The sequence below is a fragment of the Maribacter sp. HS genome, from assembly GCF_048059195.1.
GTDB classification, from domain to species: domain Bacteria; phylum Bacteroidota; class Bacteroidia; order Flavobacteriales; family Flavobacteriaceae; genus Maribacter; species Maribacter dokdonensis.
Genome location: NZ_JAYLVV010000002.1, coordinates 519,043 through 576,713, shown reverse-complemented (window position 1 = coordinate 576,713; position 57,671 = coordinate 519,043). Strand labels below are relative to the sequence as shown.

Sequence of the window (57,671 nt, the reverse complement as noted above, 5' to 3'; positions counted from 1 at the left end):
CCAATTGCCATTTCTTTTTGATGGTCTCGGACACCTTAGGCAGTACAACGGTAATGGCACCTTTATTGGTCCAGGCGTTAATTCCTATTTTTTGTAATTCTTCCTTGCAATATTCGGCGGTCTCTAAACTATGTCGGTACCGTGCTTCTAACCCTTTTACGCCCATTTTTTTAATGGCATACCATAAGAATAATGGACTATGGCCATTTCTAGAACCGGTTATGGTAGTGTCTAAAGAGCCAATGTATGAAATGCCCCTTGCAATACGATCTCTTAATGAACGCTTTGCAATGATTACTCCAGAAGGAAACGGGGAACCAATAAACTTGTGACCACTAATTGAAATGCTATCAGCACCGTCTTGAAAATCGAACGGAATGCGGGGTTCAATAAATGGACCGTAAGAACCGGCCAAGGCAGCATCGCAATGTATATAATGATTTTGAATAGCCAATTTCTTCAGTATTCTCTTTACTTCAGATACATCATCTTTGGCTTCTGTCATTGTGGTGCCAAAGGTGGTAAGGATAATGGCAGGTTTATCTCTGTTCAGCTGTAACGTATTCTCAAGATCTTCATAATCTAGTTCTCCATTTTCTTGAGCTCTAATGGTAATACTTGGTAAGTTAAGCAAGTGTATGTTTTTCTTTACGCTATAGTGGGTAGATTCTGAAAAATAAACCATGGCTTTTGGGTGAGATTCTCTAGCTAGGTACAGACCATATAAATTACTCTCGGATCCTCCATTGGTAACATACCCCCAGAAATCGGTTGGGTCTGCCCTAAAAAGTTGGGCAAAAAAGTCTACTACTTCTCGTTCCATTTCATGGGTTTGTACTTTGTATGTATTGTCCTCATAGGGGTCGCCAACATTGTTTATGGGGTGTTTTAAAAATTCATATAGCCTAGAATAATCAAAGTCCTTTGCAACCGGGTAACCAATAACTCTATCTTTTTCTTGAATTAACTTGGTCAACAGCTCATCTATCTTTTGTTCGTTATTCATTTATTTTTATTTTTTAAATATGGATTTTTATCATTGTAAAATTACAATTAATGGTATTGTGATTCTTTATATTATCAAATATTAGTATATATATCTTTTTATTTGATATTTTTAGATTTTTAATACTGTTTAAACTTGGATTATCTTGTTAGATAGAATAATAAACTACTATGGATGTTACAGATAGAAAAATTTTAATGCAACTGCAGCAAAATGCTAAGCAAAACACCAAAGAAATAGCCTCTAAAATAGGTTTAAGTGTTACGCCAACTTATGAAAGAATCAAAAAGCTGGAACAGCAAGAGATTATAAAATCATATGTAGCCTTAGTAGATAGAAACAAAATAGGAAAAGAACTTATAGCCTATTGCCAAGTAACCCTTTCCAAGCAGCAAAAGAAACTTGCAGATAACTTTAAAAAGGAAATATTGTTGCTGCCAGATATTATGGAGTGCCACCAAGTATCTGGTAATTTTGATTACTTATTAAAGATAGCGGTAAATGATATTTCTTCATTTCATAGCTTTATAAATGAAAAGCTCTCTATTATAGATGGTATTTCTACCATACATAGTTCTTTTGTTCTTGATTCTGTTAAAGATACTTCTACCTTTAATCTGTAAGAATGATATAAGACTATCATAACATACAGGCGTAGCAGATTTTTAAAGTCATTTAAAAGATGTTTTGGGTTAGCATGATATCAGTCAATATCTAACTTTGAATTCTGGTAAACTAAATCAAAAATTCTACAGTTTAGATGGTATTCGATGGTATTTCAAATCATCTTTTCCTTTTTTTTTGGATATTTTCTATTTGGTCTGAGATGAACATCATCAAAACCGAAACTTTGTAGAATGCTAACAAACCTTGGTATACATGCGTTCACTATTATTATTTTACTCCATTATATGTTGCTTTTCCTATTCGTTCTCGCAATGGACAGAACCTGAGAATTCTAATTCAAAAAAAGAGGTTTCGCATTCTTTTTATATCACCTCGAATGTTGGGAATGTACCTTTTAACGAAACTCAAAAAATTCTGGAACAAATCAATAACGCCTCGGTAAATGATAACGAAGCTACCTTGTTGTTAATTGGTAATGTATTGGATAAGGAAGGGTTTTCTTCTCATGATGATGAACAAAATGAAGTTAAAAATAATCTGAAACCATTGATGAGCTTATGGGATAATTTTAATGGAAACGTCATCCTGACCCCTGGAGAAAATGAATGGTTGAAAGATGCGCCGCAGAGTATAGATGACCTAGAATCTTTTTTACAAGATAATAGTAAGGCTAAATTTTGGCCCAATGATGGTTGCCCATTGGAAAAGGAAACAATAAATAATGATGTGGTGCTAGAAATGGTAGATTCTCAATGGTTTTTAGAAGATTGGGACGATCACCCATATATTAATGAAAAATGTGAGCATAAGACAAGAGATCAATTTTTGGCAGAATTTAAAGATGATTTAAAAGATAGTCAGGGTAAAACCGTAATTGTAGCGGTCTACCAACCGGTGATGAGCAATACCAAGGTTTCAGTTGTTGATAAAATGGGTGGTTTTACACCACAGTCATATCAAAATAGTCAAAACAGACAACTGCGTGGTAGAATGGAAACTATTGCTAGTCAGTTTGAAGATGTTATTTTCGTTTCCGGTAAAGACCGTAATCTACAGTACCTGGAAGATGATGGTATTCCACAGATCATCAGCGGTGCAATAGGTGAAATAGATAAGGCTAGAGCCCCAAAAGAAGAGCATTTTGAGAGTGAAAAGCAAGGATATGCAAAATTGACGGTCTTTAAAGATGGTAGTTCTCAAGTAGAGTTTTTTAAAGTAACGGACAATACTTCTCAATCAATCTTTACAAAAACCATTAAAAGGGAGCGACTTTCCGCAGATGAGATATCCTATCCGAAGAATGCATATGGTGCAACTACAAAAGCATCGATTTATACAAAAGAGGAAACCGATAAAACAGGGTTCTATAAATTTCTGTGGGGAGATCATTTTAGAAATCTTTACAGCAAAGAAATTTCAGCTCCGGTATTGGATATTGAAGAACTACCAGGTAATGTAAAACCTATTTCAGAGGGAGGCGGTACACAATCTAGATCATTACGATTGATCGATGATAATAAACATGAGTACACGCTAAGGGCTTTACGTAAAAGTGCTGTTCGTTTTCTGCAGACAACCGCCATAAATAATCATTATGTTGAAGACTACCTTAAAAACACTATTGCTGAGCGTTATTTACTAGATTTTTATACCACTGCCCACCCTTATGCGCAGTTTTCCATGAATGAACTTTCTGAGTCTTTGGGCGTGCTGCATGCAAATCCAAAAATCTATTATGTACCCAAACAAAAGGGTTTGGGTATTTATAATGAAGATTATGGCGATGCACTATTTATGTTAGAGGAGCATGTAGGTGATGAGAATAAAACCTTTGAAACCTTTGGGAAGCCCAATGATATTTTAAGTACTACGGATTTACGTATGGAACTAAGGGAGTCAAAAAACGCTTTTGTTGATGAGCCTAGTTTTATACGTGCGCGATTATTTGACATGCTGGTGGGTAACTGGGATCGCCATCAAGATCAATGGCGCTGGGCAGAATTTAAAACGGCCGATGGCAAAAAAAGATATGAGGCAATACCTCGCGATTGGGATCAAGCTTTTCCAAAGTATGACGGACCAATAATTTCTTTGTTAAAGTTTAGTTTTCCACTACTGCGAAAAATGGAAAGCTACGATGCTGATATCAAAAATGTGAAGTGGTTCAATTTTTCAGGATATCCCTTGGATAAAACTTTTATAAAAAAAGCAAATTGGGAAGATTGGAAATCCCAGGTAGATTTTATTCAGGAGAACCTGTCTGATGCGGACATAGAATCGGCATTTGAAACTTTGCCCGCAGAAGCTCAAGATGAAAGTATAGAAACGATTAAAAAGAATTTAAGGTTACGCCGAGACGGACTAGAATCTATTGCCAAATCATATTACGATTATTTAAGCAATTTTGAGGTAGTTCTTGGTACCGAAGATGATGATGAGTTCTTGATTACCCGTAAGCCAGGTGGCATTACCGAAATAGTTATAGCAAAAGATTCGGTGGTTTTTCAAAATTCATATAACAATACCCAAACGAATGAGATTTGGGTCTATGGTCTTGATGGTAATGATACGTTTACTGTAGAAGGTAATGGTAAAAAGCCTATAGATATTAAGATAATGGGAGGGAAGAAAAATGATACCTATAATTTTAAAAATACCAAAAAGGTAAAACTCTATGATTATAAAAGTAAGAACAACACTATAGTAAATTCAAAATCTAGAAAATGGCTTACAGATTCTTATGGCGTTAATAATTATGATTACCAAAAGAGAAAGTATCATGAAAATATTGTGTTTCCAAGTATAGGTTATGATGCCGATACCGGATTCAGATTCGGATTAAAAAATCGTTTTACAACATATGGGTTGGTCAATAATCCTTTTGAGGCGCAACATACCATAGGTGCCGAGTATTTTTTTGCTACAGATGGTTTTGCGATCGATTATAATGTTGAATTTGGTCATGTATTTTACAATTGGAATTTAGGTTTCGATCTTCGCTATGCCAGTCCCAATTTTACAATGAACTATTTTGGAGAAGGAAATAATTCTGCATTTGATGGTGACCTTGATAGAGATTTCAATAGGGTGCGCATGCGCCAGTGGAAGTTCTCTCCTTATTTAGTGCATAAACATAGGGGTAACAGTTTTTATGTGAGGACCGCATTAGAATCTTTTGATGTGTCAAATGATGATGATCGTTTTGTAGGGCAGGCTTTTACATCTGATAATGATGTATATGAAGATCAATTATATGTCACCGCTGAGTTAGGTTATAATTATAAAAACCAAAACGATCCGGCGTTTCCAAATAGGGCTATGGAGGCAGATGTTATTACTGGTTACAGATCTAGTATTAATGGTTTTGATAATCGTTTTGGTTATATAAAACCTACATTGAAATTAACATATCCGCTACATCCCAGTGGTATTGCTGTAATAGCAACTAAAATTGCGGGCGAAACGGTAATAGGTGAGAATTATGAATTTTATCACGGTGCTATTTTAGGAGGCAACCAGAGTTTAAGGGCTTATAGAAATGAGCGGTTTAATGGTAAAACGGCTTTTTATCAAAGTACGGATGTAAGGGTGGGTTTAACTAGATTTAAGACCAATTTTATTCCGCTTCAATTAGGTGTAAGTGCAGGCTTTGATTATGGACGAGTGTGGACGGAGAACGATACTTCTTCAAAATGGCATAATGACTACGGTGGCTCTGTGTGGGTTTCGGGCTTTAGTGCACTAACCGGTAACTTAGGTTTTTATCATGGGGAAGATGGTAACCGTGTCATATTCAGTGTAGGCTTTAATTTTTAATTATCGTTCTTAATGTGAATTTTACAAAGTAGAATTGCTTGTTTACAAGAACTTAATGCGTTCATAATAATTATTTCCGCCACAGTTAACCCCAACTTTACATTGATCTTTTTGTTTTGATACTTAAAACCAAACTGTATTAAAATGAAAAATGTATTACGACCTTTTTGTGTAGCAATTCTTGGAATTTCTATTTTATTTACCTCTTGTGCCGATGATGGTATGGATGGTGTTGACGGAGTAGATGGTGCTGATGGTGCCGACGGGGAAGATGGAGCTGACGGAATGGATGCCGAATTTCCAATCACGATCGATCAACTGAGCTTTTCTAAAATAGGAACTTTCACCAATGGAAATGATGAAGCTTTTGCAGAAATCTCCGCTTTTGATGCCGCTACAAATAAATTGTTCATTGTTAACCCTGAAGAAAATGAGGTTTCGGTGTTAGATTTGACAGATGCTTCAAATCCGGTTAAAGGGACTTCAATTGCATTGGCTGGAAATCCAAATTCAGTGGCGGTTCATAATGGAGTGTTAGCTGTTGCCGTTGAGAATATGGATAAGCAAGCCGATGGAACTATTGAAACCTACGCTACAGATACGCAATCTTTACTGGTATCTTACCCGGCGGGTGCATTGCCAGATATGGTTGCTTTTTCTCCTGATGGTGAATATATTGTTTCTGCTAATGAGGGCGAACCAAATGATGATTATACGGTAGATCCAGAAGGCTCGATCACAATTGTTGAGGTAGCTACCGAAACGGTAACTCAAGTTTATTTTACCGGGCAAACAGATCCCGGAAACGGATTCAGAGTTTTTGGAAATAACGGTATGTCAACATTTGTACAAGATATAGAGCCGGAGTATGTTGCCATTTCAGATGATTCTGCCACAGCTTACATTAGTTTGCAAGAAAACAATGGTATGGCCATTGTAGATTTAGCTTCAAAGACCATTACCGGTCTTGTAGGTTTAGGTACAAAAAATCACAATGTTTCAGGGAATGAAATAGATGCCTCTAATGATGATGGTATTCCTGGGAATTTAAAGAACTGGAATGTTCTAGGTTTTTATATGCCAGATGCTATAGATTATTTCAGGGCAAATGGAAATGGTTATGTGGTTTCTGCGAATGAAGGAGATGCAAGGGATTATGATGGATACTCTGAAGAGGTGCGTGTAAAGGACCTAGATTTAGACCCTGCTTTTTATCCAGATTTTGATATGTTGCAAGAAGATGAAAATTTGGGTCGTCTAAAAACTACTACTGCAAACGGAGATGAAGATAATGATGGGTTGTACGAGCAAATTTATGCCTATGGTGCCCGTTCCTTCTCCATTTGGGATGCAAATGGTCAGTTAGTGTATGACTCTGGTTCTGAAATTGCCAGAAGAACATTGGCATTGGCGCCTTCAATATTCAATCAAGATGAGGGCGAGGTAGATGAGCGATCAGATGATAAAGGGGCGGAGCCCGAAGCGGTAGTAACCTTAAAAGTAGGTGATGAAACTTTGTTGTTCGTAGGATTGGAAAGAACAAGCGGAATTTTGGCTTACAACATTACAAATCCATTCAATCCTGTTTTTGTTACTTGGATTTATGATGGTACTGATATTTCGCCAGAAGGTATAATCGTAGTTGATAAAGATGATAGCCCTACAGGTAACTATTTAATGATAGCAACTCATGAGGTATCTAGCACTATAGCTATTTATGAATTAAAATAACGTTTTTAAATTTGCTCCTTGAGCAATACTCTAAAATTAAAACGCCAAATAGAAATGTTTGGCGTTTTTTTTATGATTTAATATGGATGTTAAGAGGTTAATATTCTTTTTAGCTCAGCAATTGTATGTTCTTTTTCCAATTGAAAACCAATATGGGGCAATGCCGTAAATATGACTAAAATAGCCATTGGAATCAAAGCAATATATGGAGCACTACCTAGGGTGGTTACCATATAAAGTGTAACAAGAAACACACAGAAAATTACTGTAATGAACAAGTAAAGAAATATAGTTATAAATGAATCTACCTTTAGATTGATTTTTACGTTCGTCCCTTGGGGTGTTTCTTTAAATGTACCGGTTACTTGGGGTAGAAATGAATTTCGTTGGTACGTAAATTTTTTACAGCTAAATCCATTAGGGTAAACGTGACCAATAAAATAACCGCCCTTAGTATCTTCTTTATTAAAGCTGACTTTATAGCTTTTATGCTCTCTAATGTTTTCCAAAAGAAGTTTCTCTATTTCAGCTGAGGTAAATGCTGTAGTTAGCTCAATTTTTTCTGATGGAATAAGTTTCATGACCTTCGTTTTTAAACGATAGTAAGTTCTACACCTAATTTAATGAGTCTTGCTTTTGTCTTTTCGTCAATACCGGCATCCGTAATAATATGGTCAACTTCATCTATTCCACAAATTCTACCAAATCCTTTTTTATTGAATTTAGATGAATCTGCCAGTACAATAATTTTTTGTGCAGCTTTTATCATTTGTTTGTTCAAAGACGCTTCCATAGAGCTTGTAGTGGTAAGCCCAAATTCCAGGTCAATACCATCAACTCCCAAAAATAATTTGGTAAAGGTGAACTCTGTAAGCATTTTCTCTGCTATTGGCCCCACTACCGAAGATGAACTGGACCTTATGTTACCACCAAGTTGCATAACATCTATTTCATTGTGTTCCCCCAATATTAATGCCGTGTTTAAAGATGCGGTTAAAACGGTAAGGCCTTCAATTGGTTTTATATGCCTGGCAAATTCTATTACTGATGTACCTGAGGCTATTATAATACAATCATTAGGTTCAAGGTTAGAAGCTGCGGCGATCGCAATTTTATTTTTTTCCTCCTGATGAAATTTCTCTTTAATATTAACCGAATTTTCAACAATATATGGGTTGGCAGGTATGGCTTTACCGTGAGATCTAAAAAGTAATTTTCGATCTTCTAATAATTTAAGATCTTTTCTAATGGTCACTAGAGATACGTTGAATTCCTTGCTAAGGTCATTCACCTTTACAAAACCTTGCTCTTCTAGTTTGCTTAAAATTAATTTATGGCGGTCTACAATATTCAACGTAAGTGGGTTTCGGTTTATACAAATATATAAGCTTTTATGTAAAAGGATGGCTATGAACAAGATTCATAATGGTAACAAAACGAAACTTTATTTCAAAATTAGCGTAGAGGATTAAGAGTCTATACTTGTATTGTCTGAATCAAGAAATAATTGAATAGTTCGTAATTTTTATACTTCATAATTGTTTAAATGAATTGTTTTATGCTGTTTCTAGTAACATTTAAATAATATTTTATTTTGAATTGTTTCTATTTATTGTATTTTTAACGTCAATTTTGATATAAAACATAACAAAAGGAAATTTTGTGAAAAGAAAAGAAATGATTAGTAAGTTGAAGGTTACGCCTAATACTTATGATTTTATTATAATTGGTGGCGGTGCTACGGGAATTGGAATAGCATTAGAGGCATCGGCTAGAGGGTACTCGGTCGCTTTGTTGGAGAAATCGGATTTTACTAAATCAACATCCAGTAAAGCAACAAAATTGGTGCATGGCGGAGTGAGATATTTGGCTCAAGGAAACATAGGCTTGGTGCGGGAGGCGGTTGTAGAAAGAGGTCTTTTGTTAAAAAATGCCCCTCACATAACCAAAACCCAATCTTTTGTGATACCAACACATGGCCTATATGATGAAATTCTATATACTATTGGCTTAACATTCTATGATTTGTTAGCGGGTAGATTAAGTCTTGGCAGGTCTAAACGTTTATCCAAAACAAAGACCTTAGAGCGAATCTCTTTAATAAATCCTGATAAAATATCGGCAGGTGTGCTATATTATGATGGTCAGTTTGACGACTCTCGTTTGGCGGTCAATACCTTGCAAAGTGCTGTGGAATTGGGCGCTGTTGTGGCTAATTATTGTGCTGTTGAAGGTTTGTTGAAAGATGCCAACGGTAAAGTTACCGGAGTTAAGGTCTTTGATGAGGAAGGCAAAGAATCTTTTGAAATCAAGGGAAAACAGGTGGTGAACGCTACTGGGGTATTTGCTGATGATGTGTTGCAAATGGATGCTCCCGAGTCTAAAAAAACAATAGCTCCAAGCCAGGGTGTTCATCTCATGTTGGATAAGTCTTTTTTACCAGGTGACGATGCCATTACTATTCCTAAAACAGATGATGGTAGGGTGTTGTTCTTAGTGCCTTGGCATAATAAGGTCATTGTTGGTACTACCGATACTCCCGTGAAAAAAGAATCTTTGGAACCTATAGCTTTAGAAGATGAAATAGGATTTATTTTAAACACTGCAACTAGGTATTTAACAAAAGCCCCAAAACGAAGCGATGTTTTAAGTGTTTTTGCGGGGTTAAGACCATTAGCGGCTCCAAGTGAGGACGGAAATAAAACAAAAGAGATTTCGCGCAGCCATAAAATCTTTTCATCAGATTCCGGTCTGTTGACCATTGTTGGCGGAAAATGGACCACATTTAGAAAAATGGGCGAAGATTTGGTTGATAAAGCGGAAAGGAACCAGCAATGGAAACATATTGCTACTAAAACCAAAAACCTTAAAATTCATGGTTATAAAAAAGATGTAGACTTAAATAACCCCCTATACTTTTATGGTAGTGATGAAGAACCTTTGTTAAAACTTTCCAAGGAAAAGGGATGGAACGCTACTCTTAGCAATTCATTAGGTGTAATAGAAGGACAGGTTGTGTGGGCCGTTCAAAATGAAATGGCTCTTAATGTAGAAGATTTTCTTGCCCGTAGAACCCGTTGCCAGTTATTGGATGCCAAGGAAAGTGTTAGGATGGCCCCAAGAGTGGCAGAAATTATGGCGAGCGAACTAGGTAAAGACTCCGAATGGCAAACCAAGCAAGTAGAAGATTACAAGAAGGTAACCTCCAATTATATTATTTAAAATAACTATTCAATTGATGTCAACTTACAATTGAATTAACTTAAAATCAACAACTCAATGAATACCAAATTAATTTTAGCATTAGATCAGGGTACAACTTCTTCACGTGCCATTTTGTTTAATCATGCCGGTGAAATTGTAAAGGTTTCTCAAAAACCATTTGAGCAGATCTTTCCAAAACCAGGATGGGTTGAACATGATCCTAATGAAATTTGGTCCTCACAAATATCTGTAGCGGCGGAGGTAATTGCAAAACAAGGTATCACCGGTGATAACATAGCAGCAATAGGAATTACCAATCAACGAGAAACAGTTGTAGTTTGGGATCGTGAAACCAGTGAACCAATTTATAATGCCATTGTTTGGCAAGATAGAAGAACTGCCAAGTATTGCGATGAACTTAAGGATAATGGTCATGTAGATTTAATTAAAAAGAAAACAGGTCTGGTCATTGATGCTTATTTTTCGGCAACAAAAATTAAATGGATTCTTGACAATGTAGAGGGTGCTAGGGAAAAAGCTGAAGCAGGAAAACTCTGTTTTGGTACTGTAGATACTTGGTTGATTTGGAAGTTGACCAGAGGTAAAATGTTCATTACAGATGTCTCTAACGCAAGTAGAACCATGTTGTTCAATATTCATACGTTAGAGTGGGATCAAGAACTTCTTACCCTTTTGAACATTCCCAAATCAGTACTGCCCGAAGTGAAACAAAGTAGTGAGGTTTATGGAACAACGGCTACAACATTGTTCTCAACTAAAATTCCTATAGCAGGTATTGCGGGCGATCAGCAGGCAGCTTTGTTCGGTCAAATGTGTACTAAACCGGGTATGGTCAAAAATACCTATGGTACAGGCTGCTTTTTGTTGATGAATACTGGTGATAAAGCGGTGTACTCTAAAAATAATTTACTTACTACCATAGGTTGGAAGATTAACGGAGAAATCACATATGCCCTAGAAGGGAGTGTTTTTGTTGGTGGGGCTGCAATACAATGGTTAAGAGACGGTGCTAAAATGGTTAAAACTGCACCTGGAATCAATCATTTGGCAGAAACGGTTGAAGACAACGGTGGAGTGTATTTTGTGCCGGCCTTAACTGGATTGGGCGCTCCGCACTGGGACCAATATGCCAGAGGAGCCATGATGGGAATTACAAGGGGTACAACAGACGCACATATTGCACGTGCAACCATTGAAGGTATTGCATTTCAAGTTTATGATATCGTAAAGGCCATGGAGGCAGATTCAGGTGAGGAAAGTGTTGAACTTCGTGTAGATGGTGGGGCAAGTGCCAGTAACCTACTAATGCAGATACAATCAGATTTGTTCGGGTTTAAAATTATTAGACCAAAAACTTTAGAGACAACGGCAATGGGTGCAGCGTACCTTGCAGGTTTGGCCGTTGGGTATTGGGAAAGTATAGACGATATACAATCGCAATGGAGCATTGATAAAGAGTTTTTTCCAGAAGCTCCAAAAGAAAAAATAGAGAATATGCTCTATTACTGGAACAAAGCTGTAAAATGCGCACAACATTGGATTGAAGAATAAAAACTGACCATTAACCAACTTTTTAGATATGTCAATTTTAATAGCGGAAATTATAGGCACTATGTTACTTATTCTTTTAGGTAACGGTGTGGTAGCGAATGTGGTTTTGAACGGTACTAAAGGCAATGGCTCTGGTTGGATAGTTATTACCACGGGTTGGGCACTGGCCGTGTTTGTTGGTGTTGTAGTTGCAGGTCCATACAGTGGGGCGCACTTAAACCCCGCGGTAACCATTGCTTTGGCCGTAGCCGGCAAAGTATCATGGGGCCTTGTTTCTGAATATTTAGCAGGAGAACTGATCGGCGCCATGTTGGGGGCGTTTTTGGTTTGGGTGTTTTATAAAGATCATTTTAAAATTACAGATGATGAAGGTGGTAAGTTGGCTTGTTTTAGTACGGGACCAGCTATTAAAAATACTTTTTCCAATTTAATAAGTGAGGCGATCGGAACTTTTGTTCTGGTATTTGTAATATTCTATTTTGCGGGTCCTGAATTAGATATTATTGGTGATGTAGACTCACGGGCAATTATCGGATTGGGCTCTATAGGAGCGCTGCCCGTTGCTTTTTTGGTTTGGGTTATAGGTTTGTCCCTAGGTGGTACTACAGGTTATGCCATAAACCCTGCTAGAGATCTTGGACCACGTATTGTTCATTCGTTGTTACCCATTAAGGGTAGTAGTGATTGGGGCTATGCTTGGGTGCCAATAGTAGGTCCGTTAATTGGCTGTTTGCTTGCTGCTTTCCTGTATTTGATCCTTCTGTAACTAATTCACGGTTTATTTTGATTTACGCTTTTATACTGTTCAAGTACTTTTCTTAATTGTACCCCAAATTCTTTGTTTAAAGATTTCCCATGGTACGTTAGATTATGCTGTTGGCAATAAGCTATGAATTCTTGGTATTTGACAGCGTTAAATTTTATGATACTTTGATGCCCGCTTAAAGTATCAATACTTTGATTCTTTATTTTACCATTTAAAAAGCAATAGGTAATTTTGAATTTTCTAGGTTTTCTCTGTAGTGCCACGTCAAGAAAATTGGTGTTCTCTTCAATGGTGATAATTGTGTCCTTGTTAACGCTAATGTCCAATAATGATATATACGAATCAAGTTCTTTGCCCCATAAAATTCTGTCCATCAATTGTTCCTTACTTTCTATTTCTTTACTTCCATCCATAAAAAGTTCATAATAATGATCATGGATCAAAGTGTTTACCTTTTCAACATCATAATTATTTCTAGCCTCAATGAACGATGTTACTAGGTCTTTGTTCTTTGAAGTTTGATTACCAAATGTGCTCATAAAGATCATGATGAATAGGGAAAGAATAGGGTGGAGGTATAAATTGTGCATATTCATTTAGCTTCTTTGAAATGTTGGTTGAAATAAAATGGTCATTCTAAATTAGTAAATATGTTACAGCTTTCGCTATCGTTGATTTTGTTTATGGTATTTGAAGTTTTATAAAAGGGATTTTAGCTAGAACTACATTAATACAACACCATTATTTAAAATCTAATTGTACTAAAGTATGTCCAAGAAATAAACAGAATTTGTAGCGGAATTCTAAACCATAAATATGAAAGACCGTGACCATCAAAAGTTCCATTTTGATAGTTAATATTGTGCATAGCTGCATAAATATTGGCAGGTAATAATACAATGAAAAATATAATCAATACCCACGCACCTAGTGAAGAATACTTGGGTATTAATATTCCTATGGCAAGTGAAATCTCAACAAAACCCGTGGCATACACGATCAATTCTTTGTAGGGGATAATTTCCGGTATCATCATGGTCATCCCTCTTGTAAAGACAAAATGACCAATTGCCGTAAAAAGGAGCATTAAGCTCATAGCAATTCTAGCTGCTAGTTTATAGTCATAAGTTTTTGTAATGATTTTAATCGCAACTAATGAAATGGCAAAACCTATTAGAAGGACAAGTAGTGGTTTCATGATTCTTTATATTTATTAAAACACAAAGGTCATGAAAGCGTATTTGGAATTAATGAACCTAGGTTAAGTAATACGTTTTCTTATTCTGCTCAGTGCTTGCGGAGTAACACCAATATAGGAAGCTATATATTTTAAAGGTATGTGTTGCAGCAGATTTGGTCTTTCATTAAATAAATCCAAATAACGCTCTTCTGCTGTTTTGCTTAAAAGGGAAAGTTCTCTTTTAGACTTTATCAAATACATGTTTTCAGCCATTTTTCTACCTATAATATTGCCAACAGATGTATACGCATAGACTTCCTGTAAATCCATGTTATTAATTTGCCACATTTCCGTTTCCGTCAAAGTTTCTATTTCATATGCTGATGGCGTTTCTGTTAAAAGTGAATCATAACCTGTAACGAACTCATTTTTAAACAAAAAACCAAAGGTGATATCAGCCTCTTCTTTAGGTATATAGAGGCGAATAATTCCTTTGGTAATAAAATTTAAATGCCTTTCTATTTTTCCCAATTCTAAAATCTTTGTGTTTTTGCTGTACTTGACTTTTTTTAGTTTAGAAGAAAAAAAAGCCCAGTCAGTATTGTTCATTTTAGAAATCTTATCAATAAAATCTCTGATTTCATTCATATAATAGGTTTAATAGCATAGCCTATTTTAAAAGTAGTGAATTTTAGATGGGAATTTAAGCAGTTCTTTTTAATGATGAAATGAAAATATACCACAAGGATAATACAGGTTATTATCTAAAAGTAATAACCTGTATTTTGTAGTTCTTTATAATAGCACTATGACCATTCATTTAAATCTGCTTCTATGATTGAAACAAATATGGTACATGTATTTATTTTGACAGTATGGGAGCTTTTTTACTTCTGCCCCAAGTTATGAATAAGGCAATGCCCATGATTAAGATGTTTGTGATTATAGCAAAATATTCACCTTTAGATGCGTGAAATATAGCAGCTAAAACCATAATTATAGCCAAACCTAAAGCTGCCCAAATAGTTAGAAATGGTTTGAAACGAAAAATACCGGGAATCAATAACCCTAATCCACCTAGGAGTTCACTTATACCAATAAAACGAATTAGACTTACGGGTGATGAGGCAACCCATGGTAGTGATACAGCTAATTCTTCTATGGGCTGGGTGGCTTTCATTACACCTGCCATTATAAACATAACAGCTAATAATCCTTGGGCAATCCATAATCCTATATTCAATGCCTTGTTGTTCTTTTGTTGGGTCATTTTAATTTCTGTATTGGTTTATAGCAAATGTCATAGCTTTTAATAGCCTATGCATTGATGTACATCAAGAAATTATATTAGCCGTTTTTTTGGGAAAGTTGATGCCTAACACGACTTAAAGCTTCAGGTGTAATACTTAAGTATGAGGCGATCATTTTTAAAGGAACTCTTTGTGTAACATTTGGATAGGTTGTAATAAAATGCTCATATCTTTCTTTTGCATTGGAACTCATTAACATGATAATTCTATTTTGCATTACCCTTAATCGTTTAGCCAAAGCTTTTAAATCAGGACTTGATTTTAGTAACTCTTCTTTGGTGGTTATGTTGATTATTGAGTTTTCAATGGCATCTATAAATAGTTGGCAAGGTTCATTTAGTTGACAATTGTCCGCTACTATCCAATTCTCTGGTCCAAACATGTAAATATGCTCTTTTCCTTTAGCATCAATAGTGTAGCTGCGTAGTAAACCGCTCTCAACTAGGTATACTTTGGAGCTTAAATCTCCTTTATGCTGTAGAACCGTTCCTTTTTTTACGTGTACTTTCTTCAATTCTTAAAGTTTATTCAAAGAGGATATGTAAAACCATGATAACTGAAGTAATTAGATTTCTTTGCGCTAAAAATTAAATGCTACAACTGAAATCTAATCCAAACTATTATTCTTTTATTTCTGTATATCCTGGTAATCCGTGTAGGCATTTTATAATTTGATTTCCACCTGGTTCACCTGCATGATAATGATATCCTCTAATATCATCAAAATGTCCGCCGCATTCATCCAAATCGCTAGGCTTATTTCCGTTTTTATCCAATAACGTATAAATACCGAAACCGTCTATGGCATAACCAATAATTGCAGCGTGGGTATCATTTTGTACAATTTCTTTTGTTGAGCCGGTTACCGCGTGATAATGATAGCCGCCATGCGGATTTACATGCCCGCCATGATCATCTAGAGGTGCAATGGTATGTGCTGCCAATATAGCGTGAGTAGGTGCAGGCGGATCATAGTTTACGCCGTTAAAAGCTATTCCTATTCCTCCTCGACCAAAATTTTGAACCGATTTTAAGTAAGTTGGTGTTGCAGGTATAACAAAAGTTGTTACTTGGTCTTTAAAGTACTCCGGTAAGCACTCCACACAATAGTTGTGGTAATCTTTATCTACTTCTGGTTTGGCGGCGGCTAAGCAAGCTTCTTCAGTTTCAGTAACTTTTATAGTGCCGTCTTCTCTGTAAAGCAACCATTTGTCATCACTATAAAATTCGTCGAGATTGGCAATAAAGTGTCCTGATACATCGTAAACTTTATCATCTTTGAACCAAATTCCAGCTTTCTCCATTCCATCGCTTATATGCCTTGGGCACCAAGGACCCATTTGATGCTCCGTTGCCTGAGAGTGGGTTTTAATGATATAGCATAAGGTTTCAATACCATTAAGTTATACTGTTTTCTCTTGAATTTCGCCAATAATATTTTCGGTTATAAAATAATCTGTGTTAACAGGTACTACCTTTGCGGAAGTTTCAATTTCATTTGATAAATCAGCAATGCTTTCTTCTTGCCTAGGAGGTCTGTTCTCTCGGGTTTTTTCTGCTTTGTCAAGTTCTTCAAGCGAGATGAAATTATCGTTATCACTGTCTATGTTTTCAAAGTCATTGGCAATTGGTCCTTTAACTTCATCCATAGATAATTTTCCATCTTTATCGGCATCCATTTCTGAAATTAACTGAGAAGAAGTTGGTCTTTCGCCATCCGGTTGCTGTCGTTCTTTATTTTCTTGATTTGTTTTGCAAGAAAATATGAGAGTAAGGGCGAACATTGTAAGTACTATTTTCTTCATCTATTTGCTTAATTTAATGTATGTATTTAGAGGTCACAATACGTATTACCTAGTAGGAAGGAAGATAAGGTTTTTTAATGTGCTACAATAAGGGTGAGGTATTTTGAAGAAAATAGCTATGCTAACACGTATGATGTTTAGGTAAAAATCTTCTAAATGCTACCTATATAATATTTACAGGGATTTTAAAAGTCCGCCATCTATAGGGATATTGGTACCGGTAATATATGCCGCCTCATTAGATGCTAAAAATGCTACCAGATAACCATATTCTTCTGGTTCTCCAATTCGTTTTACGGCTACCCTTGATTCCATTTCTTTAAGAACTTCACTTTGATCAATACCAAGCTGCTCCGCTTTTTTAGCGTTTAACTGTGCAATCCGGTTGGTGTTGAAGTATCCTGTTAATACACTATTTACCGTAATATGATGTTTGCCAACATCTGTAGTCAAGGTTTTTGCCCAAGTGACAACCGCTGCTCTTATGGAGTTGGACAATGCCAGGTATGCCAAAGGTTCCTTTACAGAAACTGAAGCCACATTGATAACCCGCCCCCAATTATTGCTCTTCATTGATTTTAATGCCAACTCTGTTGTATAAACTACGGTTTTGAACAATAGGTCAAAGGCACTTTGGTAATCGTCAATGTTTTTTTCGGTAGCACTTCCGGCGGCAGGTCCTTGGGTATTGTTTACCAATATATCAACCGTATTGTTCTCAAAATATGTACCGATTACTTTCTTGTAATCTTTAAAATTATTGAAATCTACCGCAAGATATTGGTGCTGTTGTCCTTGGTCTGTAGGTAGTTGTGTAACTATGTGGTGTAATTTTTCTTCGCTGTGAGACATTAAGGTCACACTCGCGCCGCTAGCCGCCAATTGTTGTGCAATAGCTTTGCCAATACCGGCACTGCTACCACCAACTAAAGCTTTTTTATGTTTTAGGGATATGTTCATTGGAATTCAAAAATGAGTGGATTATCAACGATATTCTTCTCTTGTAGGGCAAAAAATATCCATTAATTTACAGTCTGTCAATGCCTTGCCACTGTGGAGTTTATTTGGGGGTATTATTACGATATCGCCTGGGTGGCAGACTTTTGTATCTCCCTCTAATGTAAACTGAAATTCACCTTCCATAACATGCATAATTTGCTCGTTCATATGAGAATGACTGGTTACTTCGGCTCCTTTTTTAACCTCCCAAAATGCCATGCTTATTTGGTCTGTATGGATTAATTTACCATGAAATCCTGGCATTATTTCTACAGGATTGATATCTGCAAGGTTTAGATTCATAATTTAAGTTTTAGCACTTAAAGATACATGAATCAATTTCAATTGTAAATGTTGGAAATGACAAATTGGATCAGATTTTAATTAAGACTATTGGGTATAGTCCCATCCTATAACCACAAATTCGCATCTTCTGTTCCATTCATGATCTTCTTCTGAGCACGCGCTTTCAGTGGCGCAAACCACAATGGGTTTTGATTCCCCGTAACCTTTAGATACTATCCTGGCAGATGCAATACCATTTTTAACTAAATAATCCCTTGCAGAATCTGCGCGTTTTTGAGATAGGTCTTTATTGTATATGCTATTTCCCCTAATATCTGTATGTGTGCCAATTTCAATTATAATACCTGGATTTTCTTTCATTACTTCAATTACCGTCTGTAAGCGTTCTCGAGATTCTCTTCTTAAATACCAAAGACTATAATCAAAATGAATTTCTTCTGTTTTTATAATTGTTCGGTCGGTTTCTTTGACCAAAGCTTCTTCGGTCTTTATGGCGTCTTCAATTTTCTTCACCAAGGCTTTTTCTGTTTTTGCTTTTTCAACGATTCTCTCTTGCTCCAAGCGTTCAGCTTTTTCCTTGGCTTGTTTTTCTGCCATTAACTGGGCTTTCTTCTCAGCTTCTAATTTTTTGATTGCCAATTGTTCCGCACGTAATTTTTCAGCTTCTTGTTTCTTTTGCAGAGCCAAAGCGGCTGCTTTTTGCTTTTCATGAACGGAGTAAAGATCCATTGATGCATCATGTTCGGCATTTCTTTTCTTTGAACTACGAATATTTTTTGAATTACCTTCATATTCAGCTTTCGAAGCTTTTACGGTATACATGGCCTCACAGTCAATATTGAATTTGAACGCACCGTCCTCTGCTGTAATGCGGGATTCAATGATCTGATTTTCGCTATCCAATAAATCAACGGTAACATCCATTAAAGGCTGTAGGGTAGTGCGGTCGGTTATAATGCCCGTAATAAATTGCTGGCAGTCCTCTATCTTTAATTCTTTGGTTTCTTTAAAACTATAGATGTCATCGCTTCCTTTACCTGTGGGTCTATTGCTCGCAAAATAGCCAGAATTGCCATCACCATTTAGAACATATGCAAAATCATCATATCCACTATTTACGGGTAAGCCTAAGTTGTCAGGTTTTTGAAAAATACCCTTTTCGTTTGTTGATACAAATACATCTAAAAGCCCAAAACCCGGGTGCCCGTTAGATGAAAAGTAGAGGGTGCCATCACTGGCAATAAAGGGAAACTGTTCTTTCTTATCCGTATTAATAATACTGCCTAAATTAACTGGTGTGCTAAAGGAATTATCATCCTGCAGATTCACTACGTAAATATCAAAAGAACCATAACCGCCAGGTCTGTCCGAAGAGAAAAATAACTTGGAACCTTCTTTATTAATAGCAGGGTGTTCATTTGAAAAGTCATCACTGTTAAAAGGTAATTCAGTAATATTTTTCCATTCCCCGTCCAATAATTGAGCACTGTAGATCTTTAAATTTGAAACCTTTTCATCATTTGTCTTTCGTTTTCCATTCTTATAATTGTTGCGGGTAAAGTACATGGTTTTCCCATCAGGAGTGACAGTAAAAGATCCTTCATGTAATTTGGAATTTATCGTATTGGATAAACTTATACTAATACTATCCCCTAAATGTTCCTTGTCAATGGCATGGGTGTAGATATCCAAATAATTTTGATTATTCCACCTATAGGTTTTTTGATTGTTTTTTTTCTGTGTTGCGGTATACCAAATAGCATTGCCAATTTGCATTGCCCCAAATTCTGAGGTCGTAGTATTGAAATTACTGTTTTCAATGGCAAAGCGATCACCAATGGCACTTACATTTTCTAAATATGTAATATCTTGTTTTAACTTCTCTAGATGTTCTAGCTTGCTTTCCTTGGTGTAAAAATCGGTTAGAACATTATTTGCTTCTTCATATTCGCCAATAGCTTTTAATGACTGGCTTAGCTTAAAATAATACTGCTCGTTAACCTTATCACCATAATTTGAAATTAAGTAATGGTACCAACGTGCAGCAGCCTTAAGGTCAAAGGTATGGTAGTAGCTATCTGCCAAATTTTTAATAACCTCACTATTTTTATTATAGGGCAGGGCAGCTTCGTACAAGGAAATGGCATCTGCGTAGTGGGCTTTGGTAAACAGATCATTGGCACGTTTTAAGTCTTGTTGAGACCAAGCTGTTTGAAAAATGCCGATACAAATGATGAAGTATAATTGTATTTTTTTCATATTAGTAGAATCTAGGAGATTTATCATAGCCCTTTTTAAGTCCCCAAAGGTCTAAGTTGAACAATACAAATATTTCATGTGAGCCATTATTGAATGCCCCTAAATTTGATAAGGTATAGTCATAAGCATAACCTATACGTAGTGAGGGTATTATGGAAATATTGAACATGGCACTTACCGAGTCATCTGTTCTATAAGAAATTCCTCCTTCTAAACGGTTATTGAACAGCGCGTTGAACGAAAAATCTGCTGTTACAGGTGCGCCGGATACCATTTTTGTTAAAATAGATGGTTTTAATTTTAAATTGGAATTTACGTCAAACACATAACCGGCCATTCCAAAAAGATGAATGGCTTCTGCGCCCAAACGTGTAATACCGTCTTTATTTTCAATATGTTTAGATGTCAGTAAATTGGGTATGGACAGACCGGCATAAAACTTATCACGATTATAAAAAGCTCCAATGCCAATATTAGGGTAGGTGTTATTAAGGTTTTCATTGAATGCTGGATCATCTTGTACTTCTGGTAACCTAAAGCCATTGAAATTGGTTTCAAATGTGGTAATACCCCCTTTTAATCCTAAGCTTAAATTGCTCTTTTCATCGAGTTTCAAAATGTAGGCAAAATCTACATAGATATTGTTTTCCTTTAAAGATCCGTCTCCTATATCATCTGATATTATAGAGGTGCCCATCTCAATTTTTTTAGATAGCGGTGCATGGGCAAAGAAGGTTAGGGTTTTTGGTGCGCCTACCGCATTTTCCCATTGGGTCCTGTATAACGTACCAAAATTCAGCATTCCTGGTTCATTGGTGGTATATGCAGGGTTTACCACGTTCATGTTGTACATGTATTGGGTATATTGCGGATCTTGTTGACCTTGCAGTTTTATTGAGAACAGAAGCATAACTATGCAGATGCCCCAAGTTGTGTTTGTAATTTTTTTGTGCATGGGTTATCTGTTTAAGTATAGATGCCCTTGAATAGGTGCGGCATTACCTTTGTTATAGTTAATAATGTAGAAATATACCCCGTTAGGTGCTGTTGACGATCCGTTGCTACCATCCCAGGCAGGATTGGAAATATCACCTTTAAATAATGTGGAGCCGTACCTGTTCAATATTTCTAATGTGAAATTGGGGAATATGGTTTCTATATTAGGAATAAAGAAAGTATCGTTTTTGCCATCGGCATTCGGTGAGAATCCGTCCGGGATGAAAAAATCATAATTTTCGGGGTCACAATCACTGAAATCTATGGTAACGGGAACCCTTGTTGCAGCAGAGCATCCGGTAAGTGGATCATAATTTTCTGCGTAGTACGTGGTATTTTCTAGTAACAAGTCGTCATCTTGTAGTGGCGAACCGCCGTTTTCGGTAATAAACCAACGTACTTCATAGTCGGTTTCATTTTCTAATGATCTTAAGTCTGTTATGGTCGGATTATCCAGTCCACAGACCTGTAACATATCTGAAGTTAAAGATGTTGGGGTAACAGTAACCACTGTAGGGATTATTTCTAAACGATCGGAACTGTTACAACCGTTACTGTTAGTGGCTGCAAAGTAAGATTGATTGTCAACCAAAATTGTTGATGCTGCTAATTCACTTCCACCGGTAGCGGCATCAAACCAAGTAATAGAACTACCTGCGGTAATATCAATAGATATGTTGGAAAGGGTCGCATTCGTTTCCGCACAAAAAAGCGGATTAACCGTACTTGCCGTTGGGGCATTGGGATTACTAAAGCTTACCGTAATTTGAACCCGATCGGTACCTTCGCAATTGGTGAGTGGATCACTATTGGTCACATAATAATCTTCACCATCTACCAGTGCCGTGGAAATGGGCAGAATATTATTGTCCGTTTCGGTATCATAGAATAATACATCTCCATCTGCCGTAACCTCAATATCTATTAATGTAGCTCCATCAGGATATTCGCTAATGCAAAATATCTGGTTGGCAACGGCTTGTGGGGCATCTGGAACACCTCCGCGGGAAAAATTTTCGGTCTCTTCGAACTCAAAGTCCAATCGGCAAGGGGTGGTATCGTTTTGAATACTGCGTACACTTGCGGTATAATTACCGGTAGGTAAGGCATCAACGTCTATTTGATAGGCGGCAGTACCACCTGTAAAGTTGATCGTATTCGTGGTTAGTACGGTGTTGGAACCTAATTCGGTAACATCATAGGTTATCGTATATGTGCCATTGGGTAGCGTAGGTGCATCTACCAAAACATCTATTTGTGTTGCATCACAACTGTTATCTACAATGAGGTCCAGTTGAATGGCGTCGGGTAAAGGGGTAACTGTAAAAGTATCTACCAATGGGCAACTTGTTGCATAAATGCCTGAAATAGTAGGTCTAATAGTGTATTCCCCGTCCAAAGTGAAATTACTCTCAGGCACTATAAATGAAGCATTACCATTGGTGAATTCAAGCTCAAATGTTGGAGAACTTGTGGTACTTCCATCAGGAGTTGTCAATGCGTACGTCGTAGAGAAGTTGCCAGTTGCAAAATTGCCGTCAGCATCAAGAATTTCAATAATTTGAATGGTATTTTCTGTCTGTATGCATATATTTTCAGCAGTAATATCTGAACTTGTCACTAAAAAAGTGGTAGGTGGTACTATAACTCTTGGGCAAACATCTCGGGGAGGCGTTACACTTCTTATACCAATAACTTCTAAGGAAACCTCTTCATTTAAAGGCACCAAACCTTGGTCAATTACAAAACTTCCATTGCCGTCAATCAAAGTTGTTGGCGATTCGCCTACGTCATTGTTAACGAGATACTGTAGTATAAAATCGCCATTGTGTAAAAGCGTATTGTCATAAGCTAGTTCAACAACATAGCTTTCTCCTACACAGATATCATCGGCAGCAATTGTGCCATCTAATATTGGTAATATTCTTATGCTTACTTCAGACACTCTTTTTTCACAAACCGGATGGCTGGGGAAAACGGTGTAATTGAAGGTGAAATCTCCATACCCAAAATTGTTATATATTTCTTCAATATTAATGATAGTATCATTAAGGTCACTTAATTGGTTGGTTCCATTTTCTGTCCAGGTACCGTTAGGGTCTTCGCCTATTAAATGTTCGCTAAGATCAAATGCGGTGTAAGCCGATAGATCATCTCCTGCACAAAAGGTTAGAACGGGAGCCGTACCTGCATTTGGTGGTGGATGCACCTCTAATATTACTGTTGAGGTTCTTCTTGAACAACCATTTACTTCAGGTACCGTATACGTAAAATTGTATATTCCGGGTCCTGCTTCTCTTGCATTGAATAAATTTTCATTTAATTGACCGGTAAAAGTTGCAGGGTCTTCTTCCCACAAGCCATTAAAATCTTGTACTTTACCGTCTACATTACTGCCTAGAAAACCATGCAAGTTTACACTACTGTCATCACCACACGCATTAGCGCTACCATCTATATTATCTTCGCCGGGGTATCCTCCAAGAACAATGGTTAGCGTTGCACTTTGGTTACAATCCGCATTGGTGTAAACAAAAGAATGGGTGCCATAATTATTAATTCGCCAAAGGTCTACGATACCCGTATTTTGGTTTAGGGCATAAAAATTTTCGGGGTTGTTGGTTGCCCATGTACCACCAGAAGTAGGTGTGCCACCTAATCTAGAAAATAAATCAAAATTACGATTAGCAACGTCAGCGTCTTTCTCACAAACTTCAACAGTTGCATTTTCACCGGCGCATTGAGCTTGAACTTGGCTTAGAATGCCGGTCAAGAAAAACAGAAATGTTAAGAGCTTGAATTTTAGGTTATTCATTCAAAGGGGGTTGATTGCTGAATATGTTTTTGATAACGGCTAAGGTATTTTTGTTCCTATATGTAGGAAATTATTTGTTGTAAAACACTTAAAATGTAAGGTGAGTACTACTAAAATTGTTAGAAAGTGTTAAAATTATGTGTATTTCATCGATGTGTAATCACACTTTTCACATGTAACCGTTGGCCTTAGCTTATAGGTATTCCATAGTTTTAATTGGACAATACGTATCTTTGCCACCTAAAATTTAGGAATGCGAATACATTTTATTGCGATAGGAGGAAGTGCCATGCATAACTTAGCGTTGGCCTTGGAACATAAAGGATACATTATTACAGGAAGTGATGATGTTATTTTTGAACCTTCTAAATCTAGATTGGAAGCCAAGGGATTATTACCTGATGAATTTGGTTGGTTTCCTGAAAAAATCACTATGGATCTAGATGCAATTGTACTTGGTATGCATGCAAAAGCAGATAATCCTGAATTGTTGAAAGCCCAAGATTTAGGAATTACCATTTATTCTTATCCTGAATTTTTATATGAACAATCAAAAAATAAAACTAGGGTAGTAATTGGTGGTAGTCACGGTAAAACCACTATTACCTCAATGATCTTGCATGTACTTAATTTTCATGATATTGATGTGGATTATATGGTAGGTGCACAATTAGATGGTTTTGATCGCATGGTGCATTTAACAGAGGATAATGATTTTATCGTTTTAGAAGGCGATGAATACCTGTCATCTCCAATAGATAGGCGACCTAAATTTCATCTGTATCAACCTAATATTGCCTTACTAAGTGGAATTGCCTGGGATCATATTAATGTATTTCCAACTTTTGAAAATTATGTAGAGCAGTTTAAAATATTTGTAGATAGTATTGTAAACGGTGGTTCTATTACTTACAATGTTGAAGATGATACTGTAAAAGATGTAGTAGAGTCCTCTGAAAATGCCATTAGAAAATTACCATATTCCACACCTGAATATACTGTAGAAGACGGGGAAACCCTTTTAGAAACTAATGAGGGGCCAATGCCAATTGAGGTTTTTGGTAAACATAATTTAAGCAACTTAGCGGGGGCAAAATGGATATGCCAGAATATGGGAGTAGATGAGGAAGATTTTTATGAGGCCATAGCTACATTTAAAGGCGCATCTAAAAGATTGGAAAAAATTGCAGAAGGAGCAACCAGTATTGCGTATAAAGATTTTGCACATTCACCAAGTAAAGTTGCGGCAACTACCAGAGCAGTTAAAGAACAATACCCAAATAGAAAACTGACAGCTTGTTTGGAGTTACATACTTACAGCAGTTTTAATCCAGAATTTTTAAAGGAATATAAGGGCGCCTTAGATGCTGCAGATGAAGCGGTCATTTTCTTCTTGCCAGAATCTGTAGCCATAAAGAAATTAGAGGCGGTGACCGCTGATCAAATATCAGAAGCATTTCAACGCAACGATTTAAAAATCTTTACCGACGCCAAATCATTTCATGATTATTTAGAAACACAATCTTACAAGGATACTACGCTGTTATTAATGAGTTCAGGTAATTATGGCGGATTCGATTTAAACAAATTGCACGGGTTGTTGAGTTAAGGAGGAAGTACAAAGTTGGAATAGAGTAAAGGGTAAAGGGTAAAGAGTACAAAGTATGAAGTCTTTTTGAACTTGATTTTGTTTCTATTCAACAACCAAGTTATACTCCAAACTGCTTTAAATGATGGTCAAGGTGTTTGTATTGAACTTGACCCCACTGTTCTTTTGTAAAAGTACCAAAAGCTGGGTGTGGGTGCCATTCTTCTCTGTCTCTTACGGCATAAAAATCGCTCACCAATTTTTTTAATAGTTTATGCTCCGTTTCAAAGTCTTTATCTTCCTTAGCTTTTAATTGTGGAGCTGTAGGCATATTTTTTCTCCACGGTTTGTCATTGTACAATGATTTTTTGAAGAAAGTCTTTATGAACCAATTTCCTTTTGAATTGTTAGGTTTGTTTTTAATAGCCAATTGTAAAGGGTATTGACAGTGCCAACACATTTGACCAACACTCATTTTACCCCATCCTTTTTCTGAGTTTAGGGTTAGAAGATCAATTCTTTGATTGATTTCTTCGTAAGCCTCTTTTGTTAATAATGATTTCATGATTTTAATTTGATGTATAAATTTAGCATAAAATAATTTGTTCTGTATCTTTAGCCAATGCAGGATAAATCCGTTTCGTTCTCCATAAAAAATTGGTCAGATGATGATAAGCCAAGAGAAAAGCTGGTCAACAAAGGCCGTGCTGTTTTGTCCGATGCAGAATTGATCGCTATTTTGATAGGTTCGGGTAGTAGGTCAGAAAGCGCAGTTGAGCTTTCAAAACGTATTTTGGCATCGGTGGATAACAATTTAAATGAATTGGGTAGATTGTCCATAAAGCAGTTAATGGCTTTCAAAGGTATTGGCGAAGCCAAAGCAGTAAGCATTGCGGCAGCTTTAGAGGTGGGTAGAAGAAGAAGAGGTGAAGATGCTCCTAAAATTGAGAAAATAGGTAGTAGTAAAGACGCTTACCATATTTTACATCCCATGTTGGGAGAATTGGAACATGAAGAATTCTGGATTCTTTTTCTCAACAATTCCAATAAAGTGTTACATAAGGCTCAATTGAGTAAAGGTGGTATAACTGGTACCCTTGTAGATGTGAGAATTGTAATGAAACAGGCGTTAGAGTTAGGTGCGGTTGCTATAATATTAGCCCATAACCATCCATCGGGCACTTTGAGACCTAGTGCAGCAGATAAACAGATTACCCAAAAGATTAAAACGGCCAGTGAAACTTTAGATATTAAAGTGTTAGACCATTTGATCATTACCCAAAAAAGTTACTATAGCTTTGCAGATGAAAATATGCTATAAATGTTATTGATCTACACACATAAAATAACACCGCGCCTTACCTATGTTATGAGGCATATCTTTGTGGGTATTTTGGGGATTGAGATTGATTTCACCACCAAAGTCGAAGATTTTATTAAACATACGGGGGCAAAAATCACGTATACAAAACAGCCCTTACAGAATGAATTTTTTGTTCGTAGTAATGAATTGTTGTTTGAGCAAGGCATTAACGATGTTCAATTGAACATTGGTGATTGGGAAGGTACACCTTGTTTTTTTCAGACAGGTGATAAAAGTACTTTACCTTTCGATATTTTTGCTGCCAGTTTTTTTATGCTTTCTAGGTATGAAGAGTATTTGCCACACGTAAAGGATATTCATGGCAGATTTTCTCCAAAAGATAGTGTAGCCTACCAGAATGGTTTTCTTTTAAAACCAGTTGTTGATATTTGGGCCTATAAATTATTAGAAGCACTAAAGGAACGCTTTGAAGATTTGGAATTTAAACACAAATCTTATGACTTTATATCCGTTATAGATGTAGCTACATCGCATTGTTATGCAAACCGGGGCGTTGTACGTGGTTTGGTGGGTATGTTGATGGATTTGGGGACGTTGAAATTTAAACGTGTTTACGAGCGTATTGCAGTAGGATTGAACAGACAAAAAGATCCTTATGACAATTATGCAGAGCTCATAGATTTACATAAAAGATATAAGGTAAAATGTAATTTCTTTTTTCAATTTGCAGATTATTCCAAGTACGATAAAAATGTTTCTACCAATAGTATGAAATTTAAGTCGCTTATAAAGTATGTGGCAGATTATGTACCCGTTTCCATGGCGGCGAGTTATAGTTCATTTTCGGATTTAGAGCTGTTGAAGAAAGAAAAGGCAAATTTGGAAGAGGTCATAAATAGACCAGTGAACAATTCTAAAATGAGATATAATAGGGTAGATGTACCACAAACCTATCGTAATTTAATTGCAGCCGAGTTTACAAATGATTATACCATGGGATATACCTTTGAACTTGGGTTTAGGGCCGGAACATGCACGGCATTTCAGTTTTATGATATACCATTAGAGGTAAAGCAGCCAATAAAAATACATCCGTTTGCTATACATGATATTTCATTATCAAAAATTAAAAAGGACAACGATGTTTTATGTCAGGTAAAAGCTTTGACTAATGAGGTACGTAAAGTGAATGGTACGCTTATAACAATGTTCTCTAATGAGGTCTTAGGCAATAAAGATGATAGGGATTGGATGTCTTTATATGCCGAGATAATCAAACAACAATATGTTCCACAATAAGGTTACCAATGTTTTCTTTGATCTAGATCATACCCTTTGGGATTTTGACAAGAACTCTGCAAATACATTTCAGAAAATTTTTAACGAGCAAAATATCGATATAGAACTGCATGATTTTTTAGCAGTTTATGTACCTGCTAATCTCAAGTTTTGGAGACTTTTCCGTGAAGAGAAGATAACCAAAGCAGAATTACGCTACCAAAGATTAAAATCTGTTTTCGATGAATTGGATTACCCGGCTTCTGATGAGGTCATTCATTTATTATCCGAAGAATACATTAATCACTTGTCTTCATTTAATTCTTTGTTTCCTAATACTATTGAGGTATTGAACTATTTACGACCTAAGTATAAGCTACATATCATTACCAATGGTTTTCAAGAGGTACAAGAAAGGAAACTAAGAAATTCTGGGATTTATGATTTTTTTGACCAAATTATAGATTCTGAGATGGCGGGAGTCAAAAAACCAAACCCTATCATTTTCAATTTAGCTTTAAAAAAGGCAGGTGCCACACCAGAATGTTCAATTATGATCGGAGATAGTCTAGAGGCGGATATCATGGGTGCAAAAGCTTTAGGTTTTTATACCATTCATTTTAATGCGCATAAAGAAAAAAAGCATGATCTGTCACCTATTATTTATGATTTGGAAGAAATAAAATCGTTTTTATAGAGTTACTAATAGTACAGATTCCTGTCTTATTTAAAACTTCGTAGAGTCGATGAAAGGGTTACGCACTATTTATATGCTATTATTAGGTTTCCTAATATTAACCTCTTGTTCTGAAAATCAAGACTTTGATCAAATAGATGAGCTGGCCATTGTTCCTAGTTATGAAGCTAGTATTTTTTACGTTAAGGCTCAAGAGACTTTGATCAATAGAGTATCCGGACTCAATTTTTTTACCCAAGATTTTAATTTTGATGCGTTTGAAGAACCTTTTTTTACTGAGAGGGTAATATCCGGTGTGTTAACCTATGAGCTGGAAAATACAACAAGTAAACCTATTGAAATAAGACTTGAATTTTTAAATGTAAATGAAAATGTTATAGATACCGAAGTGTTTAGTATGGATCCGGCACCAACTTCTGTTTTAAGCAGAGATGTGGCATACGGTCCAACAGGTAAAAGTTTGGATATCATTAGAACAACATCTAAAATAAGATTGACCGCTGTTAATTTAGGGGATAATAGCAGTGAATCCGATATTCCAGACTCGGCAATAGAGCTTCGTTCTAGTGCACAATTTACATTAGAACTGCAATGAGATTCAACCATTGCCTTTTTGTTGTTGCTATTTGTTTTGTAGTGGGTGTCAGAGCTCAAAATAAACAACTGCTCTATGATTTTAACGAAATACCTCAATCACTTTCCTTAAACCCTGGTGTTGAATCAGATTTTAAATGGTTTGCAGGTGTACCCTTGCTATCTGGTATTTCCGGTAATTTTGGGTCTAACGGTATTTCTGTTCATGACCTCTTTGCAGATGATGGTTTGGACATTAATGTAAAATTTAGGGAGCGTGCCTTAAATAGTCTTGGTCCAAGAGATGAGTTTAGCACAACAGTTCAATTAGAATATCTTACGGGCGGTTTTAGAGGTAGAAATCCTAATTACTTCTATTCTTTTGGAGGGTATTTGGAAATGGATAATATTACTTACTGGCCCCAAGACTACGCTTTTTTAGTTTTTGACGGCAATGCAGGGCAGTTAGGGAGACGTTATAATTTAGGAGACCTAAAAACCCGTGGGTCTTTGGTGAACGTTTTACATTTTGGGATCAACAAAAAGGTAGACCGTTATTTAACCATAGGTGCTAGGGGAAAAATTTATTCTGGTATTGTGGATTACAGTTCAACGCGTAACAGTGGGTCCTTAAGAAACATAGAAGGTCAGAATAATATTATATCATCAACCTTAAATGCCGATCTGCTTTTACAGACCTCTGGTTTTCAGGACTTGGATAATGCAAGCGATGATGATTTACTTACCAATGAAATTATAAATAGGGCGCTTTTTGGTGGAGACTTAGGTGTAGGAATTGATGTTGGGTTTACTTACCATTTGAGTGAAAGAACTACGGTAACAGGTAGTTTGTTGGATTTGGGTTTTATATACCATTCTAGTGATCCTAAAAGTTACAATTTAGAAGGAAATACCACTGTTGAAGGTATAGAGATAGATATTTTAGAAAATTTTGCCAGTCTAGATAGGGATTTTTGGCAAGATTTGGTAGATGAAGTTGAAGCTGCTGTGCCATTTGATACAAATACTAAAAACTATATCACTTTTAGACCAACAAAGCTATATGCTTCTATTAGAAATGATTTTGGAGAACCTGTTGGCAATAGTGGACTGCAGAATTGTGATTGTACGGCGGGATCTTCTGGTGGAGGAGAATTGAGAACAAAGTATAGAAATTCTTTTGGGGGACAATTCTATATGATCAATAGGCCAAGGGGACCACAAATGGCTTTAACTGGGTTTTATACACGTAGAATAGGTAATATTTTGGCATTTAAGGGTACTTATACTGTAGATAAATTTAGTTATACCAATTTAGGCTTAGGGATGAATCTACAGGCCGGACCCGTTAATTTTTACATAATGGCAGACAACTTATTATCTTATAATAATATAGCCGATAGTAACTATGCCTCTTTTCAGTTCGGTTTAAATATCATTTCATGGGGTAGTGGAAAATAGTACATCTTCTTACCTCTATTTTATTTTTTTGGCATGCTTTTTTCATATATTACATTGAATTTAAATTTTATGTCGTTTTGAAAACAGTTATTACAATTCTTCTTACATTCATTGGGTATGCAACTTTTGCCCAAGCAAACTTGGACGATTACAAGTATATTATTGTTCCAAAAAAGTTTGATGCTTTCAAGAACATGAACGAGCATCAAACAAGTACATTGATAAAATACCTTTTTACGGGTAAAGGTTTTACTACGGTATATGACGATCAATTACCGGAAGATTTAAAATTCAACAGATGTTTAGGTGTTATTGCTGATCTGCAAGATGACAGCACTATGTTTTCTACCAAAACGATCATCAATTTGATTGATTGTAATGATAACATTGTGTACAGTAGTATGCAGGGCATTAGTAAAGAAAAGCAATATAAAGTAGCCTACAATGAAGCTATTAGGGAATCTATGCGTTCATTTAATGGAATGAATTATTCATACAGTGGTAAAAATGAAAAGAATGAGGCTATTACGGTTAGTTATAAAAATGATGTTAAGAAGTTGGACCCATCTTCTGCCAAAAAGGTAATAGATGCAGAAAAAGAAATGGCAGATACGCCGGTTAAAAAAGAAGCTACCGTTGTTTCAGAAGAAACTGAGAAAACACAGTATTATAAAGATCGTACTCCCGTAACATCTAATATTAAAAAGGCGGAAATGGATAAGCCGGCTCTTAACGGTTTAGAGGTTAATAAGTCTGCAATTAAAGATATTTGGTATGCACAAGCTACTGAAACCGGATATCAATTGGTAGATAGTTCGCCTAAAGTGAGAATGAATTTAATGAACAGTTCTACGGAAAATGTTTTTATGGCAAAGACCGATTCTAAGAATGGTATGGTTTACCAAAAAGATGGTACTTGGGTTTTTGAATATTATGAAAACGATACTTTGGTTAAAGAAGAACTGAATATTAAGTTCTAAAAATCATACTTGTCTTTCCATCTGTTCTTTAGAAAATCGCTAAGGTTTTTTTCTCTCGCATTGTTACCAGGTTTGTAAAATGTAGTACCGGTAATTTCATCCGGTAAAAATTCTGCATTCACAAAGTTGTTCTGGTAATCATGGGCATATTTATATTCTTGACCATAACCAAGATCTTTCATTAGCTTTGTAGGTGCATTTCTTAAAGGTAGAGGAACAGAAAGGTTACCTGTTTGCTTAACTGCCTGTTGAGCTTTGCCTATTGCCATATAACTGGCATTACTCTTTGCCGACGTAGCTAAATAGATAGCACATTGGCTAAGTATTATACGTGCTTCTGGATAACCTATAGTTGTTACCGCCTGAAAAGTGGTGTTCGCCATGACCAAAGCCGTAGGGTTTGCCAAACCAATATCCTCAGAAGCAGAGATGAGCATTCTACGCGCAATGAATTTAATATCTTCACCACCTTCTATCATACGAGCCAACCAATATACTGCTCCATTAGGGTCACTACCGCGTATAGATTTAATAAATGCAGAAACAATATCATAATGTTGCTCTCCTGTCTTATCGTATAGTACGGTGTTTTTCTGAACCTTGGAAAGTACCAATTCATCGGTGATAACAACGGTGTCGCTTTCTTCAGAATTAACTACCAATTCAAAAACATTTAATAGTTTTCTGCCATCGCCTCCAGATATTCGTAATAAAGCTTCGGTTTCCTTAAGATCTATTTTTTTAGATTTCAATATCGAATCCTTATCCATTGCCCTTTTGATAAGGTTTTCCAAGTCGGTTTTTCCAAAGGCATTTAAAATATATACTTGGCAACGAGAGAGTAAAGCGGGTATTACTTCAAAACTAGGATTTTCGGTAGTGGCACCAATTAATGTGACCCAACCTTTTTCTACGGCCGCTAAAAGTGAATCCTGTTGAGACTTACTAAAACGGTGTATCTCATCAATAAACAAAATCGGATTTTTTGCAGTGAATAGACCACCGGCTTGTTTAGCTTTATCAATAACTTCGCGTATGTCCTTAACTCCGCTATTAATAGCACTAAGAACATAAAAAGGTCTTTTGCTTTCTTCCGCTATGATATTGGCCAAAGTTGTTTTTCCTGTGCCAGGAGGTCCCCATAAAATTAAAGAGGGAATAAAACCCTTTTTAATTTGATGCGTAAGCGAGCCTTTCTCACCCACCAAATGGTGTTGACTAATATATTCGTCTAATGTTTTAGGGCGTACACGCTCAGCTAAAGGTTCGTTCATATTACAAAAATATGATAATCTTAAAAGAGATTATAAAGTTAATAGCCAATTGATCGTTAAGTAAGTATTGAAATGACAATATGACCAATTAGTATAGATTGGTAGTATAATTGTAATTTATATAATAAAAAGTAGCTTATGTCAGAAATGGCACATTTTAAATTTTCCAATAATGTTGTTGCCGTACCACTTTTGGCAATGATTATTATATGGGCGGTATACTGGGTAGAACTTTCCTTAGTTGTTAATTTTAATGAACTTGGGGTAATGCCAAGAACATTAACCGGTTTACGTGGCATAGTATTTAGTCCGTTTATTCACGGGTCTCTAGAACACTTGTATAACAATACCATACCCTTGGCAATATTGCTCTCGGCACTAATGTATTTTTATAGAAGTGTGGCTTGGAAAGTCATTTTTTATGGCATTCTTTTATCTGGCTTTATGACCTGGGTCATAGGTAGAACATCTTATCATATTGGTGCAAGCGGACTTATTTATGTTTTAGCCAGTTTTATATTCTTTAAAGGAATTTTTAGCTCATACTTTAGACTTGTAGCACTTTCTTTAATTGTAGTCTTTATTTATGGTAGTATGCTTTGGTATATATTCCCGGTCAAAGAAGGTATGTCATGGGAAGGGCATTTAGCCGGTTTTATTACCGGTTTGTTTTTAGCGAAAGTAGTTAAAGCACATTTTCCTAAAACAACTAAGTTTGATTGGGAAAAAGATGATTACAATGAAGATGACGACCTTTTTTTACAACATTTTGATGAAAATGGAAATTTTAGGGAGTTGCCAAAAGACGATGCTGAAGTCAATGAAGAAACATTGAAAATCAACTACATCTATAAAGATAACGTTGATAATAAAAGTAGTGAATTATGAAAATTATAGACGCTGACGAACAGCTTCATATAAAAATACTGCACATGCCACTGACACATTTAGTGATCCAATTTCTCCTAATAAAGGAAGTTTGGCCCTGTAATCTGAAGCCTTTAAAATTGATGGTGTAATACCGCGGTCTTCCGCTCCCATTACTATGGCAATAGAAACTTTGAAGGGTACATCATATACGGAGTCATCTGTTTTTTCTGTAGCCGATACAACTTTTATTCCCGATGTTTGTAAATAAAACACAGCATCTTTTAAGTGGTCAACCTTTGCAATGGGAACTTTATAGGCAGCCCCGGCACTGGTCTTTATAGTATCTGCCGTAACAGGAGCAGCACCTTTCTTTTGAACGATAATACCATCAACACCGGTACATTCCGCTGTTCTAATAATAGCACCAAAATTGCGAACATCAGAAAGTTGGTCTAACAATAGAAATAGGGCAGGACCCTCTTTTTCGTTTGCTTTTTCTACTAAATCTTCAAGGGTATAAAATGAAATAGGGGAGATATTGGCAACGGCACCTTGGTGATTGTTTTTGGTAAGTCTATTTAGTTTTTCAACAGGTACGTATACCATATTGATTTCATTACGTCGCAATAAACCTTCCAATTCTTTCATAAGATCTCCTTTAAGACCTTTTTGTAGAAATACCTTATCTATTTCCTCATTGGAGTTAACGGCTTCTATGATGGCTCTTAAGCCATAAATTTGAGTGGTTTTTTGCATGGAGCAAAGGTAAATAAAAACCGCCCAACTATTGTTGGGCGGTCATTAATCTTAAGATTTAAATTTTAACTGTTTAAATAGTCAAAAACTTTTGCTAAATCTTGCTCGTTCTTAATATTTAGATTGTTCTCCTTTAAAAAGATTTTTAAATCTTCTCTTTTAGAGGCATCTATTAATTTTAAAAGCTTTTTATTTTTTTGAGGTATCTGATCAATTCTATTTACCCCATCTTTTTGAAAATAGTATTCTGTAAATTTAGTAAACCTACTAGGAACTGCTGCTACAAATGAATTTTGTGCAGGTTGACCCTCGGTAAATTTAACAAGTGTTCTTTGGTACAAATCGTAAGTATTTCCTTTTTGTAGCAAGGTTAAATAGCCGTTTATAGTTTCATTTTTTTCAGTAACAAAAGTTTTGAAACTTAAAGGTTTTGCATTGATAAGTAAACTAATTTCCTTGTCCTTAACCAAGGCTTTGTACGGTTCGTCTTCAGAAGAGGTTTTTTTAATTTCTATTTCTTCATTCAAAGCATTGTACCTGTAATAAATATTACCAACAACTTCGTCATTATATTTTAAGATGGTTGGGGCAAACGTATTGGATGTGTAGGGTGAGCCTTGAAATTTATCCAAGTCTATTTCTCTTCTTTTTTGGTAGGCTTCATTAACTGGCCCTAAGAAGTTGGCTATAGCAGCACCAGCGGCCGCATTTTGACTAGCTCCTCCCATATTTGTTGGTACTTGACCAGAATATTGAGCTTGTAAAGTTGTACTAACTATTGCTGTAATAGCTAACATTAAAATTTTTCTCATGGTATGGTTGTTTAAGATGTTTAATTTAGATATTTTTTTTAAACATCTTATAATCAGTATGTTTAATTTTTTGTTAATTCGAAAGTTCTCAATTTATCGTTGTTTAAACCCGCAACAACTATCGTCTTTTCGTTGAATTTTAATGATTCCATACTTTTTACATTTCCTCTAAGATACATTCCTGTTTTATCTATAGAGGTGGTTGTATATCCATCTTTTCCGTTGGAAATTAATGCCAAACCGGTTATGGCATCAAGCCTTGGAGTTTCAACCTCTGTTTCATAGATGTTGCCAGATAGTACGCAATCTTCAAAACCATCGTTGTTCAAGTCAAATAATAAAATTGCTAAAGTGGGAAATAATTGAGATTCATTAGGTAAGGTAACTTTTTCAAAAGTATTATTTCCTTGATTCACCAATATTATGGAGTTAAAGTCTGTAGCTTCGCTTGTGTACGCATCTTTAAGTTTTTCTCCATAAATATCCTCCATAGTCGCATGTGCAAAATCATTATAGGTTGAAAATTTTTCTTTGATAAAAGGCATTTGCTGAGAAGAACATTCTCTACCTCTAACAGGAACATAAGTTTCATGGTACTTTTTACTTAAAACAACGTCGTTAATTCCATTATTATCAAAATCGGTTGCAAATATTTTAAATGGTTTTTCTTCACTTGCAGTAAACTTTATATTTCTACCTACATTACCTACTATATAATCTTTGTTACCATCATTGTTAATATCGGTTTCTTTTATTTTAAACCACCATCCTTTAGTATTTAGCACTGAGTTTTCTGATGATAGACGTTGAAATTTTCCATTTTTGTTCTCAAACATACCAATTGGGGTCCATTCCCCCACGGCAATAAAATCCTGCCATCCGTCATTGTTGAAGTCTGTGGTGATAATACTATTGATCAGTCCAAAATTCTCTAATTCCGGGGCAATAGTATTTGTAACATTTTTTAAAACACCGTTATCGTTTTCATATAATATGGATGCACTGAATTTTGGATAGTTGTGTGGTATGATTCTATTACCTACTAAAATATCGTTATCACCATCTTTATCAAAATCCAATATGGTTACAGATTTACCACTTTTTGGAAAAGATTGTAAAATTGGCGTGTCACGTTTTTCAAAATTTCCTTTTCCGTCGTTTATATATAGTCTATCTGCATAATATGAGGAGCTTTCTCCATATTCGTTACCACCACTAACTACATATAGGTCCAGATCGTCATCATTATCAAAATCAAAAAATACGGATTCGGCATCCTCTTTTTCCTTGTCTAATTCAAAAGATTGCTGTGGGTTCTTGACAAAACCATTTTCTGTTTGTAAAAATAAGGTACCTGTTTGCCTAGAGCCTCCACCAACATAAATATCTTCTTTACCATCACCATTGACATCCGCTTTAGCTATAAATGGACCAGTGTTAGACTGTTTGTAGGGTAGTAGAATTTCTTGCTCAAAATCGTCGTATGTTGTTTCTTGGTGACTGTAATTCAAGTTAAAATCAGTAGCGTTTTTTTGAGAAAAAAATGAGTTAAACCCTAGTGAAGATTTCACGTTTGGTACTACTGCTTTATCTTCAGAGAACGTTAAAAATGAGTTGGCTTTTATATTGTATTTGTATGATATTTTTCCACTAAGCCATTCTACCTTAACTGTGTCAATGACGGTTGTTGTACCAATACCAAAATGGGCAGCGTTTTCTTGTGAAGACATGTACCCTCTAACTCTTTTTATCTCATTAAATTGCTGTTTTTCAGCATATGAAATGGTTACTTTGGCAAAAGATTCGGGTGTAGAAGCCGAAGTTGTAACTTTCAAGAAATTGCCTAATTGGTTTTCAACCGTGTTATTTTTGTATACCAACGCTTGTTGGTCAATATTGTTGATCACTAGGTCTAAATCACCGTCGTTGTCAAAATCAGCTTGTGCGGCACCATTGCTAAAGGTAAGTTCATTTAATCCCCACTCAGTACTTACTTCTTGAAATTCTAAGTTTCCGTTATTTTGATACATTAAATTGCTAAGACTTTCAGATGGCATTTCAATGTAAAGTTGTTGCTTTAAATTAATGGGTATGTTTCCTCTATATTTTATTTTGGCGTTATATACTTTGTTCTGAAAATCATTATCTAATGCATACTTGCGGTAACCGTTGGTAATGAATACATCTTTTGTGCCATCGTTATTATAGTCTGACATTAAAACAGACCAGCTCCAATCAGAGCTCGCCATACCGGTTAATTGTGAGATGTTGGAATAATGGTTTTTACCTTGATTAAGCTGTAAGGAGTTAAACATGTATTGATGTTGAAATCCGGCTGTTTTTGTTAAGAAGTCGAATCTCTCTGTACTCATAGATGCCATAAGGGTTTTAGCCCTAAAATGGTCGTTCGAAGCCATATCTAATACAAATATATCTTGTAAGTTGTCATTGTTGATATCGCCAATGTCCAAGCCCATACCGTAAAATGAAATTTGTTGTGTTAATTGATTGACTTGGTTTGTGAATTTGCCTTTTTGATTATTGATGTATATAGCATCGGGCAGGTAGTAGTCACTTGAAAGGTAAATGTCTAAATAGCCATCGGAATTTATATCGGATACACAAAGACCTAAACCGAATATCGGGTTTTCTAGTCCTACTTCTTTTGTGACATCTACATATTTGCCATTGACATTTTTGTAAAAATGGCTGCTATTGAAATATTTAGATTCTTTGGTGGTATTTACTGTTTTTAATAGGGAGATTGGGTCTAAACCATATAATTCGTTTTCGTTCATGACTATGCAATCTAAGTCACCGTCGTTATCATAATCGAAAAATGCAGATTGTGTAGATATTCCTGGATCGTTTAAGCCATACTCCGTGGCACTTTCCGTAAAAGTTAAATCTTGGTTATTAACATATAGGAGATTATTTCTATTACTTCTATTGTTAGGGCCGCCTTGTGAGACATATATATCTTGCCATCCATCATTGTTAATGTCTACGAAAGTAACACCGTTGCACCATTTTTTATTGATGTTGATACCGGCGGTAGAGGAGATGTCTTCAAACTTAAAATTCCCTTTATTTAGATATAATTTATTGTCAACTTGATTGCCGGAAAAGAAAATATCTAATAAACCGTCATTATTGATATCTTCCACGCCTACTCCAGCCCCATTGTAGAAATAATCAAAATTAAAAACGTTTTCATAAGTTTCAACATTCTCAATTAAGTTATTGCTAAAGTCTATAGAACTATGTTCACTGGTAATTTTTTCAAAAATTTTTGTTGTTTCTTTTTTATTTACAGCAATTTCTTTTGAGTTGCTATTTGTTTGTTCAGAGCACGAGTGCATTATTGGGAGTAATGACAAAATCAGAATTTTCGTCATTTTCTTTATTCTATTGAACTCTAATACAAATTTCATAAGGGGAAGTTATATGTTGTTGTAAACAAAATAGCTGCCTTAATTTTTAAATAAGGCAGCTATATTAATGAATGAAATATTATTTAAGACTACCCTCCACAGATATTCAATGTTTGAACACCTACAGCTGGCGTTGGGCCGTCAGAAAGGGCTAATTCTCCAGTTGGCGCAATAATTTCATAAGTAATTTCACCATCCCAGTCACCTGAAGAAAATGCTAAAGTAAATTCAGCTGTTCCCTCTGGTACTGTAAATGTTTGAGAACCGGCAGCTCCACTATCAAGAGTGTAAGATGTTTCAACACCATCAATAACAACATCAATAGAAGCTCCGTTCCATCCATCACCATAACTATCTTCCATTTCAATAGTGTACTCACCTGCAACTGGTGCTGGAGGAATACATTTTATGATAGGTGCATAGAAATAAGGTGCATTAAAGAAAGAACCTGTGATTGTACCTGTACTATCGTCATTGGTAAAGGTTCTTCCGTCAGTTAAAGTTAAAATTAAACGGAATTGAATAGCATCTCCACCGTCAAAATCACCTTCAACTAAACCTAGTTGAGAAAGTGCGTTAGCTAAAGTGGTTTCATAACTAGCTCTAGGTAAACCAAATTCACCATCTGTAAAATCTGCAGGTAAGAAAGTTTCAATTAGAATTTCGTCTACAGTGGAATCACCATTAGCTTCAGTATTATCTTCAAAGCTAATATATAGATCTACTTTCTCCAAAAGATCACCATCTTCGTAATCTTGCTCTTCAAATGTAAACCCATAGGTAGTTGAAGTATCAAAACGATCAAAAATACCGTCTGCTTCAATTGTTCTAAGAACTGCACCTCTAGTTGTTTCGTCAAAAACAGTGTCAATAACTTTGTCACCATCATCACATGATGATATTAGTAGCGTAGAAACACCTAGAATAGCGCCTAATATTTTATTGTTTATTTTCATTTTCTTATTTTTTAGTTAGCAGATGGGAATGCTGGTCCGGCTGGATTTGTATCCCAAAATACTTGAGTTGATAAATCTGATTTCTGCGATACATTTGAGTTTGTAATAACCTCTGTCTGAGGATACAAAAATGATCTTGGGAAAGCACCTGGATTTAACTCCCAGTTTGGAGCCAATGTAGTAGGGAAGCCAGTTCTTCTATAATAGTTATATGCTTCAACACCACCACCGTAAAGTGCTATCCAGTATTGTTCAGATAAAATATTCATTTGATCATCTCCTGTTGCCGCTAGGTAATCAGCAACCGTATCTTCAATGTAAGTAGTAACTTCATCATCAGAAGGGGCTACAGATAAATCTGCACCAGAATCCAATGATCCAAAACTTTGAACTTTAGCTATAGACTTGGTCATTGCAGACTCTAAGAAAGTTGCTTTTTCAGCTGCAGATGAAGCCATTTCAGCTTGCCAGAAATCTACATAAGATGCTAAGATGATCGGCTCTATACCGCCACCTCCGCCACCAAGGCCAAGACCTACAACATCAAAGCTGCTATCGTCAAAACGACCTCCTGCAGGGTAAACACCTACAGCCGTTCTTTGGAAACCATCTGGAGGAGTACCTTCATTGTTACCATGAGATCTACCCCAGTATCCGTTAGGTACGGAACAATAGATGAAACCGTCATAATGTGCCGGTGGTGTAGCTAAAGAACAAGCTAATAGCTCTTCATTGGCTGGTTCACCCGCTGCACCAGGAGTAGCGCTTTCTTGACGATAGAAATAATATCTGATTCTAGGATCGTTTCTTACCATCATGTTGTTCATTAACCAGTTATTTTGGTAAATGTTTGCACCACTTGTAGTATAATCATTCTGATAATCTGGGTGACGTGTATCAGGTTGTAATTCTCTAGTGCCATATTGCCATTGAAAATCATCTGCAGAATCTGCAATATATTCACCTCCAGCAATTATAGAATTAAATGTACTTGTGTCACCGGTAGTAACAGCCGCTTTTAATCTAATGGTGTTAATTAATTTAATCCAATTTTCAGTATCACCACCGTAAAAGAAATCTTCTCCACCTTGAGTAGCTGGGTCAGCTGCAAATAATGCTTCTGCTTCGCTTAAAAGGGCTAACGCTCCAGTATAAACATCTTGACCGTCATCTAACATAGGAGCAGGGAAATCAACTGGATTGCCAGCTTCGCTCAACGTCGCTTTTCCAAGATAATCAACTAACAATAAAAGCATGTGAGCTTTTAATGTTTGACCTACGGCAATATGGAAAGAGTAATCAATATCACTTTCAGCATCTATAGTTTGCAAGTTGTCAACGTTAGGGAATATACCTAAATCTACAGTTGAGCTATAAACAGCGCCATTACCATCTGTACTACTGTACAAACGTTCCCAGATGTCATCAAACGTATCACCAGGGTATGTATTAAAGTAGTTACGACCAAGCATGTAATCAATTCTAGTTAATTCAGAACCAATATCATTTATTGTATACATGTTAGCAACATACGCTAATTGAATTGAATTCAATAATAGGTTAGGATCTGCTTGATCAGCAGCAAGATCATTAGGGCTAGTCCTAAGATCTAGATCTGTTGTTTCACAAGAGTTGAATAACACTCCAGCTGCAAAAACAACGGTTATATATTTAATTATTTTTTTCATAATATTTCTATTAATTAAGATTAGCAATTTTTAAAAGGTTGCTTTAATACTAACTCCATATCTTCTAGAACTTGGACCGTTGATAAAGTCAAAACCTTGAGAGTTACCAACACCAGCACCTTGAATGTTTGGATCGAAGTTAGCTCCATCTGGTGTGTTGTAAGCATCATACCAAAGGTTAAATCCTTGGGCAGTGATTGTCAATGAACCGAAAGGAGTTCTTTCTAATGCTTTTGCAGGGAAAGTGTATCCTAAAGAAAGTTCTTGTAAACGTACTACAGAAGCATCATAAACTTTTAATTCTGTAGGTCCGAATAAGATGTTGTTGAAGTAGTAAGTAGAGTTATTGATCTGCTTATTGTTTACTTCTCCAGTGCTCTGAGATACACCAGGTAAAATATAAGTGTTCTCTCTATCTAAAGTTTCAGTAATTAAACCTCTACCTAATAATGTACCAATAGTGTTAGAAACTATGTCACCACCTTTAGTATGACTAAATTGAAAACCTAAATTCCAATTCTTGTAAGAAAGAGAGTTTATGATGTTCATAATATAGTCTGGGTTAGGATTACCAATAATTGGAACATTACCATTAGCATCTACCTCTGTAGTTACGTAATCACCACCATCATCAATTAAGAAGTTGCCATCCGCATCTCTTGCAATTGCATCACCTACAATAACACCTAACTGCTCACCTTTAATTGCGGCGTTACCACCAACTGATAAAGTTGAACTACCAGCATAGATAATAATGTCTTGCTCTTGCTCAGTTACTATAAATTTGTTTTTAGTGAAGTTAGCTCTTGTGTTCCAGTTGAAGTTGTCACTTCTTACCCAGTCAACACCTAAATCTATTTCAATACCATCACCTTCTATTTTACCAACGTTACTTTGCGTGAAAGTAAAACCGGTTGAAGGAGAAAGAGGCTCTCTAACGATCAAGTCTTTTGTAGTTCTGTCAAAATATGTGAAATCTAAAGAAACTCTATTGTTAAAGAATTTAGATTCAAATCCTACTTCAAATTCTGATAATAGCTCAGGTTTTAAGTCAGGATTAGCTTTAAAAGCAGCAACTTGGTTGGTTGTAACTTCACCGCCTTCACCATATACTTGTGTATTTTGCTCAACAACACTTACCGTTGGATAAGCAGTTGGGAAAGTCGCAGACTGCCCTAAACCAGCTCTTAATTTCAAGAAGTTAAGACCTTTTTCAGATTTAATACCAGGCCAAGCAGCAGTAGGTAAGAAAGATGCACTAGCACTTGGATATGTTTGACTGTTGTTTTCTGTAGTTAAGTTAGAAACCCAGTCAGTTCTAGTAGATGCTGTAAGGAATAACATGTTGTCGTAGTCCAAAGTAACCTGTCCTAATAAACCAGCAATATTTCTTTTTTCAGAATATTGAATAGGGGATTGGTTAGAGTAGTTAAAATGTCTCTGTATGTCAAATACAATTTGACCAGTACTAGCAACACCTTGCTGATCAAAAGTTGTTGATCTTGTTGTAGCACCTGCGTTGAATGACAAACCTAATTTTTCAGATAAATCATAATTACCGTTAAGGGCTAAGTAGTGATCCCAAATCGTATTATTGTTATCATAGGTATTCAAGAAACCAAATATTGCACTTGTAAATGCAACACCACCCTTATTAGAGTATTGTTCATTTCTTTCGTTATAATAATCTAAACCTGCTCTATAGGTCATGTTTAGGTTATCATTGATGTCATATTGTACAGAAGCATTCCAGAAAACACGTGTTGTTAACTGAGAGTATTTTACGTTATTTTCAGTCCAACGTGGATTAATGATATCGTTACCATTTCTATAGTATACACTAGAACCATCAATTGGGTTTTGGTAAGGTAATCCTAATAAATCAACACTACGAGGTGTGAAGTAAATGTTTCCAAAAATTGAAAGACCTGTAGTACCATTACCTTCACTCGCTGCAATTGGAGGTGAACTGTAATCTGTTCTCGAGTAGTTCATAGCTCCTGAAACTGTGAATTTATTCGATAATTTAGATCTACCACCTAAAGAAACGTTAGCTCTTGTTAAACCGTTTCCAGGTACGAAAGATTCATCATCTAAGTAACCAAAGTTTGCATTAAAGGTCGTATTTCCATCTTCTGATGCACCGTTAATGTTAACAGAAGTAGAGCTTACAGAACCTGGTTTGAAGTAATCTTCTACAGAATCGTAAGGTTTCCAGTCATATCTTGTTCCTTGTAATTCAGGAAAAGCTTCACGAGTAGCAGCAACTGCAGTACTACTATATGGGTGCTCTAAAGTACCATTTTCGTCAATCGCAGATTGTCTTCCCCAACCTGAAAGGCCGCTTTCTTCAAAACTTGGTCCCCAGTTACTGAAGAACCATCCAAATGCTTGATCAAAACCATTACCATATTCATCTTGATAGTCAGGTAAAGAAGCAAATTCATTAACAAAGTAAGATTGGTTTACTGTGATTTCAGTTTTCTTTTTACCACCTACAGAAGAACCTGCCTTAGTGGTAATCAAAATAACACCATTTTTACCTTGTGAACCATAAAGTGTTGCTGCCGCAAGACCTTTTAATACCTCAATTTTTGCAATGTTGTTTGGGTCTAAATCTAAAAATCTTGAAGAACCAGTGTTACCGGTTAAGAAGTTAGAACCACCACCATTTGTGTCTTGTGCATTAGTATCACTACTAAATGGTACACCATCAACAACAAAAAGGGCCTGGTTACTTCCACTAAAGGAACTTAAACCCCTAACTACAACATTGGTTGCAGAACCAGACATACCACCTGCGGAAGTAATCTGTACACCAGATGCTTTACCTGATAATACACGGGCAACATCACCTTCAGCACGTGATTCCAAATCTTCTTCGTCTACAGATGATACTGCGAAACCTAAAGCCTTCTTCTCACGCTTAATACCTTGAGCGGTTACAACTACTTCTTCCAGCGCTTGTGCATCTTCTTCCATTTGCACATTTACTGTACTGCCAGCACCAACCGATTTTCTAACGGCTTTTTGACCAATGTAAGTAAATAATAATGTTTCGCCTTGTGAGGCCATAATGGAATAGTTACCATCGAAATCTGTTTGAGTACCTGTTGTGGTGCCTTCAACTACAATGTTAACCCCGGGCAAAGGAAGCCCTCCCTGATCAGTAACCGTACCGGATACTGTTTTTTGCTGTGCAAAAGAAATATGCACAACTAACGCCAATAGTAGCGTTAACAATCCATTTAGTTTTGTTCTCATTTTTAAATTATTTGAATTAGCTAGCGACAAACTTCACAATAATGTGTTAATAATGCAAGATAATTTTAATAAAACTTTAAGAACTTGTTATAAAATTCGGAGTTACATATTAAACACGATCCATATTTAAAGTTATATAATTCAACACCGTTTTTTTTATCATATTCATAATTCTTCAGAAAAAGTCTAAAAAACCTGCATTTAATTTAAAGTGAAAATTGTATGGGTTTTTACTTGAAGTTTTTAAAATATTAAGACAGTTTTAACCAATGAATTTTGTGTTGATTTCTGTTGAATTGAAAAAAAATAAAAATAAATTCATAATGATTTGAATTTTACCGAAATATGACTACATTTGCCGACCCTTAAAGTAGGGGTAATTTTTATATATTATTATAGTATGCCAACAATATCACAATTAGTACGAATAGGAAGAGAGACGATTACTAAGAAGAGTAAATCGGCTGCTTTGGATTCGTGTCCTCAGAGAAGAGGTGTTTGTACACGTGTTTATACTACCACGCCAAAGAAACCAAATTCAGCTATGAGAAAAGTAGCAAGGGTTAGGTTGACCAATGGTAAGGAAGTAAATGCTTACATACCTGGTGAGGGTCACAATTTGCAAGAGCACTCGATAGTATTAGTAAGAGGCGGAAGAGTTAAGGATTTACCAGGAGTTAGGTATCATATTGTACGTGGTGCATTGGACACAGCAGGTGTGGCCGGTAGAACACAACGTAGATCTAAATATGGTGCAAAACGCCCTAAGAAGTAATTAAACTTGTTTAAAACGAAGTAATGAGAAAAAGACAGGCAAAGAAAAGACCACTTTTACCAGATCCAAGATTTAATGATCAGTTGGTGACGCGTTTCGTCAATATGATGATGTGGGATGGTAAGAAATCAGTTGCTTTTGGTGTTTTTTACGATGCAATAGATATCGTAGATGCTAAAAAGACCGATGAAGAAAAAACAGCTTTAGAGCTTTGGAAGGATGCATTAAGTAATGTTATGCCCCATGTTGAGGTGAGAAGTAGAAGAGTTGGTGGTGCAACATTTCAAATTCCAATGCAGATTAGACCGGACCGTAAGATATCAACTGCTATGAAATGGTTGATTAGTTATGCAAGAAAGCGTAATGAGAAAGGTATGGCGCAAAAGCTAGCTGGAGAAATTTTAGCGGCGGCAAAAGAAGAAGGTGCTGCTGTTAAGAAAAGAGTCGATACGCACAAGATGGCTGAGGCAAACAAAGCATTTTCGCACTTTAGATTCTAAATAGACATGGCAAGAGATTTAAAATTTACAAGAAATATTGGTATTGCAGCTCATATTGATGCTGGAAAAACTACTACTACAGAACGTATTCTTTTTTATACGGGTGTTAGTCATAAAATAGGTGAGGTACATGATGGTGCTGCAACTATGGACTGGATGGAGCAGGAGCAAGAAAGAGGTATTACAATTACTTCTGCTGCAACAACCTGTACATGGAAGTTTCCATTGGAAAATGCTAAGGAATTAGCTGATACTAAAGATTATCACTTTAATATTATTGATACTCCGGGACACGTTGATTTTACCGTTGAGGTAAATCGTTCTTTGCGTGTATTGGATGGTTTGGTATTCCTTTTTAGTGCTGTTGATGGTGTTGAGCCTCAATCAGAGACAAACTGGAGATTGGCGGATAATTACAAAGTTCCAAGAATTGGATTTGTAAACAAAATGGACCGTCAGGGTTCTAACTTCCTTATGGTTTGTAAGCAAGTTAAGGAAATGTTGGGTTCAAATGCAGTTCCTATTGTTTTGCCAATTGGAGAAGAGGCTGATTTTAAAGGAATTGTAGATTTAGCAAAGAATAGGGCTATTGTGTGGCATGATGACAACTTTGGTTCTACTTTCGATGTTATTGATATTCCTGAAGATATGAAAGCAGAGGTTAAGGAGTATAGAGCTGCCTTGATTGAAGCTGTTGCTGAGTATGATGAGGAGTTAATGGAGAAATTCTTCGAGGATGAAGACTCTATTACTGAAGAAGAAGTACATGCTGCTTTAAGAGCGGCTGTTATGGATCGTGCAATTATACCTATGATCTGTGGTTCTTCATTTAAGAATAAAGGTGTTCAGTTTTTGTTGGATGCGGTATGTAGATATTTGCCTTCTCCTGTAGATAAGGACGATATTGCTGGTACTAATCCTGATACTGGCGTTGTTGAAAAGCGTAAGCCAAGTGTAAAGGAGCCTTTTTCTGCACTTGCATTTAAAATTGCTACTGATCCTTTTGTGGGTAGATTGGCATTTTTTAGAACATATTCAGGTCGTCTAGATGCTGGTTCGTATATATTGAATAATAGATCAGGTAAGAAAGAGCGTATCTCTCGTATTTATCAGATGCATTCCAATAAGCAAAATGCTATCGATTTTATCGAAGCGGGAGATATTGGTGCGGCTGTTGGTTTTAAGGATATTAAAACCGGTGATACAATGTCGGATGAGAAGCATCCTATTGTTTTGGAGAGTATGGACTTTCCAGAGCCAGTTATCGGTATTGCTGTTGAGCCTAAAACAAAGGCGGATGTTGATAAGTTAGGTATGGCTTTGGCTAAATTGGCTGAAGAGGATCCAACTTTCCAGGTTAAAACGGACGAAGCTTCAGGACAAACTATTATATCTGGTATGGGTGAGCTTCACTTAGATATTATTGTTGACCGTTTAAGAAGAGAGTTTAAGGTAGAGGTTAGTCAAGGTGAGCCTCAAGTTGAATATAAAGAAGCGTTAACAAAAACTGCTGCTCATAGAGAAACTTATAAAAAGCAATCTGGTGGTCGTGGTAAGTTTGGTGACATTGTATTTGAAATGGGACCTGCTGATGATGATTTCGAAGGTGATGGATTGCAGTTTGTTGATGAAATTAAAGGTGGTCGTATTCCAAAAGAATTCATACCATCTGTAGAGAAAGGTTTCCAGATTGCTATGCAAAATGGTCCTTTAGCTGGATATGAAATGGATTCAATGAAAGTTGTGCTTAAGGATGGTTCTTTCCACCCTGTGGATTCAGATGCACTTTCGTTTGAATTGGCTGCTAAAATGGGTTACAAAGCTGCGGGTAAAGCTGCCGGTGCTGTAATTATGGAGCCTATAATGAAATTGGAAGTTATTACTCCTGAAGAAAATATGGGTGATATCGTTGGAGATTTAAATAGACGTAGAGGTACTATTGGCGATATGAGTGATAGAGCTGGAGCAAAAGTGGTTAAAGGTACTGTTCCTTTATCTGAAATGTTTGGTTATGTTACTTCATTGAGAACTTTATCTTCAGGTCGTGCAACTTCAACAATGGAATTTTCACATTATGCGGAAACTCCTTCTAATATCTCGGAGGAAGTTATTAAAGCAGCAAAAGGTATAACAGCATAAATTTAGGACATGAGTCAGAAAATTAGAATAAAACTAAAATCTTACGATCATAATTTAGTGGATAAATCTGCTGAGAAGATTGTAAAAACGGTAAAGACTACCGGTGCTGTTGTAACAGGACCAATTCCTTTACCAACGCATAAAAAGATATTTACGGTTTTACGTTCACCTCACGTGAACAAAAAATCTAGAGAGCAATTCCAATTAAGTTCTTACAAGAGATTGTTGGATATTTATAGCTCTTCATCTAAGACAATTGATGCACTTATGAAGTTAGAACTTCCAAGTGGTGTTGAGGTTGAGATTAAGGTATAATCACTGTCCATCTCTTTTATAGAGTTGGGCTACATGTCCTAAGCTGCGTGCGAGGGAAAAACGGATAAAAATAATTTAGGGTTAAATTATTTTGACCCTATTTTTTTGATAAGAATTTAATAAGTAATAATTAATATAAATAAGTATGTCTGGGTTAATAGGAAAGAAAGTAGGCATGACTAGTATTTTTGACGAGAACGGAAAGAACATTCCTTGTACCGTTATTGAGGCTGGACCATGTGTAGTTACCCAAGTCAGAACCGAAGAGGTAGACGGGTATAGTGCCCTTCAACTTGGTTTCGATGACAAGGCAGAAAATCGTGCTAATAAGGCTGAATTAGGCCATTTTAAAAAAGCAGGTGCTTCTCCTAAGAAAAAAGTCGTTGAGTTTCAAGATTTTGAAGGTGATTTTAAATTAGGTGACACCGTTGGTGTTGATGTTTTTACTGAAGGACAGTTCGTAGATGTTATAGGTACATCTAAAGGTAAGGGTTTTCAGGGTGTTGTAAAACGTCACGGTTTTGGTGGTGTTGGTCAAGCAACGCACGGTCAGCATAACAGACTTAGAGCTCCAGGTTCTATTGGTGCTGCATCATATCCTGCAAGAGTATTCAAGGGTATGAAAATGGCCGGTAGAATGGGTACGGATCGTGTTACGGTTCAAAACCTTAGAGTTTTAAAAGTAGTTCCAGAAAAAAATCTTTTAGTAGTTAAAGGTTGTGTTCCGGGCCATAAGAATGCTTATGTAACTATACAAAGGTAGATGTAATGAAAGTAGCAGTTTTAGATATTAAAGGAAAAGACACAGGTAGAAAGGCAAACCTTTCTGATGATGTTTTCGCTATAGAGCCTAACGAGCATGCAGTTTACCTTGATGTTAAGCAGTATTTGGCACATCAAAGACAAGGTACGCATAAAGCTAAGGAAAGAGCAGAGATAGCTGGTAGTACAAGAAAGATTAAAAAACAAAAAGGTACAGGTACTGCAAGAGCAGGTAGTATTAAATCGCCGGTATTTAGAGGTGGTGGTAGAATATTTGGTCCTAGACCTAAAGATTATAGCCAAAAGTTGAATAAAAACTTAAAGCGTTTGGCAAGAAAATCTGCATTGACTTTAAAGTCTAAAGAAAATGCAATTTTAGTAGTCGAAGACTTCGATTTTGATACTCCAAAAACTAAAGATTTTGTTGGTGTTTTAAAGACCTTAGGTCTTGAGAATAAAAAGTCTTTAATAGTGTTGGGTGATTCAAATAAAGGTGTATATTTGTCTTCGCGTAATTTTAAAGGGTCGGAAGTTATAACTAACTCAGAATTAAGTACTTACAAAATTCTTCACGCTAATAGTGTGGTATTGTTAGAGAGCTCTTTAGAGGGAATTGAATCGAATTTAAATAAACAATAATATCATGAGTGTGTTGATAAAACCAATTATAACGGAAAAAATGACTGCTGATAGCGAGTTGAACAACCGTTATGGATTCGTAGTTGACCCTAAGGCTAACAAATTGCAGATTAAAGATGCGGTTGAAGCTACTTATGGTGTTTCTGTGAAGAAGGTTCGTACTATGAATTACGGTCCTTCAAGAAAATCCAGATATACAAAAACTGGTGTGCAACATGGTAAGACGAATGCAATTAAAAAAGCGATCGTTGATGTTGTAGAAGGTGATATTATCGATTTTTACAGTAATCTATAAAGACAAGAAATGTCAGTTAGAAAATTAAAACCAATCACTCCAGGGCAGCGTTTTAGAGTAGTAAACGGATTTGACGCCATTACTGCTGATAAGCCGGAAAAAAGCTTGCTTGCTCCGTTAAAAAAGTCCGGAGGTAGAAACAGTCAAGGAAAAATGACCATGCGCCAAAAAGGTGGTGGTCATAAAAGAAGGTATCGTGTAATAGATTTTAAGAGAGATAAGCAAGATGTTGCTGCTACTGTTAAAACTATTGAGTACGATCCAAACAGAACTGCATTTATTGCTCTTTTGGAATATGCAGATGGAGAAAAGCGTTATGTAATCGCTCAAAATGGTTTACAAGTAGGTCAGCAGGTTTCTGCGGGTGCTACTGTAGCTCCTGAGATCGGAAATGCTCTTCCATTAAGCGAGATTCCTTTGGGAACTATAATTTCATGTATTGAGTTAAGACCTGGTCAAGGTGCTGTTATGGCGCGTAGTGCTGGTACATTTGCTCAATTAATGGCAAAGGATGGTAAGTTTGTTACTGTAAAAATGCCATCTGGTGAAACAAGATTAATTCTTTCTGGTTGTGTTGCGACCATTGGGGCTATTTCAAACTCTGATCATCAATTATTGGTATCTGGTAAAGCAGGTAGAAGTAGATGGTTGGGTAGAAGACCAAGAACAAGGCCGGTAGCTATGAACCCTGTCGATCACCCAATGGGTGGTGGTGAAGGTAGAGCTTCAGGTGGTCATCCAAGATCGAGAAACGGAATACCTGCTAAAGGTTTCAGAACTCGTACGAAGACCAAGAGCACCAATAAGTATATAATAGAACGTAGAAAGAAATAAAAAAGTAGAAAGAAATGGCACGTTCACTAAAAAAAGGACCATACGTACACTATAGCTTGGAGAAAAAAATCCAACAAAGTGTATCATCCGGTAAGAAATCGGTAATAAAAACATGGTCAAGAGCTTCTATGATTACTCCTGATTTTGTTGGGATGACTATAGCGGTTCATAATGGAAAACAATTTGTACCTGTTTTTGTAACAGAAAACATGGTAGGACATAAACTTGGGGAATTTTCGCCAACTAGATCTTTTAGAGGTCATGCTGGTGCAAAAAACAAAGGAAAAAAGTAAGCTATGGGAGTTCGTAAAAAACAGATGGCCGAAAGAATTAAGGCCGAGAAGAAAAAAGTAGCTTTCGCTAAGTTGAACAATTGTCCTACTTCACCTAGAAAAATGCGCTTAGTTGCTGATTTAATTCGTGGTGTAAAGGTAGAGCAGGCATTAGCTATATTAAGATTCAATCCAAAAGAAGCTTCAAGAAAGTTAGAGAAATTATTACTTTCTGCTTTGGCTAATTGGCAAGCAAAAAACGAAGATGCAAATTTAGAGGATGCTGATTTGGTAGTTGCTGAGATTAGAGTTGATAGTGGTGCTATGCTTAAGAGATTGCGTCCTGCTCCACAAGGTAGAGCGCATAGAATTAGAAAACGTTCAAACCATGTTACATTGGTTTTGGGGTCAAAAAATATAACAGAAAACTAGAATGGGACAGAAAACAAATCCAATAGGAAATCGTCTAGGAATCATCAGAGGTTGGGAGTCTAACTGGTACGGTGGAAACGATTACGGAGATAAATTGGCTGAGGATGATAAAATACGTAAGTATATTCATGCGAGACTTTCTAAAGCTAGTGTTTCAAGAGTTATAATTGAACGTACCTTAAAACTTATAACTGTAACAGTAACAACTGCAAGACCTGGTATCATTATTGGTAAAGGTGGTCAAGAAGTTGATAAGTTGAAAGAAGAGTTGAAAAAAATCACCAATAAGGAGGTTCAAATCAACATTTTTGAAATAAAAAGACCAGAACTTGATGCTAATTTAGTTGCAGCAAGTGTAGCTCGTCAAATAGAAAGTAGAATTTCTTTTAGAAGAGCGATAAAGATGGCAATCGCTGCAGCAATGCGTATGAATGCCGAAGGTATTAAGATTCAGATCTCAGGTAGATTAAACGGTGCTGAAATGGCACGTTCTGAATCATATAAAGATGGTAGAATTCCATTATCGACCTTTAGAGCTGATATTGATTATGCTTTACAGGAAGCTCAAACAACATATGGTAAACTTGGTATTAAAGTTTGGATTATGAAGGGTGAGGTTTACGGTAAAAGGGAATTATCTCCGTTAGTTGGAATGCAAAAGGATTCTTCTAAAGGTGGTAAACAAGAAGGTGGAAGAAAACAACGTCGTAGAAAGTAATTTTTTAAAGAACTAAAGTAATGTTACAACCGAAAAGAACAAAGTTCCGTAAAATGCAGAAAGGCCGTATGAAAGGTCTTGCTGGAAGAGGACACCAACTTTCAAATGGTATGTTCGGTATAAAGAATGTTGATGATGCTGCATTTTTAACTTCACGTCAAATAGAAGCTGCACGTATTGCTGCTACTAGATATATGAAAAGGGAAGGGCAATTGTGGATTAAAATATTTCCGGATAAGCCGATTACCAAAAAACCATTAGAAGTACGTATGGGTAAAGGTAAAGGTGCTCCAGAATATTTCGTAGCCGTGGTAAAACCAGGTAGAATTATGTTCGAAGTGGCCGGAGTTCCTATGGAAGTAGCAAAAGAAGCTTTAAGATTGGCGGCTCAAAAACTTCCTGTTAAAACTAAATTTATTGTAGCTCGTGATTACGAGGCTGGAAATTAAACGTAAGGAATAATGAAAAAACAAGAGATTAAAGAAATGTCTGTGGAAGGACTTACGGAGAAACTGGCCGAGTACAAGAAGCAACATTCAGATTTGAAAATTGCGCATTTTGTAACTCCGTTAGAAAATCCACTTCAGATTAGAAAAGTAAGGAGAACGGTGGCAAGAATAGCAACTGAATTAACTAATAGGGAAAACCAATAATTGGTGGGCTTTATGGAAAAAAGAAACTTAAGAAAAGAGAGAGTAGGAGTTGTCACTAGTAATAAGATGGAGAAATCCATAGTTATTTCTGAGGTGAAAAGAGTAAAACATCCTATGTACGGTAAATTCGTTTTGAAGACAAAGAAGTATGTTGCGCATGACGAAAAGAACGATTGTAACATTGGTGATACTGTAAAGATCATGGAAACTCGTCCTATGAGTAAAACCAAATGTTGGAGATTAGTAGAAATCTTAGAAAGAGCTAAATAAGTTATGTTACAGCAAGAATCTAGACTAAAAGTAGCGGATAACACCGGAGCAAAGGAAGTTTTAACTATTCGTGTTCTTGGTGGTACCAAAAGAAGATATGCTTCTATAGGTGACAAAATTGTTGTTACCGTTAAAGAAGCAACTCCAAATGGAGGTATCAAGAAAGGTGCGGTGTCAACAGCTGTTGTAGTTCGTACAAAGAAAGAGGTTAGAAGACCTGATGGGTCTTATATCAGATTTGATGATAACGCTTGTGTGTTATTGAATCCTGCCGGAGAAATGAGAGGAACACGTGTTTTCGGACCTGTTGCAAGAGAGCTTAGGGATAAGCAGTTCATGAAGATTGTATCATTGGCCCCAGAGGTATTATAATATAACGGACAAGATGAAAAAGTTAAAAATCAAAACAGGAGACACGGTAAGAATCATTGCTGGAGACCATAAAGGTACCGAAGGTAAGGTTATGCGTGTTGATCTTGAGAAAAATAAAGCCATCGTTGAAGGTGCCAATATGGTATCTAAACATGAGAAGCCTAGTGCTAAGAACCCTCAAGGTGGTATTGTAAAAAAAGAAGCTTTAATCCATATTTCTAACTTAGGGTTAATCGACAGTAAAACTGGAGATGTAACTAGAGTAGGTTACGAAGTAAGGGATGGTAAAAAAGTTAGGGTTTCCAAAAAATCCAATGAAGTAATTTAGTTATGGCATACGTTGCAAGATTAAAGAAAGAGTATAAGGAGCGAATTATAGCTGCCCTTACCGAAGAGTTTGGTTACAGTAATGTAATGCAGGTTCCTAAGTTAGAGAAGATAGTAATGAGTAGAGGTGTGGGTGCTGCCGTTGCTGACAAGAAACTTATAGACCATGCAATAGATGAAATGACTATGATTACTGGTCAGAAAGCTGTTGCTACAATGTCTAAAAAGGATGTTGCTGCCTTTAAATTAAGAAAAGGTATGCCGATAGGTGCAAAAGTTACCTTAAGAGGTGAGCGTATGTACGAATTTTTGGATCGTTTGGTTACTTCTGCTTTACCACGTGTTAGAGATTTTCAAGGTATCAAAGCAACAGGTTTTGATGGTCGTGGAAATTACAACTTAGGTATTACGGAACAAATTATATTTCCTGAAGTTAATATTGATAAAATCAATAGAATTAACGGTATGGATATTACATTTGTAACTTCTGCCAATACGGATAAGGAAGCAAAATCATTATTAACAGAATTAGGATTACCTTTTAAAAAGAATTAGTATGGCTAAGGAATCAATGAAAGCCCGTGAGAGAAAAAGGGAAAGAACTGTAGCAAATTATGCTGAAAAGCGCAAAGCTTTGAAAGAAGCTGGTGATTATGAAGCGTTGCAGAGATTACCTAAAAATGCATCTCCGGTACGTTTGCATAACAGATGTAAATTAACTGGTAGACCAAAAGGTTACATGAGAACTTTTGGTATTTCAAGGGTAATGTTCAGAGAGATGGCTAACGCTGGATTAATTCCAGGGGTTAAGAAAGCTAGCTGGTAAATAAAAGATTATTAATGGGTTCAGGTTTAGCCTATTGCTGAAAACCGTTCCCGAATTATATATACATGGTAACAGATACTATTGCAGATTACCTAACGAGAGTTAGAAACGCGAGTAGAGCGGGACATAGGGTTGTTGAAATCCCTGCGTCAAATCTAAAGAAAGAGATAACTAAAATATTGTTCGATCAAGGATATATTTTAAGTTATAAGTTTGAAGAAGACAAGGTTCAAGGTTCTATTAAAATAGCTTTGAAATACGATAAGCTTACAAAAGAGCCTGTTATCAAGAAAATACAGCGTATAAGTAAGCCTGGTCTTAGAAAATATGCCGGCAGTGAAGAATTGCCACGTGTATTGAATGGTTTAGGTATTGCAATTGTTTCTACATCTCATGGTGTAATGACTAGCAAGCAGGCCAAGGCAGAGAAAGTTGGTGGTGAAGTTTTGTGCTACGTTTATTAATTGATTAAAGATTTAGAAAATGTCTAGAATAGGTAATAATCCAGTCGCAATTCCAGAAGGAGTTACAATTGAAATCAATGACAACATAATTTCTGTAAAAGGAAAATTAGGTGAATTGACTCAAGAATTCTCTGGTGTAGCGATTAAAGTAGAAGATGGTCAGGCTTGGGTAACAAGACCTTCAGATTCTAAAGAGCATAAAGCTAAGCACGGTTTGTATAGATCACTTATCACTAATATGGTTGAAGGTGTTTCTAAAGGTTGGACTAAAGAATTGGAATTAGTTGGTGTAGGGTATAGGGCAAGTAATCAAGGGCAAAAACTTGATTTGGCTTTAGGTTTTTCACACAACATTGTTTTTGACTTGGCCCCAGAGGTAAAAGTTGAAACTATATCAGAAAAGGGTAAGAATCCTATCGTAAAGCTGACTTCACATGACAAACAACTAGTTGGTCATATAGCAGCGAAAATCAGATCTTTCCGTAAGCCAGAGCCATACAAAGGGAAAGGTATCAAGTTTGTAGGTGAAATATTAAGAAGAAAAGCTGGTAAGTCAGCTTAATAATAGGATATTATGGGATTATCAAAAACACAAAGAAAATTAAGAATCCGTCGTAGAATTCGTAAGGTTTCTTCTGGGACTGCAGCTAGACCAAGGTTATCTGTATTTAGAAGTAATAGCGAAATTTACGCTCAAGTTATAGACGACGTTAAAGGAGTCACTTTAGTATCTGCTTCTTCAAGAGATAAGGATATTGCAAAAGTAAAAGGAAATAAAACCGAGATTGCTGCTTTGGTTGGTAAAACAATCGCTGAGAAATCTGTAAAAGCTGGTTTAGATAAAGTAGCTTTTGATAGAGGGGGTAATTTGTATCATGGTAGAGTTAAGTCTCTAGCTGAAGGTGCAAGAGAAGCAGGTCTAAAATTCTAATATACTAGTATGTTCCAAAAATATAAAAACGTAGAAACTGTTAAGCCAGGTGGTTTAGATTTAAAAGATAAATTAGTTGGTATTCAGCGTGTAACTAAGGTAACAAAAGGTGGTAGAGCATTCGGTTTTTCTGCAATTGTTGTTGTAGGTGATGAAAATGGTGTTGTAGGTCACGGTTTAGGTAAATCTAAAGAAGTTGCTACTGCAATTGCCAAAGCAATTGAAGATGGTAAAAAGAATTTAGTGCGTATACCTTTGAACAAAGGTACTTTACCACATGAGCAAAAAGGTAAATTCGGTGGGGCTAGAGTATATATTCAGCCTGCATCACATGGTACCGGTGTTATTGCTGGTGGTGCTGTAAGATCAGTACTTGAATCAGTTGGTGTGCATGATGTATTGTCTAAGTCTCAAGGTTCTTCCAACCCACATAATGTTGTAAAAGCTACTTTTGATGCTTTATTGCAACTTAGAGATGCAAAAACCATTGCAACACAAAGAGGTGTTTCTTTAGAAAAAGTATTTAAAGGCTAAGAGGAAAATTATGGCAAAGATTAAAGTTACACAGGTAAAAAGTGGAATTAAGAAACCTCAAAATCAAAAAAGAACTTTAGAGGCTCTTGGTTTAAAGAGAATTGGTCAGGTAGTTGAGCATGATGATACTCCTAACATTCTTGGAATGATAAATAAAGTTAAACATTTAGTTTCCACTGAGGAAGCTTAAATTTAGAATAAAATGGGTTTACATAGTCTACAGCCTGCAGAAGGTTCAGTAAATAGAGACGGAAAACGCCTTGGTA

The 57,671-nt window shown here is 36.2% G+C and carries 61 protein-coding genes (2 of these 61 only partly in view); 38 read left to right on the top strand and 23 right to left on the bottom strand.

The window, feature by feature from the left end:
• Positions 1-1,006: the 5' portion of a histidine decarboxylase gene (locus VBZ51_RS02690; protein WP_416575982.1), read on the bottom strand. It extends 137 nt beyond the left edge of the window; only the first 1,006 of its 1,143 coding nucleotides appear in the window; the start codon lies at positions 1,004-1,006; its stop codon lies off the left edge, out of view.
• 170 nt (positions 1,007-1,176) lie between these two features.
• On the opposite strand from VBZ51_RS02690, the gene VBZ51_RS02685 reads away from it, so the two are divergent.
• The 3 genes from VBZ51_RS02685 to VBZ51_RS02675 all read left to right on the top strand — a co-directional run bounded on the left by VBZ51_RS02685 (position 1,177) and on the right by VBZ51_RS02675 (position 7,180).
• A complete protein-coding gene (locus tag VBZ51_RS02685; RefSeq protein ID WP_416575981.1) occupies positions 1,177-1,629 on the top strand; it encodes an Lrp/AsnC family transcriptional regulator in 453 nt (150 codons plus the stop codon).
• A 256-nt stretch (positions 1,630-1,885) separates the two neighbouring features.
• The gene (locus tag VBZ51_RS02680) at positions 1,886-5,449 is read left to right on the top strand and encodes a metallophosphatase (RefSeq protein WP_416575980.1); all 3,564 of its coding nucleotides are present in this window, start codon (positions 1,886-1,888) and stop codon (positions 5,447-5,449) included.
• A 144-nt stretch (positions 5,450-5,593) separates the two neighbouring features.
• The gene (locus tag VBZ51_RS02675; RefSeq protein WP_416575979.1) at positions 5,594-7,180 is read left to right on the top strand and encodes a choice-of-anchor I family protein; all 1,587 of its coding nucleotides are present in this window, start codon (positions 5,594-5,596) and stop codon (positions 7,178-7,180) included.
• Positions 7,181-7,269: 89 nt separating this feature from the next.
• Here the strand turns inward: VBZ51_RS02675 and VBZ51_RS02670 are convergent, their stop codons facing one another.
• Both VBZ51_RS02670 and VBZ51_RS02665 read right to left on the bottom strand, forming a co-directional pair.
• On the bottom strand, positions 7,270-7,761 hold the full coding sequence (locus VBZ51_RS02670) for a hypothetical protein (RefSeq protein ID WP_416575978.1): 492 nt from the start codon (positions 7,759-7,761) through the stop codon (positions 7,270-7,272).
• A gap of 11 nt (positions 7,762-7,772) precedes the next feature.
• A complete protein-coding gene (locus VBZ51_RS02665) occupies positions 7,773-8,534 on the bottom strand; it encodes a DeoR/GlpR family DNA-binding transcription regulator (RefSeq protein ID WP_071341332.1) in 762 nt (253 codons plus the stop codon).
• A gap of 308 nt (positions 8,535-8,842) precedes the next feature.
• On the opposite strand from VBZ51_RS02665, the gene VBZ51_RS02660 reads away from it, so the two are divergent.
• The 3 genes from VBZ51_RS02660 to VBZ51_RS02650 are packed head-to-tail and all read left to right on the top strand — an operon-like array spanning position 8,843 to position 12,722.
• The gene (locus VBZ51_RS02660; RefSeq protein ID WP_416575977.1) at positions 8,843-10,402 is read left to right on the top strand and encodes a glycerol-3-phosphate dehydrogenase/oxidase; all 1,560 of its coding nucleotides are present in this window, start codon (positions 8,843-8,845) and stop codon (positions 10,400-10,402) included.
• 57 nt (positions 10,403-10,459) lie between these two features.
• Positions 10,460-11,956 (top strand): glycerol kinase GlpK, encoded by a 1,497-nt coding sequence (glpK, locus tag VBZ51_RS02655; protein ID WP_416575976.1) that lies wholly within the window; start codon positions 10,460-10,462, stop codon positions 11,954-11,956.
• A gap of 28 nt (positions 11,957-11,984) precedes the next feature.
• Complete coding sequence (locus tag VBZ51_RS02650; RefSeq protein WP_416575975.1) at positions 11,985-12,722, top strand: MIP/aquaporin family protein; 738 nt, start codon at positions 11,985-11,987, stop codon at positions 12,720-12,722.
• A gap of 5 nt (positions 12,723-12,727) precedes the next feature.
• Here the strand turns inward: VBZ51_RS02650 and VBZ51_RS02645 are convergent, their stop codons facing one another.
• From VBZ51_RS02645 to VBZ51_RS02590, 12 genes are all read right to left on the bottom strand, one after another.
• Positions 12,728-13,261, bottom strand: coding sequence for a hypothetical protein (locus tag VBZ51_RS02645; protein ID WP_416575974.1), 534 nt, complete (start codon positions 13,259-13,261; stop codon positions 12,728-12,730).
• Positions 13,262-13,467: 206 nt separating this feature from the next.
• On the bottom strand, positions 13,468-13,920 hold the full coding sequence (locus tag VBZ51_RS02640) for a hypothetical protein (protein ID WP_416575973.1): 453 nt from the start codon (positions 13,918-13,920) through the stop codon (positions 13,468-13,470).
• Between the two features lie 63 nt (positions 13,921-13,983).
• The gene (locus VBZ51_RS02635) at positions 13,984-14,550 is read right to left on the bottom strand and encodes a Crp/Fnr family transcriptional regulator (RefSeq protein WP_416575972.1); all 567 of its coding nucleotides are present in this window, start codon (positions 14,548-14,550) and stop codon (positions 13,984-13,986) included.
• A 214-nt stretch (positions 14,551-14,764) separates the two neighbouring features.
• Positions 14,765-15,172, bottom strand: coding sequence for a DoxX family protein (locus VBZ51_RS02630; protein WP_416575971.1), 408 nt, complete (start codon positions 15,170-15,172; stop codon positions 14,765-14,767).
• Positions 15,173-15,249: 77 nt separating this feature from the next.
• On the bottom strand, positions 15,250-15,726 hold the full coding sequence (locus VBZ51_RS02625) for a Crp/Fnr family transcriptional regulator (RefSeq protein ID WP_416575970.1): 477 nt from the start codon (positions 15,724-15,726) through the stop codon (positions 15,250-15,252).
• Between the two features lie 106 nt (positions 15,727-15,832).
• Positions 15,833-16,516: a YHYH protein gene (locus VBZ51_RS02620; RefSeq protein ID WP_416575969.1), complete on the bottom strand. Its 684-nt coding sequence runs from the start codon at positions 16,514-16,516 to the stop codon at positions 15,833-15,835.
• 99 nt (positions 16,517-16,615) lie between these two features.
• Positions 16,616-17,017: an EF-hand domain-containing protein gene (locus VBZ51_RS02615; RefSeq protein WP_416575968.1), complete on the bottom strand. Its 402-nt coding sequence runs from the start codon at positions 17,015-17,017 to the stop codon at positions 16,616-16,618.
• Positions 17,018-17,191: 174 nt separating this feature from the next.
• Positions 17,192-17,977 (bottom strand): SDR family oxidoreductase, encoded by a 786-nt coding sequence (locus VBZ51_RS02610; RefSeq protein WP_416575967.1) that lies wholly within the window; start codon positions 17,975-17,977, stop codon positions 17,192-17,194.
• 24 nt (positions 17,978-18,001) lie between these two features.
• A complete protein-coding gene (locus tag VBZ51_RS02605) occupies positions 18,002-18,319 on the bottom strand; it encodes a cupin domain-containing protein (protein WP_416575966.1) in 318 nt (105 codons plus the stop codon).
• Between the two features lie 87 nt (positions 18,320-18,406).
• A complete protein-coding gene (locus VBZ51_RS02600; protein ID WP_416575965.1) occupies positions 18,407-20,581 on the bottom strand; it encodes an OmpA family protein in 2,175 nt (724 codons plus the stop codon).
• A 1-nt stretch (position 20,582) separates the two neighbouring features.
• A complete protein-coding gene (locus tag VBZ51_RS02595; protein WP_416575964.1) occupies positions 20,583-21,536 on the bottom strand; it encodes a type IX secretion system membrane protein PorP/SprF in 954 nt (317 codons plus the stop codon).
• A gap of 3 nt (positions 21,537-21,539) precedes the next feature.
• Positions 21,540-24,392: a gliding motility-associated C-terminal domain-containing protein gene (locus VBZ51_RS02590; protein WP_416575963.1), complete on the bottom strand. Its 2,853-nt coding sequence runs from the start codon at positions 24,390-24,392 to the stop codon at positions 21,540-21,542.
• Positions 24,393-24,645: 253 nt separating this feature from the next.
• On the opposite strand from VBZ51_RS02590, the gene VBZ51_RS02585 reads away from it, so the two are divergent.
• Positions 24,646-26,001: a UDP-N-acetylmuramate--L-alanine ligase gene (locus tag VBZ51_RS02585; RefSeq protein WP_416575962.1), complete on the top strand. Its 1,356-nt coding sequence runs from the start codon at positions 24,646-24,648 to the stop codon at positions 25,999-26,001.
• 100 nt (positions 26,002-26,101) lie between these two features.
• Here the strand turns inward: VBZ51_RS02585 and VBZ51_RS02580 are convergent, their stop codons facing one another.
• The gene (locus VBZ51_RS02580) at positions 26,102-26,545 is read right to left on the bottom strand and encodes a DUF1569 domain-containing protein (RefSeq protein WP_071341347.1); all 444 of its coding nucleotides are present in this window, start codon (positions 26,543-26,545) and stop codon (positions 26,102-26,104) included.
• A gap of 57 nt (positions 26,546-26,602) precedes the next feature.
• On the opposite strand from VBZ51_RS02580, the gene radC reads away from it, so the two are divergent.
• The 6 genes from radC to VBZ51_RS02550 all read left to right on the top strand — a co-directional run bounded on the left by radC (position 26,603) and on the right by VBZ51_RS02550 (position 32,293).
• Positions 26,603-27,301: a RadC family protein gene (gene radC / locus VBZ51_RS02575; RefSeq protein WP_058103845.1), complete on the top strand. Its 699-nt coding sequence runs from the start codon at positions 26,603-26,605 to the stop codon at positions 27,299-27,301.
• Between the two features lie 48 nt (positions 27,302-27,349).
• On the top strand, positions 27,350-28,603 hold the full coding sequence (locus VBZ51_RS02570) for a polysaccharide deacetylase family protein (RefSeq protein WP_416575961.1): 1,254 nt from the start codon (positions 27,350-27,352) through the stop codon (positions 28,601-28,603).
• Entirely contained in the window at positions 28,590-29,279 is a 690-nt protein-coding gene (locus VBZ51_RS02565) for a YjjG family noncanonical pyrimidine nucleotidase (protein ID WP_416575960.1), read from the top strand. The genes VBZ51_RS02570 and VBZ51_RS02565 overlap by 14 nt, the downstream gene beginning before the upstream one ends.
• 49 nt (positions 29,280-29,328) lie before the next feature.
• A complete protein-coding gene (locus VBZ51_RS02560) occupies positions 29,329-29,874 on the top strand; it encodes a hypothetical protein (protein ID WP_416575959.1) in 546 nt (181 codons plus the stop codon).
• Complete coding sequence (locus VBZ51_RS02555) at positions 29,871-31,313, top strand: DUF5723 family protein (RefSeq protein WP_416575958.1); 1,443 nt, start codon at positions 29,871-29,873, stop codon at positions 31,311-31,313. The genes VBZ51_RS02560 and VBZ51_RS02555 overlap by 4 nt, the downstream gene beginning before the upstream one ends.
• A gap of 77 nt (positions 31,314-31,390) precedes the next feature.
• On the top strand, positions 31,391-32,293 hold the full coding sequence (locus VBZ51_RS02550; protein WP_416575957.1) for a hypothetical protein: 903 nt from the start codon (positions 31,391-31,393) through the stop codon (positions 32,291-32,293).
• Here the strand turns inward: VBZ51_RS02550 and VBZ51_RS02545 are convergent.
• Positions 32,290-33,567 carry a replication-associated recombination protein A gene (locus VBZ51_RS02545; RefSeq protein ID WP_416575956.1) on the bottom strand — a complete coding sequence of 426 codons (1,278 nt, stop codon included), beginning with the start codon at positions 33,565-33,567 and terminating at the stop codon, positions 32,290-32,292. The two genes, VBZ51_RS02550 and VBZ51_RS02545, sit on opposite strands and share 4 nt — an antisense overlap.
• 138 nt (positions 33,568-33,705) lie before the next feature.
• Between VBZ51_RS02545 and VBZ51_RS02540 the strand changes: the two genes are divergently transcribed.
• Entirely contained in the window at positions 33,706-34,455 is a 750-nt protein-coding gene (locus tag VBZ51_RS02540; RefSeq protein ID WP_416575955.1) for a rhomboid family intramembrane serine protease, read from the top strand.
• A gap of 3 nt (positions 34,456-34,458) precedes the next feature.
• On the opposite strand, the gene rlmB is transcribed toward VBZ51_RS02540, so the two are convergent.
• The 6 genes from rlmB to VBZ51_RS02510 all read right to left on the bottom strand — a co-directional run bounded on the left by rlmB (position 34,459) and on the right by VBZ51_RS02510 (position 45,347).
• On the bottom strand, positions 34,459-35,193 hold the full coding sequence (gene rlmB / locus VBZ51_RS02535) for a 23S rRNA (guanosine(2251)-2'-O)-methyltransferase RlmB (protein WP_416575954.1): 735 nt from the start codon (positions 35,191-35,193) through the stop codon (positions 34,459-34,461).
• A 65-nt stretch (positions 35,194-35,258) separates the two neighbouring features.
• Positions 35,259-36,005 carry a hypothetical protein gene (locus tag VBZ51_RS02530; RefSeq protein WP_215996524.1) on the bottom strand — a complete coding sequence of 249 codons (747 nt, stop codon included), beginning with the start codon at positions 36,003-36,005 and terminating at the stop codon, positions 35,259-35,261.
• 62 nt (positions 36,006-36,067) lie between these two features.
• Positions 36,068-39,439, bottom strand: a complete 3,372-nt coding sequence (locus VBZ51_RS02525; RefSeq protein ID WP_416575953.1) for a VCBS repeat-containing protein — start codon at positions 39,437-39,439, stop codon at positions 36,068-36,070.
• An 89-nt stretch (positions 39,440-39,528) separates the two neighbouring features.
• Positions 39,529-40,395, bottom strand: coding sequence for a hypothetical protein (locus VBZ51_RS02520; protein ID WP_071341358.1), 867 nt, complete (start codon positions 40,393-40,395; stop codon positions 39,529-39,531).
• 11 nt (positions 40,396-40,406) lie between these two features.
• The gene (locus VBZ51_RS02515; protein ID WP_058103833.1) at positions 40,407-42,083 is read right to left on the bottom strand and encodes a SusD/RagB family nutrient-binding outer membrane lipoprotein; all 1,677 of its coding nucleotides are present in this window, start codon (positions 42,081-42,083) and stop codon (positions 40,407-40,409) included.
• Positions 42,084-42,113: 30 nt separating this feature from the next.
• Positions 42,114-45,347, bottom strand: a complete 3,234-nt coding sequence (locus VBZ51_RS02510) for a SusC/RagA family TonB-linked outer membrane protein (protein ID WP_074672190.1) — start codon at positions 45,345-45,347, stop codon at positions 42,114-42,116.
• 400 nt (positions 45,348-45,747) lie between these two features.
• Here VBZ51_RS02510 and rpsL point away from each other — a divergent pair, with 400 nt between their 5' ends.
• From rpsL to rplO, 24 genes are all read left to right on the top strand, one after another.
• Complete coding sequence (gene rpsL, locus VBZ51_RS02505; protein WP_036152127.1) at positions 45,748-46,122, top strand: 30S ribosomal protein S12; 375 nt, start codon at positions 45,748-45,750, stop codon at positions 46,120-46,122.
• A gap of 23 nt (positions 46,123-46,145) precedes the next feature.
• Positions 46,146-46,622: a 30S ribosomal protein S7 gene (rpsG, locus tag VBZ51_RS02500; protein ID WP_027064831.1), complete on the top strand. Its 477-nt coding sequence runs from the start codon at positions 46,146-46,148 to the stop codon at positions 46,620-46,622.
• 6 nt (positions 46,623-46,628) lie between these two features.
• Positions 46,629-48,761 (top strand): elongation factor G, encoded by a 2,133-nt coding sequence (fusA, locus tag VBZ51_RS02495; RefSeq protein ID WP_058103831.1) that lies wholly within the window; start codon positions 46,629-46,631, stop codon positions 48,759-48,761.
• A 9-nt stretch (positions 48,762-48,770) separates the two neighbouring features.
• Positions 48,771-49,076, top strand: coding sequence for a 30S ribosomal protein S10 (gene rpsJ / locus VBZ51_RS02490; RefSeq protein ID WP_007094989.1), 306 nt, complete (start codon positions 48,771-48,773; stop codon positions 49,074-49,076).
• A gap of 145 nt (positions 49,077-49,221) precedes the next feature.
• Positions 49,222-49,839, top strand: a complete 618-nt coding sequence (rplC, locus tag VBZ51_RS02485) for a 50S ribosomal protein L3 (protein WP_348428678.1) — start codon at positions 49,222-49,224, stop codon at positions 49,837-49,839.
• Between the two features lie 5 nt (positions 49,840-49,844).
• The gene (rplD, locus tag VBZ51_RS02480) at positions 49,845-50,477 is read left to right on the top strand and encodes a 50S ribosomal protein L4 (protein ID WP_058103829.1); all 633 of its coding nucleotides are present in this window, start codon (positions 49,845-49,847) and stop codon (positions 50,475-50,477) included.
• Between the two features lie 4 nt (positions 50,478-50,481).
• Positions 50,482-50,772 (top strand): 50S ribosomal protein L23, encoded by a 291-nt coding sequence (rplW, locus tag VBZ51_RS02475; protein ID WP_036152136.1) that lies wholly within the window; start codon positions 50,482-50,484, stop codon positions 50,770-50,772.
• Positions 50,773-50,781: 9 nt separating this feature from the next.
• Entirely contained in the window at positions 50,782-51,606 is an 825-nt protein-coding gene (rplB, locus tag VBZ51_RS02470; protein ID WP_058103828.1) for a 50S ribosomal protein L2, read from the top strand.
• Between the two features lie 14 nt (positions 51,607-51,620).
• Complete coding sequence (rpsS, locus tag VBZ51_RS02465) at positions 51,621-51,899, top strand: 30S ribosomal protein S19 (RefSeq protein WP_036152139.1); 279 nt, start codon at positions 51,621-51,623, stop codon at positions 51,897-51,899.
• 3 nt (positions 51,900-51,902) lie between these two features.
• Positions 51,903-52,310 (top strand): 50S ribosomal protein L22, encoded by a 408-nt coding sequence (rplV, locus tag VBZ51_RS02460; protein ID WP_058103827.1) that lies wholly within the window; start codon positions 51,903-51,905, stop codon positions 52,308-52,310.
• A 1-nt stretch (position 52,311) separates the two neighbouring features.
• Positions 52,312-53,028, top strand: coding sequence for a 30S ribosomal protein S3 (gene rpsC / locus VBZ51_RS02455; RefSeq protein ID WP_058103826.1), 717 nt, complete (start codon positions 52,312-52,314; stop codon positions 53,026-53,028).
• Positions 53,029-53,048: 20 nt separating this feature from the next.
• Positions 53,049-53,477: a 50S ribosomal protein L16 gene (gene rplP, locus VBZ51_RS02450; RefSeq protein WP_058103825.1), complete on the top strand. Its 429-nt coding sequence runs from the start codon at positions 53,049-53,051 to the stop codon at positions 53,475-53,477.
• 12 nt (positions 53,478-53,489) lie between these two features.
• On the top strand, positions 53,490-53,681 hold the full coding sequence (gene rpmC, locus VBZ51_RS02445; RefSeq protein ID WP_058103824.1) for a 50S ribosomal protein L29: 192 nt from the start codon (positions 53,490-53,492) through the stop codon (positions 53,679-53,681).
• A 12-nt stretch (positions 53,682-53,693) separates the two neighbouring features.
• On the top strand, positions 53,694-53,951 hold the full coding sequence (gene rpsQ / locus VBZ51_RS02440; protein ID WP_058104316.1) for a 30S ribosomal protein S17: 258 nt from the start codon (positions 53,694-53,696) through the stop codon (positions 53,949-53,951).
• 3 nt (positions 53,952-53,954) lie between these two features.
• Complete coding sequence (gene rplN / locus VBZ51_RS02435; protein WP_027064819.1) at positions 53,955-54,323, top strand: 50S ribosomal protein L14; 369 nt, start codon at positions 53,955-53,957, stop codon at positions 54,321-54,323.
• A 13-nt stretch (positions 54,324-54,336) separates the two neighbouring features.
• Positions 54,337-54,651 carry a 50S ribosomal protein L24 gene (gene rplX / locus VBZ51_RS02430; protein WP_058103823.1) on the top strand — a complete coding sequence of 105 codons (315 nt, stop codon included), beginning with the start codon at positions 54,337-54,339 and terminating at the stop codon, positions 54,649-54,651.
• Between the two features lie 2 nt (positions 54,652-54,653).
• Positions 54,654-55,205, top strand: a complete 552-nt coding sequence (gene rplE, locus VBZ51_RS02425; protein ID WP_058103822.1) for a 50S ribosomal protein L5 — start codon at positions 54,654-54,656, stop codon at positions 55,203-55,205.
• A 1-nt stretch (position 55,206) separates the two neighbouring features.
• Entirely contained in the window at positions 55,207-55,476 is a 270-nt protein-coding gene (gene rpsN / locus VBZ51_RS02420) for a 30S ribosomal protein S14 (RefSeq protein WP_058103821.1), read from the top strand.
• A 65-nt stretch (positions 55,477-55,541) separates the two neighbouring features.
• Entirely contained in the window at positions 55,542-55,940 is a 399-nt protein-coding gene (gene rpsH, locus VBZ51_RS02415) for a 30S ribosomal protein S8 (protein ID WP_058103820.1), read from the top strand.
• Between the two features lie 19 nt (positions 55,941-55,959).
• Positions 55,960-56,502: a 50S ribosomal protein L6 gene (rplF, locus tag VBZ51_RS02410; protein WP_058103819.1), complete on the top strand. Its 543-nt coding sequence runs from the start codon at positions 55,960-55,962 to the stop codon at positions 56,500-56,502.
• A gap of 12 nt (positions 56,503-56,514) precedes the next feature.
• Positions 56,515-56,871 (top strand): 50S ribosomal protein L18, encoded by a 357-nt coding sequence (gene rplR, locus VBZ51_RS02405; RefSeq protein ID WP_058103818.1) that lies wholly within the window; start codon positions 56,515-56,517, stop codon positions 56,869-56,871.
• A 9-nt stretch (positions 56,872-56,880) separates the two neighbouring features.
• The gene (rpsE, locus tag VBZ51_RS02400) at positions 56,881-57,405 is read left to right on the top strand and encodes a 30S ribosomal protein S5 (RefSeq protein WP_058103817.1); all 525 of its coding nucleotides are present in this window, start codon (positions 56,881-56,883) and stop codon (positions 57,403-57,405) included.
• A 10-nt stretch (positions 57,406-57,415) separates the two neighbouring features.
• Positions 57,416-57,595 (top strand): 50S ribosomal protein L30, encoded by a 180-nt coding sequence (gene rpmD, locus VBZ51_RS02395; RefSeq protein WP_027064811.1) that lies wholly within the window; start codon positions 57,416-57,418, stop codon positions 57,593-57,595.
• 12 nt (positions 57,596-57,607) lie between these two features.
• Positions 57,608-57,671: the start of a 50S ribosomal protein L15 gene (rplO, locus tag VBZ51_RS02390; protein ID WP_416575952.1), read on the top strand. It continues 389 nt past the right edge of the window; the window shows 64 of its 453 coding nt (coding positions 1-64); its start codon is at positions 57,608-57,610; its stop codon lies off the right edge, out of view.

What these genes read in the sequence shown, in the direction of transcription:
- VBZ51_RS02580 (WP_071341347.1), bottom strand. Translation starts at nt 26,545, where the DNA reads ATGAAATCATTATTAACAAAAGAGGCTTACGAAGAAATCAATCAAAGA.
- rpsQ (WP_058104316.1), top strand. Translation starts at nt 53,694, where the DNA reads ATGGAAAAAAGAAACTTAAGAAAAGAGAGAGTAGGAGTTGTCACTAGT.
- VBZ51_RS02685 (WP_416575981.1), top strand. Translation starts at nt 1,177, where the DNA reads ATGGATGTTACAGATAGAAAAATTTTAATGCAACTGCAGCAAAATGCT.
- rlmB (WP_416575954.1), bottom strand. Translation starts at nt 35,193, where the DNA reads ATGCAAAAAACCACTCAAATTTATGGCTTAAGAGCCATCATAGAAGCC.
- VBZ51_RS02595 (WP_416575964.1), bottom strand. Translation starts at nt 21,536, where the DNA reads ATGCACAAAAAAATTACAAACACAACTTGGGGCATCTGCATAGTTATG.
- VBZ51_RS02590 (WP_416575963.1), bottom strand. Translation starts at nt 24,392, where the DNA reads ATGAATAACCTAAAATTCAAGCTCTTAACATTTCTGTTTTTCTTGACC.
- glpK (WP_416575976.1), top strand. Translation starts at nt 10,460, where the DNA reads ATGAATACCAAATTAATTTTAGCATTAGATCAGGGTACAACTTCTTCA.
- rplV (WP_058103827.1), top strand. Translation starts at nt 51,903, where the DNA reads ATGGGAGTTCGTAAAAAACAGATGGCCGAAAGAATTAAGGCCGAGAAG.
- VBZ51_RS02615 (WP_416575968.1), bottom strand. Translation starts at nt 17,017, where the DNA reads ATGAAGAAAATAGTACTTACAATGTTCGCCCTTACTCTCATATTTTCT.
- rpsE (WP_058103817.1), top strand. Translation starts at nt 56,881, where the DNA reads ATGTTCCAAAAATATAAAAACGTAGAAACTGTTAAGCCAGGTGGTTTA.
- VBZ51_RS02670 (WP_416575978.1), bottom strand. Translation starts at nt 7,761, where the DNA reads ATGAAACTTATTCCATCAGAAAAAATTGAGCTAACTACAGCATTTACC.
- VBZ51_RS02645 (WP_416575974.1), bottom strand. Translation starts at nt 13,261, where the DNA reads ATGAGCACATTTGGTAATCAAACTTCAAAGAACAAAGACCTAGTAACA.
- VBZ51_RS02510 (WP_074672190.1), bottom strand. Translation starts at nt 45,347, where the DNA reads ATGAGAACAAAACTAAATGGATTGTTAACGCTACTATTGGCGTTAGTT.
- rpmD (WP_027064811.1), top strand. Translation starts at nt 57,416, where the DNA reads ATGGCAAAGATTAAAGTTACACAGGTAAAAAGTGGAATTAAGAAACCT.
- rplN (WP_027064819.1), top strand. Translation starts at nt 53,955, where the DNA reads ATGTTACAGCAAGAATCTAGACTAAAAGTAGCGGATAACACCGGAGCA.
- VBZ51_RS02680 (WP_416575980.1), top strand. Translation starts at nt 1,886, where the DNA reads ATGCGTTCACTATTATTATTTTACTCCATTATATGTTGCTTTTCCTAT.
- rpsC (WP_058103826.1), top strand. Translation starts at nt 52,312, where the DNA reads ATGGGACAGAAAACAAATCCAATAGGAAATCGTCTAGGAATCATCAGA.
- radC (WP_058103845.1), top strand. Translation starts at nt 26,603, where the DNA reads ATGCAGGATAAATCCGTTTCGTTCTCCATAAAAAATTGGTCAGATGAT.
- VBZ51_RS02640 (WP_416575973.1), bottom strand. Translation starts at nt 13,920, where the DNA reads ATGAAACCACTACTTGTCCTTCTAATAGGTTTTGCCATTTCATTAGTT.
- rpsS (WP_036152139.1), top strand. Translation starts at nt 51,621, where the DNA reads ATGGCACGTTCACTAAAAAAAGGACCATACGTACACTATAGCTTGGAG.
- rpsL (WP_036152127.1), top strand. Translation starts at nt 45,748, where the DNA reads ATGCCAACAATATCACAATTAGTACGAATAGGAAGAGAGACGATTACT.
- VBZ51_RS02520 (WP_071341358.1), bottom strand. Translation starts at nt 40,395, where the DNA reads ATGAAAATAAACAATAAAATATTAGGCGCTATTCTAGGTGTTTCTACG.
- rplP (WP_058103825.1), top strand. Translation starts at nt 53,049, where the DNA reads ATGTTACAACCGAAAAGAACAAAGTTCCGTAAAATGCAGAAAGGCCGT.
- VBZ51_RS02515 (WP_058103833.1), bottom strand. Translation starts at nt 42,083, where the DNA reads ATGAAAAAAATAATTAAATATATAACCGTTGTTTTTGCAGCTGGAGTG.
- VBZ51_RS02565 (WP_416575960.1), top strand. Translation starts at nt 28,590, where the DNA reads ATGTTCCACAATAAGGTTACCAATGTTTTCTTTGATCTAGATCATACC.
- VBZ51_RS02570 (WP_416575961.1), top strand. Translation starts at nt 27,350, where the DNA reads ATGAGGCATATCTTTGTGGGTATTTTGGGGATTGAGATTGATTTCACC.
- VBZ51_RS02610 (WP_416575967.1), bottom strand. Translation starts at nt 17,977, where the DNA reads ATGAACATATCCCTAAAACATAAAAAAGCTTTAGTTGGTGGTAGCAGT.
- VBZ51_RS02605 (WP_416575966.1), bottom strand. Translation starts at nt 18,319, where the DNA reads ATGAATCTAAACCTTGCAGATATCAATCCTGTAGAAATAATGCCAGGA.
- VBZ51_RS02675 (WP_416575979.1), top strand. Translation starts at nt 5,594, where the DNA reads ATGAAAAATGTATTACGACCTTTTTGTGTAGCAATTCTTGGAATTTCT.
- rplE (WP_058103822.1), top strand. Translation starts at nt 54,654, where the DNA reads ATGGCATACGTTGCAAGATTAAAGAAAGAGTATAAGGAGCGAATTATA.
- rpsH (WP_058103820.1), top strand. Translation starts at nt 55,542, where the DNA reads ATGGTAACAGATACTATTGCAGATTACCTAACGAGAGTTAGAAACGCG.
- VBZ51_RS02630 (WP_416575971.1), bottom strand. Translation starts at nt 15,172, where the DNA reads ATGACCCAACAAAAGAACAACAAGGCATTGAATATAGGATTATGGATT.
- VBZ51_RS02650 (WP_416575975.1), top strand. Translation starts at nt 11,985, where the DNA reads ATGTCAATTTTAATAGCGGAAATTATAGGCACTATGTTACTTATTCTT.
- fusA (WP_058103831.1), top strand. Translation starts at nt 46,629, where the DNA reads ATGGCAAGAGATTTAAAATTTACAAGAAATATTGGTATTGCAGCTCAT.
- VBZ51_RS02560 (WP_416575959.1), top strand. Translation starts at nt 29,329, where the DNA reads ATGAAAGGGTTACGCACTATTTATATGCTATTATTAGGTTTCCTAATA.
- VBZ51_RS02540 (WP_416575955.1), top strand. Translation starts at nt 33,706, where the DNA reads ATGTCAGAAATGGCACATTTTAAATTTTCCAATAATGTTGTTGCCGTA.
- rpsJ (WP_007094989.1), top strand. Translation starts at nt 48,771, where the DNA reads ATGAGTCAGAAAATTAGAATAAAACTAAAATCTTACGATCATAATTTA.
- VBZ51_RS02545 (WP_416575956.1), bottom strand. Translation starts at nt 33,567, where the DNA reads ATGAACGAACCTTTAGCTGAGCGTGTACGCCCTAAAACATTAGACGAA.
- rpmC (WP_058103824.1), top strand. Translation starts at nt 53,490, where the DNA reads ATGAAAAAACAAGAGATTAAAGAAATGTCTGTGGAAGGACTTACGGAG.
- VBZ51_RS02620 (WP_416575969.1), bottom strand. Translation starts at nt 16,516, where the DNA reads ATGGAGAAAGCTGGAATTTGGTTCAAAGATGATAAAGTTTACGATGTA.
- VBZ51_RS02555 (WP_416575958.1), top strand. Translation starts at nt 29,871, where the DNA reads ATGAGATTCAACCATTGCCTTTTTGTTGTTGCTATTTGTTTTGTAGTG.
- VBZ51_RS02530 (WP_215996524.1), bottom strand. Translation starts at nt 36,005, where the DNA reads ATGAGAAAAATTTTAATGTTAGCTATTACAGCAATAGTTAGTACAACT.
- rpsG (WP_027064831.1), top strand. Translation starts at nt 46,146, where the DNA reads ATGAGAAAAAGACAGGCAAAGAAAAGACCACTTTTACCAGATCCAAGA.
- rplX (WP_058103823.1), top strand. Translation starts at nt 54,337, where the DNA reads ATGAAAAAGTTAAAAATCAAAACAGGAGACACGGTAAGAATCATTGCT.
- rplW (WP_036152136.1), top strand. Translation starts at nt 50,482, where the DNA reads ATGAGTGTGTTGATAAAACCAATTATAACGGAAAAAATGACTGCTGAT.
- VBZ51_RS02585 (WP_416575962.1), top strand. Translation starts at nt 24,646, where the DNA reads ATGCGAATACATTTTATTGCGATAGGAGGAAGTGCCATGCATAACTTA.
- VBZ51_RS02635 (WP_416575972.1), bottom strand. Translation starts at nt 14,550, where the DNA reads ATGAATGAAATCAGAGATTTTATTGATAAGATTTCTAAAATGAACAAT.
- rplD (WP_058103829.1), top strand. Translation starts at nt 49,845, where the DNA reads ATGAAAGTAGCAGTTTTAGATATTAAAGGAAAAGACACAGGTAGAAAG.
- VBZ51_RS02525 (WP_416575953.1), bottom strand. Translation starts at nt 39,439, where the DNA reads ATGAAATTTGTATTAGAGTTCAATAGAATAAAGAAAATGACGAAAATT.
- VBZ51_RS02600 (WP_416575965.1), bottom strand. Translation starts at nt 20,581, where the DNA reads ATGAAAAAAATACAATTATACTTCATCATTTGTATCGGCATTTTTCAA.
- rplR (WP_058103818.1), top strand. Translation starts at nt 56,515, where the DNA reads ATGGGATTATCAAAAACACAAAGAAAATTAAGAATCCGTCGTAGAATT.
- rplC (WP_348428678.1), top strand. Translation starts at nt 49,222, where the DNA reads ATGTCTGGGTTAATAGGAAAGAAAGTAGGCATGACTAGTATTTTTGAC.
- rpsN (WP_058103821.1), top strand. Translation starts at nt 55,207, where the DNA reads ATGGCTAAGGAATCAATGAAAGCCCGTGAGAGAAAAAGGGAAAGAACT.
- rplF (WP_058103819.1), top strand. Translation starts at nt 55,960, where the DNA reads ATGTCTAGAATAGGTAATAATCCAGTCGCAATTCCAGAAGGAGTTACA.
- rplB (WP_058103828.1), top strand. Translation starts at nt 50,782, where the DNA reads ATGTCAGTTAGAAAATTAAAACCAATCACTCCAGGGCAGCGTTTTAGA.